Annotated in this window: 54 protein-coding genes and 1 pseudogene (1 of these 55 running past the window's edge); 20 read left to right on the top strand and 35 right to left on the bottom strand. The window is 68.0% G+C overall.

The features are described 5' to 3' along the window. The 4 genes in view from BST13_RS04015 to BST13_RS04000 are tightly spaced (at most 52 nt apart) and all read right to left on the bottom strand, a layout consistent with a single transcriptional unit that may run on beyond the window. Positions 1-188, bottom strand: partial view of an enoyl-CoA hydratase gene (locus BST13_RS04015; RefSeq protein ID WP_083160885.1) — the beginning only. Its footprint begins 643 nt before the window's first position; 188 of the gene's 831 nt are visible here — the first part of the coding sequence; the start codon lies at positions 186-188; the stop codon falls past the left edge of the window. Positions 189-240: 52 nt separating this feature from the next. Next, a complete protein-coding gene (gene trxA, locus BST13_RS04010) occupies positions 241-606 on the bottom strand; it encodes a thioredoxin (protein WP_083160883.1) in 366 nt (121 codons plus the stop codon). A 45-nt stretch (positions 607-651) separates the two neighbouring features. Next, positions 652-1,761, bottom strand: coding sequence for an oxidoreductase (locus tag BST13_RS04005; RefSeq protein WP_083160881.1), 1,110 nt, complete (start codon positions 1,759-1,761; stop codon positions 652-654). 28 nt (positions 1,762-1,789) lie between these two features. Then, complete coding sequence (locus BST13_RS04000) at positions 1,790-2,680, bottom strand: bifunctional helix-turn-helix transcriptional regulator/GNAT family N-acetyltransferase (RefSeq protein WP_170064256.1); 891 nt, start codon at positions 2,678-2,680, stop codon at positions 1,790-1,792. A gap of 98 nt (positions 2,681-2,778) precedes the next feature. Here BST13_RS04000 and BST13_RS03995 point away from each other — a divergent pair. Continuing rightward, a pseudogene (locus tag BST13_RS03995) lies at positions 2,779-3,374 on the top strand (IS607 family transposase). After that, positions 3,367-4,827 (top strand): IS607 family element RNA-guided endonuclease TnpB, encoded by a 1,461-nt coding sequence (gene tnpB / locus BST13_RS03990; protein WP_083160879.1) that lies wholly within the window; start codon positions 3,367-3,369, stop codon positions 4,825-4,827. Before BST13_RS03995 ends, tnpB begins: the two are co-directional and overlap by 8 nt. 56 nt (positions 4,828-4,883) lie before the next feature. Here tnpB and BST13_RS03985 read toward each other — a convergent pair whose 3' ends face one another. The 9 genes from BST13_RS03985 to BST13_RS03945 form a co-directional block, all read right to left on the bottom strand. After that, a complete protein-coding gene (locus tag BST13_RS03985; protein ID WP_083160877.1) occupies positions 4,884-5,582 on the bottom strand; it encodes a heme peroxidase in 699 nt (232 codons plus the stop codon). Positions 5,583-5,674: 92 nt separating this feature from the next. Beyond that, a complete protein-coding gene (locus BST13_RS03980) occupies positions 5,675-6,202 on the bottom strand; it encodes a hypothetical protein (protein WP_083160875.1) in 528 nt (175 codons plus the stop codon). Positions 6,203-6,229: 27 nt separating this feature from the next. Then, on the bottom strand, positions 6,230-6,571 hold the full coding sequence (locus BST13_RS03975; RefSeq protein WP_083160873.1) for a metal-sulfur cluster assembly factor: 342 nt from the start codon (positions 6,569-6,571) through the stop codon (positions 6,230-6,232). Further along, positions 6,568-7,020 carry a Fe-S cluster assembly sulfur transfer protein SufU gene (gene sufU, locus BST13_RS03970; RefSeq protein WP_211296011.1) on the bottom strand — a complete coding sequence of 151 codons (453 nt, stop codon included), beginning with the start codon at positions 7,018-7,020 and terminating at the stop codon, positions 6,568-6,570. The genes BST13_RS03975 and sufU overlap by 4 nt, the downstream gene beginning before the upstream one ends. A 2-nt stretch (positions 7,021-7,022) precedes the next feature. Next, positions 7,023-8,270, bottom strand: a complete 1,248-nt coding sequence (locus tag BST13_RS03965; RefSeq protein ID WP_083160871.1) for a cysteine desulfurase — start codon at positions 8,268-8,270, stop codon at positions 7,023-7,025. Positions 8,271-8,272: 2 nt separating this feature from the next. Next, positions 8,273-9,040, bottom strand: coding sequence for a Fe-S cluster assembly ATPase SufC (sufC, locus tag BST13_RS03960; RefSeq protein WP_083160869.1), 768 nt, complete (start codon positions 9,038-9,040; stop codon positions 8,273-8,275). Then, positions 9,037-10,215 carry a Fe-S cluster assembly protein SufD gene (sufD, locus tag BST13_RS03955; RefSeq protein WP_083160867.1) on the bottom strand — a complete coding sequence of 393 codons (1,179 nt, stop codon included), beginning with the start codon at positions 10,213-10,215 and terminating at the stop codon, positions 9,037-9,039. Before sufD ends, sufC begins: the two co-directional genes overlap by 4 nt. 2 nt (positions 10,216-10,217) lie before the next feature. Then, positions 10,218-11,648 carry a Fe-S cluster assembly protein SufB gene (sufB, locus tag BST13_RS03950; RefSeq protein ID WP_083160865.1) on the bottom strand — a complete coding sequence of 477 codons (1,431 nt, stop codon included), beginning with the start codon at positions 11,646-11,648 and terminating at the stop codon, positions 10,218-10,220. Next, positions 11,645-12,448: a helix-turn-helix transcriptional regulator gene (locus BST13_RS03945; RefSeq protein ID WP_211296000.1), complete on the bottom strand. Its 804-nt coding sequence runs from the start codon at positions 12,446-12,448 to the stop codon at positions 11,645-11,647. The genes sufB and BST13_RS03945 overlap by 4 nt, the downstream gene beginning before the upstream one ends. Before the next feature lie 120 nt (positions 12,449-12,568). On the opposite strand from BST13_RS03945, the gene mptB reads away from it, so the two are divergent. The 4 genes from mptB (at position 12,569) to BST13_RS03925 (ending at position 17,090) form a co-directional block, all read left to right on the top strand. Further along, positions 12,569-14,272 carry a polyprenol phosphomannose-dependent alpha 1,6 mannosyltransferase MptB gene (gene mptB, locus BST13_RS03940; protein ID WP_083160863.1) on the top strand — a complete coding sequence of 568 codons (1,704 nt, stop codon included), beginning with the start codon at positions 12,569-12,571 and terminating at the stop codon, positions 14,270-14,272. Then, positions 14,269-15,216 carry an ABC transporter ATP-binding protein gene (locus BST13_RS03935; RefSeq protein WP_083160861.1) on the top strand — a complete coding sequence of 316 codons (948 nt, stop codon included), beginning with the start codon at positions 14,269-14,271 and terminating at the stop codon, positions 15,214-15,216. The genes mptB and BST13_RS03935 overlap by 4 nt, the downstream gene beginning before the upstream one ends. A 28-nt stretch (positions 15,217-15,244) precedes the next feature. After that, positions 15,245-16,024 carry an ABC transporter permease gene (locus BST13_RS03930; protein WP_083161353.1) on the top strand — a complete coding sequence of 260 codons (780 nt, stop codon included), beginning with the start codon at positions 15,245-15,247 and terminating at the stop codon, positions 16,022-16,024. A gap of 82 nt (positions 16,025-16,106) precedes the next feature. Continuing rightward, positions 16,107-17,090 (top strand): COX15/CtaA family protein, encoded by a 984-nt coding sequence (locus BST13_RS03925; RefSeq protein ID WP_211296010.1) that lies wholly within the window; start codon positions 16,107-16,109, stop codon positions 17,088-17,090. On the opposite strand, the gene BST13_RS38975 is transcribed toward BST13_RS03925, so the two are convergent. Then, entirely contained in the window at positions 16,986-17,954 is a 969-nt protein-coding gene (locus BST13_RS38975; protein ID WP_083160857.1) for an ATP-grasp domain-containing protein, read from the bottom strand. The genes BST13_RS03925 and BST13_RS38975 overlap by 105 nt on opposite strands. A 106-nt stretch (positions 17,955-18,060) precedes the next feature. Here BST13_RS38975 and BST13_RS03915 point away from each other — a divergent pair, with 106 nt between their 5' ends. Next, positions 18,061-19,035 carry a quinone oxidoreductase family protein gene (locus tag BST13_RS03915; RefSeq protein WP_083161351.1) on the top strand — a complete coding sequence of 325 codons (975 nt, stop codon included), beginning with the start codon at positions 18,061-18,063 and terminating at the stop codon, positions 19,033-19,035. A 21-nt stretch (positions 19,036-19,056) separates the two neighbouring features. On the opposite strand, the gene BST13_RS03910 is transcribed toward BST13_RS03915, so the two are convergent. Then, a complete protein-coding gene (locus BST13_RS03910) occupies positions 19,057-20,001 on the bottom strand; it encodes a DUF1254 domain-containing protein (protein WP_083160855.1) in 945 nt (314 codons plus the stop codon). Between the two features lie 9 nt (positions 20,002-20,010). Beyond that, positions 20,011-20,943, bottom strand: a complete 933-nt coding sequence (locus BST13_RS03905) for a heme o synthase (RefSeq protein WP_083160853.1) — start codon at positions 20,941-20,943, stop codon at positions 20,011-20,013. 235 nt (positions 20,944-21,178) lie between these two features. Here BST13_RS03905 and tkt point away from each other — a divergent pair, with 235 nt between their 5' ends. From tkt to BST13_RS03870, 7 genes are all read left to right on the top strand, one after another. Further along, entirely contained in the window at positions 21,179-23,272 is a 2,094-nt protein-coding gene (gene tkt, locus BST13_RS03900; RefSeq protein ID WP_083160851.1) for a transketolase, read from the top strand. A gap of 12 nt (positions 23,273-23,284) precedes the next feature. Then, positions 23,285-24,403, top strand: coding sequence for a transaldolase (gene tal / locus BST13_RS03895; RefSeq protein WP_211296009.1), 1,119 nt, complete (start codon positions 23,285-23,287; stop codon positions 24,401-24,403). After that, positions 24,400-25,947: a glucose-6-phosphate dehydrogenase gene (zwf, locus tag BST13_RS03890; protein ID WP_083160847.1), complete on the top strand. Its 1,548-nt coding sequence runs from the start codon at positions 24,400-24,402 to the stop codon at positions 25,945-25,947. The genes tal and zwf overlap by 4 nt, the downstream gene beginning before the upstream one ends. Before the next feature lie 66 nt (positions 25,948-26,013). Beyond that, positions 26,014-26,925, top strand: a complete 912-nt coding sequence (opcA, locus tag BST13_RS03885; RefSeq protein WP_083160845.1) for a glucose-6-phosphate dehydrogenase assembly protein OpcA — start codon at positions 26,014-26,016, stop codon at positions 26,923-26,925. Further along, a complete protein-coding gene (gene pgl / locus BST13_RS03880) occupies positions 26,918-27,634 on the top strand; it encodes a 6-phosphogluconolactonase (protein WP_083160843.1) in 717 nt (238 codons plus the stop codon). The genes opcA and pgl overlap by 8 nt, the downstream gene beginning before the upstream one ends. A gap of 78 nt (positions 27,635-27,712) precedes the next feature. Continuing rightward, positions 27,713-29,068, top strand: coding sequence for an FAD-dependent oxidoreductase (locus tag BST13_RS03875; protein WP_083160841.1), 1,356 nt, complete (start codon positions 27,713-27,715; stop codon positions 29,066-29,068). A gap of 200 nt (positions 29,069-29,268) precedes the next feature. Beyond that, complete coding sequence (locus BST13_RS03870) at positions 29,269-29,643, top strand: hypothetical protein (protein WP_064944203.1); 375 nt, start codon at positions 29,269-29,271, stop codon at positions 29,641-29,643. 22 nt (positions 29,644-29,665) lie between these two features. On the opposite strand, the gene ppc is transcribed toward BST13_RS03870, so the two are convergent. The 7 genes from ppc to gap form a co-directional block, all read right to left on the bottom strand. Next, positions 29,666-32,455: a phosphoenolpyruvate carboxylase gene (gene ppc / locus BST13_RS03865; RefSeq protein ID WP_083160839.1), complete on the bottom strand. Its 2,790-nt coding sequence runs from the start codon at positions 32,453-32,455 to the stop codon at positions 29,666-29,668. A gap of 53 nt (positions 32,456-32,508) precedes the next feature. Next, positions 32,509-32,931, bottom strand: a complete 423-nt coding sequence (locus BST13_RS03860; protein WP_083160837.1) for a hypothetical protein — start codon at positions 32,929-32,931, stop codon at positions 32,509-32,511. Then, positions 32,928-33,527, bottom strand: a complete 600-nt coding sequence (locus BST13_RS03855; RefSeq protein WP_425436981.1) for an MspA family porin — start codon at positions 33,525-33,527, stop codon at positions 32,928-32,930. The genes BST13_RS03860 and BST13_RS03855 overlap by 4 nt, the downstream gene beginning before the upstream one ends. Positions 33,528-33,718: 191 nt before the next feature. Further along, positions 33,719-33,952 (bottom strand): preprotein translocase subunit SecG, encoded by a 234-nt coding sequence (gene secG, locus BST13_RS03850; RefSeq protein ID WP_083160835.1) that lies wholly within the window; start codon positions 33,950-33,952, stop codon positions 33,719-33,721. A 44-nt stretch (positions 33,953-33,996) separates the two neighbouring features. Next, on the bottom strand, positions 33,997-34,782 hold the full coding sequence (tpiA, locus tag BST13_RS03845; protein WP_083160833.1) for a triose-phosphate isomerase: 786 nt from the start codon (positions 34,780-34,782) through the stop codon (positions 33,997-33,999). 32 nt (positions 34,783-34,814) lie between these two features. Continuing rightward, the gene (locus BST13_RS03840; protein WP_083160831.1) at positions 34,815-36,038 is read right to left on the bottom strand and encodes a phosphoglycerate kinase; all 1,224 of its coding nucleotides are present in this window, start codon (positions 36,036-36,038) and stop codon (positions 34,815-34,817) included. A gap of 5 nt (positions 36,039-36,043) precedes the next feature. After that, positions 36,044-37,066: a type I glyceraldehyde-3-phosphate dehydrogenase gene (gap, locus tag BST13_RS03835; protein ID WP_083160829.1), complete on the bottom strand. Its 1,023-nt coding sequence runs from the start codon at positions 37,064-37,066 to the stop codon at positions 36,044-36,046. 148 nt (positions 37,067-37,214) lie between these two features. On the opposite strand from gap, the gene BST13_RS03830 reads away from it, so the two are divergent. Then, a complete protein-coding gene (locus BST13_RS03830; protein WP_083160827.1) occupies positions 37,215-38,876 on the top strand; it encodes an SLC13 family permease in 1,662 nt (553 codons plus the stop codon). 9 nt (positions 38,877-38,885) lie between these two features. Here the strand turns inward: BST13_RS03830 and whiA are convergent, their stop codons facing one another. Genes whiA through uvrC form a run of 4 tightly spaced genes read right to left on the bottom strand, consistent with a single transcriptional unit; the run spans position 38,886 to position 43,859 of the window. Beyond that, on the bottom strand, positions 38,886-39,863 hold the full coding sequence (gene whiA, locus BST13_RS03825; protein WP_082944719.1) for a DNA-binding protein WhiA: 978 nt from the start codon (positions 39,861-39,863) through the stop codon (positions 38,886-38,888). Next, positions 39,860-40,927 (bottom strand): gluconeogenesis factor YvcK family protein, encoded by a 1,068-nt coding sequence (locus BST13_RS03820; RefSeq protein ID WP_083160825.1) that lies wholly within the window; start codon positions 40,925-40,927, stop codon positions 39,860-39,862. Before BST13_RS03820 ends, whiA begins: the two co-directional genes overlap by 4 nt. Beyond that, a complete protein-coding gene (gene rapZ, locus BST13_RS03815) occupies positions 40,924-41,841 on the bottom strand; it encodes an RNase adapter RapZ (protein WP_083160823.1) in 918 nt (305 codons plus the stop codon). Before rapZ ends, BST13_RS03820 begins: the two co-directional genes overlap by 4 nt. After that, positions 41,838-43,859: an excinuclease ABC subunit UvrC gene (uvrC, locus tag BST13_RS03810; RefSeq protein WP_083160820.1), complete on the bottom strand. Its 2,022-nt coding sequence runs from the start codon at positions 43,857-43,859 to the stop codon at positions 41,838-41,840. Before uvrC ends, rapZ begins: the two co-directional genes overlap by 4 nt. 57 nt (positions 43,860-43,916) lie before the next feature. On the opposite strand from uvrC, the gene BST13_RS03805 reads away from it, so the two are divergent. Continuing rightward, entirely contained in the window at positions 43,917-45,884 is a 1,968-nt protein-coding gene (locus BST13_RS03805) for a gamma-glutamyltransferase family protein (RefSeq protein WP_083160818.1), read from the top strand. Between the two features lie 35 nt (positions 45,885-45,919). Here the strand turns inward: BST13_RS03805 and BST13_RS03800 are convergent, their stop codons facing one another. The 4 genes from BST13_RS03800 to BST13_RS03785 form a co-directional block, all read right to left on the bottom strand. After that, positions 45,920-46,384: a PH domain-containing protein gene (locus tag BST13_RS03800; RefSeq protein ID WP_083160816.1), complete on the bottom strand. Its 465-nt coding sequence runs from the start codon at positions 46,382-46,384 to the stop codon at positions 45,920-45,922. Continuing rightward, positions 46,381-46,863: a 6,7-dimethyl-8-ribityllumazine synthase gene (ribH, locus tag BST13_RS03795; RefSeq protein ID WP_064944176.1), complete on the bottom strand. Its 483-nt coding sequence runs from the start codon at positions 46,861-46,863 to the stop codon at positions 46,381-46,383. The genes BST13_RS03800 and ribH overlap by 4 nt, the downstream gene beginning before the upstream one ends. Then, positions 46,860-48,233, bottom strand: coding sequence for a bifunctional 3,4-dihydroxy-2-butanone-4-phosphate synthase/GTP cyclohydrolase II (locus BST13_RS03790; protein ID WP_083161347.1), 1,374 nt, complete (start codon positions 48,231-48,233; stop codon positions 46,860-46,862). Before BST13_RS03790 ends, ribH begins: the two co-directional genes overlap by 4 nt. 125 nt (positions 48,234-48,358) lie before the next feature. Beyond that, positions 48,359-48,958 (bottom strand): riboflavin synthase, encoded by a 600-nt coding sequence (locus tag BST13_RS03785; RefSeq protein WP_083160814.1) that lies wholly within the window; start codon positions 48,956-48,958, stop codon positions 48,359-48,361. Between the two features lie 73 nt (positions 48,959-49,031). Here BST13_RS03785 and BST13_RS03780 point away from each other — a divergent pair, with 73 nt between their 5' ends. The 4 genes from BST13_RS03780 (at position 49,032) to BST13_RS03765 (ending at position 53,760) form a co-directional block, all read left to right on the top strand. After that, on the top strand, positions 49,032-49,748 hold the full coding sequence (locus BST13_RS03780) for an LppX_LprAFG lipoprotein (protein ID WP_083160812.1): 717 nt from the start codon (positions 49,032-49,034) through the stop codon (positions 49,746-49,748). Next, on the top strand, positions 49,748-51,370 hold the full coding sequence (locus tag BST13_RS03775) for an MFS transporter (protein WP_170064255.1): 1,623 nt from the start codon (positions 49,748-49,750) through the stop codon (positions 51,368-51,370). Before BST13_RS03780 ends, BST13_RS03775 begins: the two co-directional genes overlap by 1 nt. 345 nt (positions 51,371-51,715) lie before the next feature. After that, positions 51,716-52,765 carry an ABC transporter permease gene (locus tag BST13_RS03770; protein WP_083160810.1) on the top strand — a complete coding sequence of 350 codons (1,050 nt, stop codon included), beginning with the start codon at positions 51,716-51,718 and terminating at the stop codon, positions 52,763-52,765. Between the two features lie 2 nt (positions 52,766-52,767). Continuing rightward, a complete protein-coding gene (locus tag BST13_RS03765; RefSeq protein ID WP_083160808.1) occupies positions 52,768-53,760 on the top strand; it encodes an ABC transporter ATP-binding protein in 993 nt (330 codons plus the stop codon). Between the two features lie 8 nt (positions 53,761-53,768). Here the strand turns inward: BST13_RS03765 and ribD are convergent, their stop codons facing one another. From ribD to BST13_RS03745, 4 genes are read right to left on the bottom strand one after another with little or no spacing between them, the layout of a single operon-like run. Then, a complete protein-coding gene (gene ribD, locus BST13_RS03760; RefSeq protein ID WP_083160806.1) occupies positions 53,769-54,779 on the bottom strand; it encodes a bifunctional diaminohydroxyphosphoribosylaminopyrimidine deaminase/5-amino-6-(5-phosphoribosylamino)uracil reductase RibD in 1,011 nt (336 codons plus the stop codon). Then, on the bottom strand, positions 54,776-56,167 hold the full coding sequence (locus BST13_RS03755) for an RsmB/NOP family class I SAM-dependent RNA methyltransferase (protein ID WP_083160804.1): 1,392 nt from the start codon (positions 56,165-56,167) through the stop codon (positions 54,776-54,778). Before BST13_RS03755 ends, ribD begins: the two co-directional genes overlap by 4 nt. Continuing rightward, the gene (gene fmt / locus BST13_RS03750; protein WP_083160802.1) at positions 56,164-57,093 is read right to left on the bottom strand and encodes a methionyl-tRNA formyltransferase; all 930 of its coding nucleotides are present in this window, start codon (positions 57,091-57,093) and stop codon (positions 56,164-56,166) included. Before fmt ends, BST13_RS03755 begins: the two co-directional genes overlap by 4 nt. Positions 57,094-57,120: 27 nt before the next feature. Beyond that, positions 57,121-57,657 carry a LemA family protein gene (locus BST13_RS03745; protein ID WP_095533392.1) on the bottom strand — a complete coding sequence of 179 codons (537 nt, stop codon included), beginning with the start codon at positions 57,655-57,657 and terminating at the stop codon, positions 57,121-57,123. Positions 57,658-57,671: the final 14 nt, after the last annotated feature.

Genomic DNA, 57,671 nt, shown 5'->3' with positions numbered 1-57,671 from the left:
GCGCCGGTCAGCACCACGACCCGCACGGAGTTGTCGTCGCGGAGGTCTTCGAGCGTCCGCTTGAGCGGAACCATGACGTCGAACGCCATCGAGTTCATCCGCTCGGGCCGATTCAAGGTCACCAAGGCCACGCCCGGCCGCGGATGGTCGACCAAGACGAACTGGTTGGGCTCTGTCACGCAGAGCACGCTATCGCGTGTCCGGCCGCCTGAGCGCGCAGCGGCCGCGGATCAGGCCGAGCTAAGCCTGCTCGCCGTCACCCTGTGCGGCGATCGCCGCGTCGACGTCGAAATCCTTGACCTTCTGAACCAGGTCCTCGAGCGCTGCCGGCGGCAGGGCACCGGCCTGGTTGAACACCAGCTTGCCCTTCTTGAAAGCCATCAGGGTCGGGATGGACCGGATCTCGGCGGCAGCGGCCAGCGACTGCTCGGCCTCGGTGTCGACCTTGGCGAACACCACGTCGGGGTGCTTCTCCGATGCGGCCTTGAAGGTCGGCGCGAACGCACGACACGGCCCGCACCACGACGCCCAGAAGTCCACCAGCACGATCTCGTTGTCGGCAATGGTGGCGTTGAACTGTTCTGCGGTGATGTCTTGCGTAGTCACGACTTTCCTAACGTTACGGTGCGGCGGGCTGTTCCCAGCCTATGGTCAATGCAAGCCGGCGAGTGCGGTTTCGGCGTGGTAGCCGCCGAAGCCGTCGAGCGTGTCGTCGCGCAACCGGTTCACCCACTCCGGGTCGGCCAGCAAAGCCCTCCCGATCGCAACGATGTCGAACTCGCCTGCCGCGAACTGCTCGAGCAACCGGTCCACCGGAGCCGGGGTGATCACATCTGAATCGGCCCGGCCAGGTTTGAACTCGGTGGCCAGTCCAACGGAGCCTACGCCGATGACCGGGATACCGGTGATCTGCTTGACCCAGCCGGCGAGGCTGAGGGCGGACCCGGGGAACGCCGGCAGGTAGTGCCTGCGGGTCGACGGGTGCAGGATGTCGACGCCGGCGGTGACCAGAGGCGTCAGGACCGCCTCCAGCTCAGCCGGGTCGGCTGCAATATGCGCGTCGTAGGCGTTGGCCTTCCACTGCGAGAACCGGTAGATGATCGGAAACCCCGAACCGACGGCGTCCCGTACCGCGGTGATCACCTCGACCGGGAAGCGGGTGCGCGCGGCGATGGAGCCACCGTATCCGTCGGTGCGCTGATTCGTTCTCTCCCAGAGGAATTCGTCGAGGAGATAGCCATGCGCACCATGCAGTTCGACGGCGTCGAATCCGGCTGCCTTGGCGTTGCGGGCAGCCTCGGCGAAGCCCGCGGCCACACCGGCGAGCTCGTCGGTGCCCAACGCGCGTCCCTTGGCTTCGCCGAGGGAGTTGAGGCCCGACGGGCTCACCGGGACCAGCCCGTCGCGGTCGTCACGTTCAGCGCCTTGATGCCACAGCTGCGCAGCGATCGTCGCGCCGTGCGCGTGCACGGCGTCGGTGACGGCCCGCCAGCCGGCCAGCACCTCTGGACCGGCCAGGGTCGGGATGCTGAACGGCCAGCCCGCGACGGGATCGGGCAACCGCACGCCCTCGGTGATGATCAGGCCGACACCACCGGCGGCACGTCGCGCGTAGTACGCCGCGACATCAGGGCCTGGGACACCGCCCGGCGAAGCGCGACGGGTCATGGGGGCCATGGCAAACCGATTGGGGATCGTCAGAGAGCCGACTGTGATCGGGCTGAACAACTCTGGGCGTGGATTCACATGTCCAACCAACATCGAGCGCTGCGCGGCGATTCCGTTTCGCTCAGCGGGAGTCTGGCAGTCGCTTCTCGAACCAGTGATCGGCGTAGACCTCGTCGTTGAAAGGTTCCACCTCCTGATAGCCGCAGCTTCGGTACATCTGAAGGGCTTCGGCCAGCTCGGCCTTGGTCTCCAGCCGCATCAGCCGGTGCCCGTGTGCGTAGGCCTTGGCCTCGAGTTCGGTCAGGATTCGCCTGCCGAGACCCAGGCCACGAACGCCCGGAGCCACCCACATTCGTTTGACCAGCGCGACGCCGCCTGGATACCAGATCACCGCACCGCAGCCCACCGGCCGCCCGTCCAGCGATGCGACAAGGAGCAGCCCCGCGGGCGGCGTCATCTCGCCGTCAGCGACCGGGCTGACGGCGGGGTCGTAGCCGCCGGTGAACCGCTGCGCCAGTTCCGCGTAGTAGGTGGCCAGGCAGTACCGGGCGTCAGGATGACGTGGGTCGCACACATTCACCCGCACGGCCGATGCGGTGAGCAGCCGCTCGACCTGGGCCATCGCCGTCACCAGCTGGTCCTGCTGGCTCTCGGTCAGCGTGCGCAGCACGTCGGCGGCCGCGTCGTCGGAGCGCTCGTTGAGCGTGTCGAGCTCGCGGCGTCCGGCCTCGGTGAGGTGCGCGGTGCGCACACGCCCGTCGGCTTCGCTGGGTGCGACGTCGACCAGGCCCTCCCGCTGCAACGCCCGCAGGAGCCTGCTCAGGTATCCCGAATCCAGCCCGAGCCGCTCCCGCAGGTCCCGCACGACGCGTCCGTCGGTGCCGATTTCCCACAGCAGCCGGTCTTGGCCGAGGGACCGACCACTCGCGAGGAAGTTCTCGTTGAGCACCCCCGCGCTGCGGGTGACGACCCGGTTGAACCGACGGACCTGCGCGACCATCTCCGCGGACATATCTCTGACCTTAGTCAGATAAATGCCGAGCGCGAAGGGTAGCGAACTGTTCGGTGTTGTGTGAGTAGATGTGGTCGAATGTTTGTTTGGCTGAGTGTGTGAAGTTGTCTGAGTGGGCGCGTGCGAATGGTGTGCATCCGCAGACTGCGTACCGGTGGTTTCGTGAGGACCGGATGCCGGTGCCGGCTCGCCGCTTGGAGTCGGGGACGATCTGGGTTGATGCGCCAGAGTCCGGGGAATCCGGTCGTACGGTCGTCTATGCGCGGGTGTCCTGACATGTTCAACGGCAGGATCTGGACCGGCAGGTTGCACGATTGGCGCACTGGGCTACCTCGAATGGCCATGTGATTGGTGAGGTGGTGTGTGAGGTCGGGTCGGGTTTGAGCGGCACGCGGCCGAAGTTGCGCAGGATTCTGTCGGACCGGTCTGCTTTGGTGGTGGTCGTGGAGCATCGGGACCGATTGGCGCGCTTCGCCAGTGGAGCATCTCGAAGCCGCGTTGTCCGCCCAGGGCCGGGAGGATCATCGTTGCCGACCAGGGTGAGACTGTCGATGATCTGGTGTGCGACATGATCGAGGTGCTGACTTCGATGTGTGCGCGCCTGTATGGGCGTCGCGGTGCGCGCAACCGGGCGATGCGAGCGGTGACCGCCACCAAGCAAACGGAGCCTTTCGAGGTGAGCAGCGGTGGCTAGGTTCGAGGTCCCTGAGGGGTGGACGGCGCAGGGGTATCGGTTCGCGTTGGATCCGACACCAACGCAGTTGCGCGAGTTGGCTTCTCATGCTGGTGCGGCGCGTTTCGCGCACAATCACATGTTGGCGTTGGTGAAGGCCGTGATGGATCAGCGGGCCGCCGAACGCACCTACGGTGTGCCCGAAGCCGAGTTGACGCCGGTGGTGGGGTGGTCGTTGCCGGCATTGCGCAAGGTGTGGAATCAGCGCAAGGCCTGGTGTGCGCCGTGGTGGGGTGAGAACTCGAAGGAGGCCTACAACACCGGTTTGGATGGGTTGGCGCGCGGGCTCGATGCGTGGTCGAAGTCTCGTACCGGTGAGCGCAAAGGTCGGGTGGTCGGGTTCCCGCGGTTCAAGTCGGCTCGGGCACCGCGCTCGGTGCGGTTCACCACCGGGGCCATCCGGATCGAGGCCGACCGCCGCCACGTCACCCTGCCGCGGCTGGGTGCGGTCCGCACGCACGAATCGACCCGCAAGCTGGCCCGTCGGATCGAGGCCGCCTCGGCGCGGATCTTGTCGGCCACTGTGCGTCAGGACAGCGCCGGGCGCTGGTATTGCGCGCTGCAGGTGATCGTCGAAGCCAAGACGCGGCCGGCGCATGCACGCCGGTCATCTCATCCGGTGGTGGGTGTCGATGTCGGGGTGAAGGCCGACAGTCTGCTGGTGGTCGCGACCCCGGACGGGATGGAGGTCGATCGGACCGCGGCGCCGAAGTCGTTGAGCGCCGCGCAAGCTCGGTTGCGGGCCTTGCAGCGCCGAGCCGCCCGCCAACACGGTCGGTACGACCCGATCGCCAAAGTCAAGCAGTCACCGTCGAAGCGGTGGCGGCGCACCCAGGACCGGATCGGCCGCACACATGCCCACGTCGCGGCGGTGCGCCGTGACGTGCTGCACAAGGCCACCACTGTCCTGGCCCAGCAGCACGATGTGGTGGTGGTGGAAACCTTGAACGCGGCCGGAATGCGCGCCAAGGGAGGCGCCCGCAAGCGGGGCCTCAATCGAGCCTTGGCTGATGCCGCACTGGCTGAAGTGCGGCGCATGCTCGGTTACAAAACTCGTTGGTCTGGCAGCCAGCTGGTGGAAGCCGACCGGTTCTACCCGTCGTCGAAGCTGTGCACGGCTTGTGGGAGGCGAAAGTCAAACCTCACGCTGGCCGATCGAATCTTCGCCTGTGACGGCTGCGGTATGCGGATCGATCGTGATCTGGGTGCTGCGATCAACCTCGCCCGACTCGGCGTACCCACACCTGTGGGTGAACAGAGTCCCGCCGGGAGTGGCCCGGTGGCAGGACGTGGAGCCACGCATGAGACTGACCCCGCGCCAGCGGGCGACGCAGCCGGCGATGAAACGTCAACCCCGCACCACCAGACGGTGGATCAGACGAGGACCGCCTCACCGCAAGGCGAGGCTGCCTGATGAACAAGCGAACTCACATTCGCCCACCAAAAGGCAACGGCTTTGTCAGGACGAGCTCATGCGGTGGACGGCAACCCGCGCTGCTCCGGACGTGCCGATTCGAACCGCCAGATGGCATGGTGCAGCGCTGCGATGTCCCAGCCGGCGTCCTCCGATACCGCCCGCAGCAGCGCGGCCACGGCGTCGCAATCCTCGGCGCCGAGCGCGCGGTACACGTAGCCGACGACCGCCGGATCCGCGGTGACACCGGGCTGTTGGGCCAGCAGCACGAGATAACGCCAGGTGAAACCCGACCGCTGCCCCGGCACCGCACACCATGCCGCGCTGGCCCGAGCGCAGAGCTCATCATCTTCGGCGACGGCACGCAGGTCCGAAGTGGTCCGGATCCCGAGCCCGACGAGTGCCTGGGCCACCTCGATCAGCGCCGCCGACCGCAGCGGCGCACCCTTGGCCGTCGACGTGGGACGGCGATTGCCGATCTCCGCGGCCCACTGCAGCGGACCGCCGAGCTCCTCGACATTCGCGAGGAGCTCCGGTGCGCCGTCGGTGTCGGCGTCGCCACCTCGCGCAGCCCGGTAACTGCGGTAGCGCTCGATCACTTTCTCGACCGTCAGATGCCGTGCTCCCGTCACGTAGATCGCGTCAATGATGCACAGCGCCAATGCATCTGGATATCCGAACGGACCCGGCCAATCGGCCGGATCGCCGAGATCGCGTTCGCATGCGGCCCGCAACTGCTCAACATCAGTACTCATATCGGTGCCTTCCAAACCGGCGGGACCACCATCGATCCCATCTGGCCGAAAGCTAACGAGGACAGCCGACAAAAACGGCTCAGGATCAGAAGTTATCCACAGGCCCGGTCGACATTGGCGAGCAGCTGCTCGCGGCGCCTCGGCCACCAGAACATTTCGACCAGCAAGGCCACGAGATAGATCACGGACGCCACGGCGTTGCCCCACGAACCGAACACCGCGTCCCAGGCCGCGGTCGCCGCCGCGACGACAAGCACCACCGGAAACAGCCACCTCAGGGGCCGCGCGTCATCAGCCGCGGCATGCATACCGCGGCGATAGTCGACCGCAGCCGGCACCAGTCGGGGATCGTCGATCCGGACACCGCCGCGGGCCGCAGTCGCCACCGCGACCCGGTCGGCACCGGCGAGTTGCTCGGCGGCAGGCCAGTACCGGGCCATCCGCCGCGGCATCCAAATCCCGTAGAAGACGCCCATGATCACGAACACCGCGACGCCTGCCACCCAGAACCCGGAGTCCAGCAAGGCCAGGACCGCCAGACACAACCCGACACTGCCTCCGATGATCACCGCGCGATAGAAGAAGCCACCACGCCACACGAAGGCCGGGACCGTCAGCACACCGTCATTGTGACGGGATGAGAGCGGCTAGACGGTGAAACCGAGAGCGCGCAGCTGTTCGCGACCGTCGTCGGTGATCTTGTCCGGACCCCACGGCGGATTCCACACCCAGTTGATGCGCAGCTCGTCGACCAGCCCCGCACCGACGAGCGCGGTCCGCGACTGATCCTCGATCACGTCGGTCAGCGGGCACGCCGCCGATGTCAGGGTCATATCGATCAATGCGACGGTTCCGCTGTCCGCCTTTTCGACGTTCAACCCGTACACCAGACCGAGGTCGACGACGTTGATCCCCAACTCCGGGTCGACCACGTCACGCATGGCCTCTTCGAGATCGGCCAGGAATTCCTCATTGGTGGTCTCGGTCATGCCGTCTCCCTGTGCGAATCGTTGGCCTCGGCAAGCGCGGCCTTGAAAGCTGTCCAACCCAGCAACGCGCATTTCACGCGCGCCGGGTACTTGGCCACCCCGGCGAACGCGATGCCGTCACCGATCACATCTTCGTCCCCCTCGACGTTGCCGCGGGAGGAAATCATCTCGGTGAACGCGGCAACCGTATCGAGGGCATCACCGACGCTCTGCCCGATCACCTGATCGGTGAGCACCGACGTGGACGCCTGGCTGATGGAGCAGCCCTGCCCGTCATATGAGATGTCGGCGATGGTGTCACCGTCGTCGGACAGCGTCACCCGCAGGGTGACCTCGTCACCGCACGTCGGGTTGACGTGATGCACCTCGGCCGCGAACGGTTCCCGCAGCCCGCGGTGGTGCGGATGCTTGTAGTGGTCCAGGATGACGTCCTGGTACATCTGTTCCATTCTCACGCGAAAAACTCCACGGCGCGTTTCACCCCGGCCACCAACCGGTCCACCTCGTCGAGCGTGTTGTACACCGCGAACGACGCCCGAGCGGTCGCGGCGATGCCGAACCGCCGGTGCAACGGCCAGGCGCAGTGATGACCGACGCGCACGGCCACGCCGTCGTCGTCGAGGAACTGCCCGACATCATGGGCGTGGATTCCGTCGACGACGAAGCTCACCGGTGACCCACGGTGCTGCATGGTCGTCGGCCCGATGATCCGGATATTCGGTAGCCCGGCAAGCCCCTCGAGCGCGGCGGCCACCAGCTCGGCTTCGTGCGCCTCGACCGCGGGCATCCCGATCGCGGTCAGATACCTTGCGGCAGCAGCCAATCCGACCACCTGGGAGGTCATCGGCGTGCCGGCTTCGAATCGCTGCGGCGCGGGCGCGTAGGTGGTCTTCTCCATCGTGACGGTCTCGATCATCGAACCGCCGGTGATGAAAGGCGGCATCGCGTTGAGCAGTTCCGACCGGCCGTAGAGCACACCGATTCCGGTGGGCCCCAGCATCTTGTGCCCGGAGAACGCGGCGAAGTCCACATCGAGCGCGTGGAAGTCGACCGGCTGGTGCGGTGCCGACTGGCAGGCGTCGAGAACCGTCAGCGCCCCTACCGCCTTGGCCCGTGACACCAGCTCGGCCACCGGGGCGATGGCGCCCGTCACGTTCGAATGATGGCTGAACGCCACCACTTTCACACGATCGTCGAGGTCGAGCGAATTCAGGTCGATGCGGCCGTCGTCGGTGACCGAGTACCACTTCAGGGTCGCCCCGGTGCGCTGCGCCAGTTCCTGCCACGGAATCAGGTTGGCGTGATGTTCCAGTTCGGTTGTGACGATCACGTCGCCCGGGCCGACAGCACGGTCGAACCGCTTGTCCCCCAGCACATACGCCACCAGGTTGAGCGACTCGGTGGCGTTCTTCGTGAACACCAGCTCGTCGGGCTCAGCGCCGACAAATGCCGCAATGTCGGCGCGGCCCTGCTCGTAGGCGTCGGTCGACTCTTCCATCAACTGGTGCGCACCACGGTGCACCGCCCCGTTGGAGGTGGTCAGGAAGTCCCGTTCGGCGTCGAGCACCTGCAACGGCTTCTGCGATGTCGCCCCGGAATCCAGGTAGGCCAACTGGTTCCCACCGCGCATCACCCGAGAAAGGATCGGGAAATCGGCGCGGATCCGGGTGACGTCCAAATCGACCGAGGCGGCAGTCATGATCAGGCTCCGACGGCTTGGGTGAAGCGCACGTATCCGTTCTCTTCCAGTTCGTCGGCAAGTTCGGGCCCACCGGATTCCACGATGCGGCCACCGACGAACACGTGCACGAACTGCGGCTGGATGTAGCGCAGGATGCGGGTGTAGTGCGTGATGAGCAGGATGCCGCCGTGGGTCTCCTCGGAGTAACGGTTGACACCCTCGCTGACGACGCGCAGCGCGTCGACGTCGAGACCCGAGTCGGTCTCGTCGAGGATCGCGATCTTCGGCTTGAGCAGGCTCAGCTGCAGGATCTCGTGGCGCTTCTTCTCACCACCGGAGAAGCCCTCGTTGACGCTGCGCTCACCGAACGCCGGGTCGATCTCCAGATCGCTCATCGCGGCCTTGACTTCCTTGACCCAGTGCCGAAGCTTGGGCGCCTCGCCGCGGACCGCGGTCGCCGCGGTGCGCAGGAAGTTCGACATGGACACCCCGGGCACCTCGACCGGGTACTGCATCGCCAAGAACAGTCCCGCTCGGGCTCTTTCGTCGATGCTCATCTCGAGCACGTCCTGCCCGTCGAGGGTGATCGAACCGGACGTCACGACGTACTTGGGATGGCCGGCAATCGCATACGACAGCGTGGACTTGCCAGAGCCGTTGGGGCCCATCACCGCGTGCGTCTCCCCCGATTTCACGGTGAGGTCGACGCCCTTGAGGATGGGGATCTCCTCGGCGGCGTCGGTCGCGGCCACGCTGACGTGGAGGTCCTTGATTTCCAGAGTGCTCATGCGTGCGTGATTCCTTCAGTTAGCTCAAGTTCGTGTTCGATGGCAGCGGTCAGGCGTTCCCGGACCGCGGGGACGGAGATCTTCTGGATCAGCTCGCCGAAGAATCCGCGCACCACCAGGCGCCGGGCCTGGTCCTCGGGGATACCGCGGGCCTGCAGGTAGAACAGCTGCTCATCGTCGAATCGGCCGGTGGCACTGGCGTGCCCGGCGCCGATGATCTCGCCGGTTTCGATCTCCAGGTTGGGCACCGAGTCGGCGCGCGCACCGTCGGTGAGCACCAGGTTCCGGTTCACCTCATAGGTGTCGGTGCCGGTGGCTTCGGCCCGAATCAGCACGTCACCGATCCACACGGTGTGGGTGTCGGGCTTGTCGGACTGCGGATCCCCTTGCAGCGCACCCTTGTACGTCACATGTGACCGGCAGTTGGGCTGGGCATGATCGACCAGGAGCCGCGACTCGAAGTGCTGACCGTCGTCGGCGAAGTACAGGCCCAGCAGTTCGGCGTCGCCACCCGGAGCGGTGAACCGCACCCGACCGGTGAGCCGCGCGACATCGCCGCCGAGGGTGACCGCGAAGTGCCGCAGCACCGCGTCCTTGCCGAGCGTCGCGTGATGCGTGCTGACGTGAACGGTGTCGTCGTCCCAGTCGGCGATCGACACGACCTTCAGCTGTGCTGCGTCGCCGACGACGAATTCGACGTTGTCGGCGTAGGTTCCGCCGCCACGATGGTCGAGGACCACGACCGCCTCGGCGAGCTCCTCAACCCGCACCTGCAGGTGCCCATAGGCTGTCGAACCCTCACCAGGGCCGTTGACGGTGATCTCGATGGGCTCTGCGACCGCCGTGTTGCGCCCCACCGTGACGACGGTGGCGTGACCGAACGACGAGAACGCCTGCGCCGCAACTCGGTCCGCGGGCACGCCACCCTGGCCGAGTCGCTCGTCGCCACGCTCGACGGTTTCGACGGTGACGCCGGGACGCTCGGACACCTCGATCAGCGCGCTGCCGGTAACCGGGGCGGAGCCGTTGTGCAGGCCACGCAACCGCTTCAGCGGCGTGAACCGCCAGATCTCGTCACGGCCGTGCGGCACCTCGAAGGCGTCGACGTCGAAGGACGTGAACACCTCCCCCTTGTTGGCGCCTTCGACCGCAGCCGTCAGATTCTCTGTTGCCATTACTAGCCGACCGCGCCTTCCATTTGCAGCTCGATGAGCCGGTTGAGCTCAAGTGCGTATTCCATCGGCAGTTCCTTGGCGATCGGCTCGACGAAGCCGCGCACCACCATTGCCATTGCCTCGTCCTCGGTCATACCGCGGCTCATCAGGTAGAACAGCTGATCCTCGCTGACCTTGGACACCGTGGCCTCGTGGCCCATCGTCACGTCGTCCTCGCGGATGTCGACGTACGGGTAGGTGTCCGAGCGGCTGATGGTATCGACCAGCAGCGCATCACATTTCACGCTGGAGCGCGATCCGTGCGCACCCTTGTTCACCTGGACCAGGCCGCGGTAGGAGGCGCGGCCGCCGCCACGGGCCACCGACTTGGACACGATGTTGGACGACGTGTTGGGCGCCAGGTGCAGCATCTTGGCACCGGTGTCCTGATGCTGGCCTTCGCCCGCGAACGCCACCGAGAGCACCTCGCCCTTGGCGTGCTCGCCGGTCATCCACACCGCCGGGTACTTCATGGTGACCTTGGAGCCGATGTTGCCGTCGATCCACTCCATGGTCGCGCCGGCTTCGGCCCGGGCGCGCTTGGTGACCAGGTTGTAGACGTTGTTCGACCAGTTCTGGATGGTGGTGTACCGAACCCGGGCACCGGGCTTCACCACGATCTCGACGACCGCCGAGTGCAGCGAATCCGACTTGTAGATCGGCGCGGTGCAGCCCTCGACGTAGTGCACGTAAGAGCCTTCGTCGGCGATGATCAGCGTCCGCTCGAACTGGCCCATGTTCTCGGTGTTGATCCGGAAGTAGGCCTGCAGCGGGATGTCGACGTGCACGCCCGGCGGCACGTAGATGAACGACCCACCCGACCACACCGCGGTGTTCAGCGCGGAGAACTTGTTGTCACCGGCCGGGATCACCGTGCCGAAGTACTGCTTGAAGATCTCCGGGTGCTCGCGCAGGCCCGAGTCGGTGTCCAGGAAGATGACGCCCTGCGCCTCAAGGTCTTCGCGGATCTGGTGGTACACCACCTCGGACTCGTACTGCGCCGCCACACCGGCGACCAGCCGCTGCTTCTCCGCCTCGGGGATGCCGAGGCGGTCGTAGGTGTTGCGGATGTCCTCGGGCAGTTCCTCCCAGGACGCGGCCTGCTTCTCGGTGGACCGCACGAAGTACTTGATGTTGTCGAAATCGATGCCGTCGAGGTTGGAACCCCAGTGCGGCATCGGCTTCTTGTCGAACGTGCGCAGCGCCCGCAGGCGGCTCTCCAGCATCCATTCCGGCTCGTTCTTCTTCGCCGAGATGTCACGCACGACGGCTTCGGACAGGCCGCGTTGCGCACTGGCGCCCGCGGCATCGGAATCCGACCAGCCGTAGCCGTACTTCCCCAGCGACGCGATGGCCTCTTCCTGGGTCAGTGGCGTATCGGGCGTGATGGTCATGTCGACGCTCCTTGGTTGTTGGTGATCGTGGTTCGGGCGTGGGCCGCGCTCCGAACATCGGACGAATTGTCGGTGTCGAGTGGAACGTGGGTGGTGCAGGCGCAGTCACCGTTGACGATGGTGGCCAGCCGCTGGACATGGGTTCCCAGGATTTCGGCGAACGCCTCGCGCTCCGTCTCGCACAATTCGGGGAATTCCTCGGCGACGTGCGACACCGGGCAGTGGTGCTGGCAGATCTGCACACCGTGCACGGGGCCGCTGACCGGATTGGTCGTCGTCGCGTAGCCGGCCTTGGTCATCGCCGCGGCAACGCGGTCGGCGGTCTCGGCCACATCGCCGGCGCCTGCGGTGACTCCGGCAAGGATGGTGTCGATGCGCCGCCGGGCGAATGTCCGGACCGCGTCCTTGCCGCCGATCTCGCGCAGCTGCCGGATGGCCGCAACTGCCAGATCGTCGTAGGTGTGCCCGAGCTTGGCCCGCCCCGCCGACGTCAGCCGGTACCGCTTGGCCGGCCGGCCGCGGCCGTTGTGCTGCCACGGCGCCGCGGCGCTGGCTTGCGCATCGCCTGCGTCGATGAGGGCGTCGAGATGGCGGCGGACGCCTGCGGCCGAGATGCCGAGGCGGTCGCCGATCTGGCCCGCGGTGATGGGACCCTCGAGCAGCAACTGGATGATGGCGCGACGGGTTTGCCCGTCGGACGCGGGCACGACGTCACCGGCGGCAGCCGGCGAGCCGGCAACGCCGACAGGGGCCGGCGTACCGACCCCAGCCTTGCGCGTACCGTCCGAGCGGATTTTCACAACACCATTGTGACGGAATTCGGCGACGGGTTCTAGCAAGGGTAGCCTTACGTGACCTGGGCCACTCGTGCGCGCCGTCACGGGCCCGGACCACTCGATCCCGGCGGTTACTCTGCTCTGATGGCCAGCCGCCTGTCGTCCTTCAGCTCGTCGATCGCCCGGTGGCACGGCGACGAACGTGCGGTCGGCTCCCCACTCAACGACGCCGAAGTCGTCGCGCTGCGTCGGACCAGGCTGTTCGGCGCCACCGGCACCGTCCTGATGGCCATCGGGGCATTGGGTGCGGGCGCCCGGCCCGTCGTGCAGGATCCGACGTTCGGCGTGCGGCTGCTGAATCTGCCGTCGCGCATCCAGACGGTGTCGCTGACCATGACCACCACCGGTGCCGTGATGATGGCGCTCGCCTGGCTGATGCTGGGCCGGTTCGCGCTGGGCCCCCGCCGCATGTCCCGCAGCCAGCTCGACCGCACGCTGCTGCTGTGGGCGCTGCCGCTGCTCATCGCCCCACCGATGTACAGCAAGGACGTCTACTCCTACCTGGCCCAGAGCGAGATCGGGCTGCTCGGGCTGGACCCGTACCGGGTGGGCCCGGCCACCGGCCTCGGCCTCGACCACGTCTTCACCCTGTCCGTACCCAGCCTGTGGCGCGAGACCCCGGCCCCCTACGGTCCGCTTTTCCTGTGGATCGGTCAGACCATCTCCGGAGTTACCGGCGAGAACATCGTCGCCGCCGTGCTGTGCCACCGCCTGGTCGTGCTCTTCGGCGTCGGCCTCATCGTGTGGGCCACCCCGCGGCTGGCGCACCGCTGCGGCGTCGCCGAAGTGAGCGCGCTGTGGCTGGGTCCGTGTAACCCGCTGCTGTTCATGCATCTGGTCGCGGGCATCCACAACGAGGCACTGATGCTCGGCCTCATGCTCGCCGGCACCGAGTTCGCGTTGCGTGGGATCGATTCGAGTCGACCGCTGCTGCCCGCGCACGCGAGGAACACAAAGGGCGGAATCCGTCTGTCCTGGCCGCGCGGTGCGGCCGAGTGGGCCGGCTGGCAACCGATGGCGATGCTGCTGCTCGGCGCGGTCCTCATCACCATGTCCTCGCAGGTCAAACTCCCGTCGCTGCTGGCGCTCGGGTTCGTCGCCATGGCCCTGGCGTGGCGGTGGGGCGGGACGGTGAAGGCATTCTTCCTCGCGAGCTTCTCGTTGGGTGCGGTGTCGCTGGTGGTGATGGCGATCATCGGCTGGGCCAGCGGACTGGGCTTCGGCTGGCTGTTCACCCTGGGCACCGCGAACGTGGTGCGCAGCTGGATGTCACCGCCGACACTGCTGGCCCTGGGCACCGGCCAGGTCGGCATCCTGCTCGGGCTCGGCGATCACACCACCGCGGTCCTGGCGCTGACCCGCGCGATCGGCGTCTCGATCATCGCCGTCGTCGTCACCTGGCTGCTGCTCGCGGTGATGCGCGGTCGGCTGCATCCGGTCGGCGGGCTCGGGGTCGCCCTCGGCGCGACCGTCCTGCTGTTCCCGGTGGTGCAGCCGTGGTACCTGCTGTGGGCCATCGTGCCGCTTGCCGCGTGGGCCACCCGGCCCGGCTTCCGCGGCGCGACCATCGTGCTGACACTCGTCGTCGGCATCTTCGGCCCCACCGCCAACGGTGACCGGTTCGCGCTGTTCCAGATCGTGATGGCGACCCTGGCGAGCACGGTGATCGTCCTCATCCTGATCGGGCTGACGTGGCGCCGGTTACCGTGGCGCAGGCTCCCCGACACCACCAGCAGCCCACCGGCGGCACCGGCCACCACCTCCGACGCCTACGCTGAGACCCCGTGACCTCGCGTTCCGACGCTTCGCCGACTGAAACACCCGTGCTGCTGCGCGGCGTCACCAAGCAGTACGGCACGACGACAGCGGTATCCGGCCTCGACCTCGAAGTGCACAAGGCCGAGGTGCTGGCCCTGCTCGGCCCCAACGGCGCAGGCAAGACCACCACCGTCGAGATGTGCGAGGGCTTCATCCGGCCCGACGGGGGCACCATCGAGATCCTGGGCCTGGATCCGGTCGGCGACAACGCGCGGCTGCGTGAGCGAATCGGCGTGATGCTGCAGGGCGGCGGTGGCTACCCGGCCGCCCGCGCAGGCGAGATGCTCAACCTGGTGGCGTCGTACGCGGCCAACCCGCTCGACCCCGCCTGGCTGATGGACACGCTCGGTCTCACCGAGTCGGCCCGCACCACCTACCGGCGACTTTCCGGCGGCCAGCAACAGCGGCTGGCGCTGGCATGCGCGGTGGTCGGCCGCCCCGAGCTGGTCTTCCTCGACGAGCCGACCGCAGGCATGGACGCACACGCGCGAATCGTGGTGTGGGAGTTGATCGATGCCCTGCGCCGCGACGGCGTGACCGTGGTGTTGACGACGCATCAGCTGACCGAGGCCGAGGAGCTCGCCGACCGCATCGTCATCATCGACCACGGCGTGGCGGTGGCCACCGGCACACCCGCCGAACTGATGCGCACCGGCGCCGAAAACCAGCTGCGGTTCAGCGCCCCCCGCAAGCTCGATCTGTCGCTGCTGATCGGAGCATTGCCGGAGAACTACAAGGCCAGCGAGACCGCGCCGGGCGAATACCTCGTCGAGGGGGACATCGACCCGCAGGTGCTGGCCACCGTGACGGCGTGGTGTGCCCGGCTGGACGTGCTCGCCACCGACATGCGGGTGGAGCAGCGCAGCCTGGAGGACGTGTTCCTGGACCTCACCGGACGCGAGCTACGGGGCTGACGATACGGACGACATGACGAACAACGAGATGACCACGACCAACCGTTTCGAACCCGGGACGTTCTCCCCCGACCCGCGGCCGGCCGGCGTGCCGAAGATGCTGGCCGCGCAGTACGGGCTTGAGCTCAAACTGCTGCTGCGCAACGGCGAACAGCTGCTTCTGACGATGTTCATCCCCATCACGCTGCTGATCGGGCTGACCCTGCTGCCGCTGGGGTCGTTCGGGGAACACCGCGCCGCGGCGTTCACCCCACCGATCATGGCGCTGGCCGTGATCTCCACGGCCTTCACCGGGCAGGCCATCGCCGTGGCGTTCGATCGCCGGTACGGCGCACTGAAACGACTCGGCGCGACGGCGCTGCCGGTGTGGGGCATCATCGCGGGCAAGGCGCTCGCGGTGGTCACGGTCGTGTTCCTGCAGGCGATCCTGTTGGGTGCCATCGGGTTTGCTCTCGGCTGGCGGCCGCCGGTCGCGGGCCTGGCACTGGGCGCGGTGATCATCGCGCTCGGCACCGCCGGGTTCGCGGCGTTGGGACTGCTGCTCGGCGGCACCCTCAAGGCCGAGATCGTGCTGGCGTTGGCGAACCTGTTGTGGTTTGTGTTCGCCGGGTTGGGCGCGCTGACGCTGGAAGGCGGCCTGGTGCCGTCGGCTCTGCGGTGGGCCGCGCGGCTCACCCCGTCGGGCGCTCTCACCGAGGCGCTGACCCGCGCGATGTCCCTGTCGGTGGACTGGTTCGGCATCGTCGTGCTGGTGGCGTGGGGCGCCGTCGCGGCCGTGTGCGCGATGCGCTGGTTCCGCTTCACCTGATGCGCCAGTCGGCCCCTACTACGAGCTGTAGTTCCGGTTCATCTACGATCAGCCCGTGACCGTCGGACGTCTTTTTCTGCGACTGGTCGATCTGCTGCCCCTACCGAGCCTGCGGGTCCAGCGCATCATCGCGTTCCTGGTGATCCTCACGCAGGGCGGGATCGCGGTGACCGGCGCGATCGTGCGAGTGACCGCCTCGGGCCTGGGCTGCCCGACGTGGCCACAGTGCTTCCCCGGCAGTTTCACCCCGGTACCGCACGCCGAGGTCGCCGTCGTGCACCAGGCCGTCGAATTCGGCAACCGGATGATCACCTTCCTGGTGGTGTTCACCGCGGCAGCCGCCGTGCTGGCCGTCACCCGGGCCCGACGCCGCCGCGAGGTGCTGATCTACGCGTGGCTGATGCCCGCCTCCACAGTGGTGCAGGCCATCATCGGCGGCATCACCGTGCGGACCGGGCTGCTGTGGTGGACCGTGGCCATCCACCTGGTCGCATCGATGACCATGGTGTGGCTGTCGGTGCTGCTGTACGTGAAGGTCGGCCAGCCCGACGACGGATCTCCCACCGTGCGGGTGGCAAAACCATTGCGGCAGTTGACCGCGCTGAGCGCCGTCATCCTCGCCGCGATCCTGGTGACCGGAACCCTGGTCACCGGCGCAGGTCCCCACGCAGGCGACAAGAGCCTCGACCGCGTGGTGCCGCGGCTTCAGGTGGAGATCACCACCCTGGTGCACGCCCACTCGTCACTTCTGGTCGCTTACCTGTCGATGATCGTCGCGCTCGGGTTCGCCCTCGCCGCGGTGCATGCCGCTCGGCCGATCATGGTCCGGCTGGGCGTCCTGCTGGCCCTGGTGTGCGCGCAAGGACTGGTCGGGGTCGTGCAGTTCTACACGGGCGTGCCCGCCGCGCTCGTCGCCGTGCACGTCGCCGGGGCGGCCGCCTGCACGGCTGCCACCGCGGCGCTATGGGCGTCGATGCGAGAGCGGACCGAGCCCGAGCCGCTCCAGCGCGGACTCGACACCGAGCGCGAATCGACGTTCGGCGTCAGCTCGGCCGACAGGGCTTAGCTGACGGAATCCCAGGGACGGTTCGACGAGCTCGAGTTCCAGGAGCCGAGGATCGTCGAGACCTCTCCCCGTCGCTGCGCTCGCCCCGGCCCCGCCGATCACGTCAACCCGGGCGTACAGCAGATCGTGCGCGTCGATGTCGAAAATGCGCGTCACGGCCGCGATCGCCAGCCGGCCGACCTCCCAGATCGCATCCTCCGGCTCGGCCGGTGACAGGGTTTCGGTGGCATAGGTTCCGGTTTCCTCGAACTGCGGGGCGCTGCCCGCAGGCGGCAGTATCGGTCCCTTGATGAACGCGTGGGACTCTTCGCCGTTGAGAAACACCAGGGCGGTCTCGCCGTCGGCGATGCGCCCATCGTAGGGCTGCACCAGCACTGCGCGGCCCTGCGCGTGCAGCTGGGCGGCGTGTGCGGCGGCCGCGTCGGCGTCGACGAAGCGTTGCGCTCCTTGCGAACCCGCCCCGACCGCCGGTTTGACCACCACCTCGCCCGCAGGGACGGTCACCGTGTGCCCGACCGGGAAATGCCGCGTGGGCACCACCGGCACGCCAAGCTTGTCCAGGTCGATCAGATAGTGCTTGTCGACGTTCCACGCGACCAGCGCGGGTGCGTTGACAAGGTTGCGCACGGAGCGCGTCCACGACAGGTATTCGTCGAGCCTGTCGGCGTAGTCCCACGTGGCCCTGAGCACCACCAGGTCCGCGTCCCGCGTCGCGGGGTCGTCCCAGGACAGCCACCGCGCATGCAGGCCCCGCGTGCGCAGCGCGGCGACCAGACCGGCGTCGTCACCGTCGCCGTCGGGCAGTGACGGGCAACCGGCGAACACGATGCGCGGATGGAAGATGTCGGGGCGGGCGAGCTTCACACATTCCTCCGGGGTCGGTGACGACGGGGCTCTCCCAAGGGTGTCACGGGATCCCGCCGGGTGTTGCGGCACACGCGGACGGCCGAGGCTTGGCAGGATGGTCTCCATGCACGCGATCGAAGTCGCCGAGACCGGTGGGCCCGAGGTCCTCAAATTCATCGAACTGCCCGAGCCCAGCCCTGGCCCCGGCGAGATATTGATCAAGGCCGAAGCGATCGGCGTGAACTTCATCGACACCTACTTCAGGTCCGGGCTCTATCCGCGGGAGCTGCCGTTCGTCGTGGGCACCGAGGTGTGCGGCACGGTCGCCGCCGTGGGTGACGATGTGGCGGCACTGGCGGTCGGCGACCGGGTGGTGACCGCCAACGCGGCCGCGGCATATGCCGAATACTGCGTCGCCCCTGCCGATTTCAGCGCCTACGTACCGGACGGTGTGGCGCCGGACGCGGTGGCTTCCGCACTGCTCAAGGGTATGACCGCGCACTACCTCATCAAGTCGACCTATCCGGTGCAACCGTCGGACACCGTGCTGCTGCACGCCGGCGCGGGCGGCGTCGGACTGATCCTCACGCAGTGGGCCACCAGCATCGGCACCCGGGTGATCACCACGGCGTCCACGCCAGAGAAGGCCGAGCTCTCCCGGCAGGCCGGTGCCGTCGAGGTGCTCGACTACCCCGATGACCCGGCGGAGTTCGCCGAGAAGATCCGCGAACTGACCGGCGGTCTCGGGGTCGCCGCTGTCTACGACGGGGTGGGCAAGTCGACGTTCGACGCGAGCCTGGCCAGTTTGGCCGTGCGCGGCACGCTGGCGCTGTTCGGTGCCGCCAGTGGCCCGGTCCCACCGTTCGACCCGCAGCGCCTCAACTCATCGGGTTCGGTGTTCCTCACAAGGCCGTCGCTGGCGCACTACACCCGCACACCCGACGAATTCTCCTGGCGCGCTGGAGAACTGATCAACGCCATCGCCGACGGGACCATCAACATCACCGTCGGCGGACGCTATCCGCTGGCCGAGGCCGCCCAGGCCCACACCGATCTGCAGGGCCGCAAGACCGTCGGCTCGATCGTGCTGGTGCCCTAGAGTCGTCGAACTCGCGGGCAGTCAGGCCGGCTGAACCGGCTCGGCCACCGGGAACGTCCACGACCCGTCGAGGATCTCCTGCCGGGGCCGGTAGAGCCGCACGATGTAGTTCCACCCGTCGGTGATCGGCAGCAGGTTCGGTGCGTCGGCACCGCCGAACTGGATGACGGTCGCGCCGTCGGGCCCCTTGGCCGCGGTGATGTTGTTCAGCGAGTACGCGTTCTGGGCATTCGGCGTGAAGTACCCGTCCTTGTTGTAGACGGTCACCGACCAGAACCCGTCCACCGGAACATCTTCGACGGTGAGCCGGTGCACTGTGGTGCCGTCGTTGGCGGCCGGGAAGACCGGCAGGTACAGGGCGTCACGCTCCGGGTTGCCGCCCCAGGCGTACGCCGAACCGATCAGGTGCCGCACCGGGTCGACGGAGTCGCGTGGCCCGAAGGTGGCCTTGCTGTCCGGAAGTGTCGTCGACAACGTGATCAGCGCGTCGCGGACCGTCTTCTGACTCGCCGGATCCCACCCCGGCACCTCGAAGTTGCCCGGCGCGGCCTGGCTGACCGAGATCGCGTCCTGCAGCGCGTGCACCGCGTCCACATCGGCGGGGTCGTTGGGGTCGACGAGCGTACGGATGGCCGTTGCGACATATCGGGTGCCGATATCCGCCCGGGTCAGGGTGAGCTCCGCGGGGGCGTACACGACCGTCGGAACGTAGTGGTCCTCGGTGATGACCTGCAGGGCCATGAAGCGCCCGGCGCTGTCGGGCAGGGTCACGGTGACCGGCCCGGCGTCGAGATCGAACACCCCTGCCGAGTAGAGGGTGTCCCGGTTCTGCCGGATCACCAACTGGTTGTCGAGCGGACTGAGCTCACGGATGTGGTGCAGCGCGGCGAAGCCGCCGTCCTTGACGATGTTGCCGAAGTAGAGGTCGGATTCGGCGCGGGCGAAGTTGTCGGGGGTGACCAGCACGCCCGCAGGTTACCGCCCGAACAGCGTCGGCAGCGCCAATACCGAGTCCACGGCGAGCGCGCAGAACACCACAGCCAGGTAGTTGTTGGACTGCAGGAAGAGGCGCAAGGGCTTGACCGGCTCGCCGCGCTTGACGCCGGAGTAGAGCTGATGGGCCATCACCAGGAACCACGCCCCGGCCAGCAGCGCGACCGACGCGTAGAGCCAGCCGGTGGCCAGCGCGAGCACCAGTGTGGTCAGCACGGTCAGCCAGGTGTAGATCAGGATCTGCTTGGTCACCTGACGTTCGGTGGCCACGGCGGGCAGCATCGGCACCCCGGCCGCCTTGTAGTCGTCCTTGTAGCGCATCGCGAGCGCCCAGGTGTGCGGCGGCGTCCAGAAGAAGATGACCAGGAACATCACCAGCGCAGGCCATTGGATGGTTCCGGTGACCGCCGACCAGCCGATCATCACGGGCATGCAGCCTGCCGCGCCGCCCCACACCACGTTCTGCGACGTGCGCCGCTTGAGCAGCAGGGTGTAGACGAACACGTAGAACGCGATGGTCACCAGCCCCAGCACGCCCGAGAGCAGATTGGTGGTCCACCACAGCCACGCGAACGAGGCGACCGTCAGGGCGAGCCCGAAGATGAGCGCGTGCCGGGTCGGCACCGACGCCTTGGCCAGCGGCCTGCGCGCGGTGCGCTTCATGACCTTGTCGATGTCGGCGTCGGCCACGCAGTTGAGCGTGTTGGCACCCGCCGCGGCCATCATGCCGCCGATCAGCGTGTTCAGGATCAGCAGTGGATCAACGACGCCGCGATGTGCCAGCAGCATGGCGGGGATGGCCGTCACGAGCAACAGCTCGATGACACGCGGCTTGGTGAGTGCCAAATACGCCAGGAAAGTGGTGCGTATTCGGCTCGGCGCCCCACCGAGGGAACGGCGCTCGCGAATGCTCACGCAAATAACTCCTCGGGTGACTGCACGCGACTTCTACTACAAACGATGGTAGACCGCATGGCTCAGTGCCCGACACCGCAGGGTCGGATTTGCGCGCCCGGCCGAGGTGAACGGCGGGGTAATCGTGCCCCAACCAACCGCCCTCGATGAACCGCTGGCACTAGGGTGTTGGATGGGAGCTGCGGGTCTGCCGCGTACAGCTCAGCACATGCAATCGGAACTTAGGAGCGAGGTAGTGACCACCGTCGAAGAGATCTCCGCCCTCACCCGCCCGAACCATCCGGACGACTGGACGGACCTCGATTCGGCCGCCGTCGACACGGTCCGTGTGCTGGCCGCCGACGCGGTGCAGAAAGTCGGCAACGGCCACCCCGGTACCGCCATGAGCCTGGCCCCGCTGGCCTACTCGCTGTTTCAGCGACAGATGCGCCACGACCCCAGCGACACCCACTGGATCGGCCGCGACCGGTTCGTGTTGTCGTGTGGCCACTCCAGCCTCACCCTGTACATCCAGCTGTACCTGGGCGGGTTCGGTCTGGAGCTGGCCGACATCGAGGCGCTGCGCACCTGGGGTTCGCTGACCCCCGGACACCCCGAGTACCGCCACACCAAGGGCGTCGAGATCACCACGGGCCCGCTGGGCCAGGGCCTGGCCTCCGCTGTCGGCATGGCGATGGCCGCCCGCTACGAGCGTGGCCTGTTCGACCCCGACACCGCCCCCGGTGAGAGCCCGTTCGACCACTACATCTACGTGATCGCTTCGGACGGCGACATCGAGGAGGGCGTCACCAGCGAAGCGTCGTCGCTGGCAGGCACCCAGGAGCTCGGCAACCTCATCGTGTTCTGGGACGACAACAAGATCTCCATCGAGCACGACACCCAGATCGCGCTGACCGAGGACACCCCGGCGCGCTACCGCGCCTACGGCTGGCATGTCCAGGAAGTCGAAGGCGGCGAGAACGTCGCGGGCATCGAGGCCGCCATCGCGGAAGCCAAGAAGGTGACCGACAAGCCGTCGTTCATCGCGGTGCGCACCATCATCGGCTACCCCGCCCCCACCAAGATGAACACCGGTGGTGTGCACGGCGCGGCGCTGGGCGCCGACGAGGTCGCAGCCACCAAGAAGGTGCTCGGCTTCGACCCGGACAAGAGCTTCGAGGTGCGCGACGACGTCATCGCCCACACGCGTGAGCTCGTCGCGCGCGGCAAGAAGGCCCACGAGGACTGGCAGATCTCGCTCGACGCCTGGGCGAAGCGGGAACCGGAGCGCAAGGCGCTGCTGGACCGCCTGCTGGCCCACGAACTGCCTGAGGGCTGGGACGCCGACCTGCCGCACTGGGAGACCGATTCCAAGCCGGTGGCCACCCGCGCCGCCTCCGGTGCGGTGCTCGCCGCCATCGGGCCCAAGCTGCCCGAACTCTGGGGCGGTTCGGCCGACCTGGCCGGCAGCAACAACACCACCATCAAGGGCGCCAATTCCTTTGGCCCGCCGTCACAGTCGACTCACGACTGGACGATGAGCTGGTACGGGCGCACCCTGCACTTCGGCATCCGCGAGCACGCCATGGGCGCCATCCTGTCCGGCATCGTGCTGCACGGCCCGACCCGCGCGTACGGCGGCACGTTCCTGCAGTTCTCGGACTACATGCGGCCCGCGGTGCGGTTGGCCTCCCTGATGGACATCGACCCGATCTACGTGTGGACGCACGATTCGATCGGTCTCGGTGAGGACGGTCCGACCCATCAGCCGATCGAGCACCTGGCAGCCCTGCGGTCCATCCCGAACCTGTCCGTGGTCCGCCCGGGTGACCCGAACGAGACCGCGTACGCGTGGAAGACCGTGCTGGAGCGCACGGCCAACAGCGGCCCTGTCGGATTGATCCTGACCCGCCAGGGTGTCCCGGTGCTGGAGGGAACCAGTGCCGAAGGCGTCGCCCGCGGTGGCTACGTGCTCGGTGGCGGCAAGCCCGCCGACGACGCCGACGTCGTCATCATCGCGACCGGCTCGGAGCTGCAACTGGCGGTCGCGGCGCAGAAGACGCTGGCCGAGAAGGACATCGTCGCCTACGTGGTGTCGATGCCGTGTGTGGAGTGGTTCGAGAAGCAACCGCAGGACTACCAGGACTCGGTGCTGCCGCCGAGTGTTTCGGCACGCGTCGCGGTCGAGGCGGGTGTCGCCCAGCCGTGGCACAAGCTGGTCGGCGACACCGGGCAGATCGTGTCCATCGAGCACTACGGCGCATCGGCCGACGACAAGACCCTGTTCCGCGAGTTCGGTTTCACGCCAGAGGCTGTCGTCGCCGCGGCGGAACGATCCCTGAACAACTAGCAGAGGAAGCGAATCATGACTCAGAACCCGAATCTCGCGGCGCTGAGTGCCGCGGGCGTATCCGTGTGGCTCGACGACCTGTCGCGTGAGCGGCTGCAATCAGGCAACCTCACGGACCTGATCAACACCCGCAGCGTCGTCGGCGTCACCACGAACCCGTCGATCTTCCAGGCCGCTCTGTCCAAGGGCACGGCCTACGACGCGCAGGTCAAGGAGCTCGCCGAGCGCGGCGCCGACGTCGATGCCACCATCCGTACCGTCACCACCGACGACGTCCGCAACGCGTGCGACGTGCTGGCCAAGACCTACGAGGCCACCGACGGCATCGACGGCCGGGTGTCCATCGAGGTCGACCCGCGACTGGCGCACGACACCGACAAAACGATCCTGCAGGCCATCGAGCTGTGGAAGATCGTCGACCGGCCCAACGTGCTGATCAAGATCCCCGCGACGCTGGCCGGCCTGCCCGCCATCACCGCCGTGATCGCCGAGGGCATCTCGGTGAACGTCACGCTGATCTTTTCGGTGGAGCGTCACCGGGCCGTCATGGACGCCTACCTTCAGGGTCTGGAGAAGGCCCGTGAAGCCGGCCACGACCTGTCGAAGATCCATTCCGTCGCATCGTTTTTCGTGTCCCGGGTGGACACCGAGATCGACGCCCGGCTGGAGAAGCTCGGGTCCGCCGACGCGCTGGCGCTGCGCGGTCAGGCCGGGGTCGCCAACGCCCGGCTCGCCTACGCCGCCTACGAAGAGGTGTTCGGCGGCGACCGCTTTGCCGCCCTCAAGGCTGACGGTGCGCGCGTGCAGCGGCCGCTGTGGGCCTCGACCGGCGTGAAGAACCCGGACTACTCCGACACGCTCTACGTCACCGAGTTGGTGGCCCCGAACACCGTGAACACCATGCCGGAGAAGACCATCGAGGCCGTCGCCGACCACGGTGTCGTCACCGGCGACACCATCTCCGGCACGGCCGCGGCCTCGCAGGAGACCTTCGACAAGCTCGCCGCGATCGGCATCGATCTGCCCGACGTGTTCAAGCTTCTCGAGGACGAGGGCGTGGACAAGTTCGAGAAGTCGTGGCAAGAACTGCTCGACGCAACCCAGGGCCAGCTCGACGCCGCAAAGAAATGACCGAAACCAACAGGCGTCCGGCAGACTGGGTCAACCCGCTGCGGGACAAACGTGACAAGCGCATGCCCAGGATCGCCGGGCCGTGTGCAGTGGTGATCTTCGGCGTCACCGGCGACCTGGCCCGCAAGAAGCTGATGCCGGCGATCTATGACCTGGCCAACCGCGGTCTGCTGCCGCCGAACTTCGCCCTGGTGGGCTTCGCCCGCCGCGACTGGGCGGACGAGGACTTCAGCAAGATCGTCTACGACGCGGTCCGGCAGCACGCCCGCACTCCGTTCCACCAGGAGGTCTGGGACCGGCTGGCGGAGGGTTTCCGGTTCGTCCAGGGCACGTTCGACGACGACGCGTCCTTCGATCGGCTGAAGGAGACCCTGAACAAGCTCGACGAGGAGCGCGGCACCAGCGGCAATCACGCGTTCTACCTGTCCATCCCGCCGAAGGCGTTCCCGCAGGTGTGCGAGCAGCTCTCCCGCAGCGGCCTGGCCGAGAAGCCGGACTGCAGCTGGAGCCGGGTGGTCATCGAGAAGCCGTTCGGCCATGACCTCAAGAGCGCCGAGGAACTCAACAGCGTCGTCAACAGCGTCTTCCCGGAGTCGTCGGTGTTCCGCATCGACCACTACCTGGGCAAGGAGACGGTGCAGAACATCCTGGCGCTGCGCTTCGCCAACGAGCTGTTCGAACCGGTGTGGAACTCGCACTATGTGGACAGCGTGCAGATCACCATGGCCGAGGACATCGGCCTCGGTGGGCGCGGCGGCTACTACGACGGTGTGGGCGCGGCCCGCGACGTGATCCAGAACCATCTGCTGCAGCTGCTCGCGTTGACCGCGCTGGAGGAGCCGGTGAGCTTCTCCCCCGCCGAACTGCAGGCCGAGAAGATCAAGGTGCTCTCGGCGACCAAGCTGGTCGAGCCGCTCGACGAGACCACCTCGCGCGGTCAGTACGTCGGCGGTTGGCAGGGCGGCGAGAAGGTCGTCGGCCTGCTCGACGAAGAGGGCTTCTCGCAGACCTCGACGACCGAGACGTTCGCGGCCATCACCCTGGAGGTGGACACCCGCCGCTGGGCCGGCGTGCCGTTCTATCTCCGCACCGGAAAACGGTTGGGCCGCAGGGTCACCGAGATCGCGCTGGTGTTCAAGCGGGCGCCGCACCTCCCGTTCGATGCCAGCATGACCGATGAGCTCGGCCAGAACGCACTGGTGATCCGGGTGCAGCCCGACGAGGGCATCACGCTGCGGTTCGGATCCAAGGTTCCGGGCCACATCATGGAAGTGCGCGATGTCAGCATGGACTTCTCCTACGGTTCGGCATTCGCCGAGGAATCGCCGGAGGCCTACGAGCGGCTGATCCTCGACGTGCTGCTCGGTGAGCCATCGCTGTTCCCGGTCAATGCCGAGGTCGAATTGTCGTGGAAGATCCTCGATCCGGCGCTGGAGTACTGGGCCACGCACGGTAAGCCCGACCCGTACGAAGCCGGGACGTGGGGCCCGGACTCCGCGTTCGAGATGTTGCGCCGGTCCGGCCGGGAATGGAGGCGACCCTAGTGATGACCGCTCGCGCTGCGACGAGCCCTCGGGCGAGGAGCCGTCGATGAAGAACCGAGGACTGCGATGATTCTCGATCTGCCCGACACCAACACCGGTGCCATCAACAAGAAGATCGTCGCGCTGCGTGAAGAGGGCGGGGCCATCACGCTCGGCCGCGTGCTGACGCTCGTCGTCGCACCGAACAACGAATCGCTGCTCGAAGAATCCATCGAGGCGGCCAATGCCGCCAGCCGCGAGCATCCCTGCCGCGTCATCGTGGTCATCCCGGGTGACCGGTTCGCCACCGAGGCTCGGCTGGATGCCCAGCTGCGGGTGGGCCGCGACGCGGGCGCCAACGAGGTGGTGGTGTTGCGACTCTCCGGGCCGTTGGCCAACCATGCCAGCAGTGTGGTGACCCCGTTCCTGCTGCCCGACACTCCGGTGGTGACGTGGTGGCCAGATCTGGCTCCGAAGGTTCCGTCACAGGATCCGTTGGGCAAGTTGGCAATCCGCCGGATCACCGACGCCACCAACGGCGAGAATCCGCTGGCGTGCATCAAGAGCCGGCTGGCAGGCTACAGCACTGGTGACACCGACCTGGCCTGGAGCCGGGTGACGTACTGGCGGGCACTGTTGACCGCGGCAGTGGATCAGGGACCCTACGAGCCGATCACGTCGGCGCTGGTGTCCGGGCTGAAAGACGAACCGGCACTTGACATCATGGCGGGCTGGCTGGCCAGCCGCATCGACGGTCCGGTGACGCGGGCCGTCGGCGAGCTGAAGGTGGAGCTCAACCGGGCCAGTGAGACCATCACGCTGGCCCGGCCGCAGGCGGGCGTCACCGCGACACTGTCCCGCACCGGTCGGCCCGATGCTCAGATTCCGTTGGCTCGCAGGGAGACTCGTGATTGCCTTGCCGAGGACATGCGCCGCCTCGACGACGACGAGATCTACTTCGAAGCGCTCCAGGGAATCGAGAAGGTGACATATGCCTGAGCGCGTGATCGAAACCTACGTCGACGCAGAGCAATTGGCGGCTGCCGCGGGAGCCCGACTGGTCGGGGCGATCACATCGGCCATCGCAGCCCGCGACGAGGCGTCCATCGTGCTGACCGGCGGCACCGTCGGGATCGCGATGCTGCGCCACGTCGCCGGGGCGGAGATCGACTGGTCCAAGGTGCAGCTGTTCTGGGGCGACGACCGCTTCGTACCGGCCGGCGACGCCGACCGCAATGACCAGCAGGCGCACGACGCCCTGCTGGAGTCGGTCAACATACCCCCGGCCAATGTGCACCGGATGGCCACCAGTGACGGCGAATTCGGCGACGCGATCGACGATGCCGCCGCGGCATACGCCGAGGTGCTGCCCGCGGAGTTCGACGTGCATCTGCTCGGGATGGGCGGCGATGGACACATCAACTCGTTGTTCCCCGACACCGCTGCGGTGAAGGAGACCGAGCGGTTGGTGGTCGCGGTGACCGACTCCCCCAAGCCGCCGCCCCGACGTATCACGCTGACCTTGCCCGCGATACACCGCGCCCGCGAGGTCTGGCTTGTGGTGGCCGGCGCCGAGAAGGCCGAAGCGGTGGCCGCCGCAGTGGGCGGGGCCGCACCGGTCGACGTGCCTGCGGCCGGTGCGATCGGCCGTGAGCGCACGGTGTGGCTGCTCGACGAGCAGGCCGCGTCCAAGCTGCCGAGTCTGTGACACGGATCTCCCGCGGAGGACTTGCCCGGTATACCTGGTGATAACTTAGGCTTGCCTCACCTAATACGTGAGGCGGTTATGAGGACGATCCAGATAGCGGTTATCGGTGCAGGTCCCGCGGGAATCTATGCCGCGGACATCCTGACCAAGGAGTACGGGCACGCGCGCGTCGACGTATTCGACCGTCTCCCAGCACCTTACGGCCTGGTCCGGTACGGCGTCGCGCCCGATCACCCACGGATCAAGGAGATCATCAAGGCGCTGCGAAGGGTGCTCTCGCGCGACGAGATCAGGTTCATCGGCAATGTGCACTACGGCACCGACCTCACGCTGACGGATCTGCGCCGGCACTACGACGCGGTGATCTTCTCCACCGGTGCGCGCGCCGACCGTGCCCTCGACATCCCCGGTATCGAGCTTCCGGGCAGCTACGGCGCGGCCGACTTCGTGTCCTGGTACGACGGACATCCCGACGTGCCGCGCAGCTGGCCGCTCACCGCGAAGAACGTCGCGGTCCTCGGCGCGGGCAACGTCGCGCTTGACGTCGCCCGCATGCTCGCGAAGCCCGCCGACGAACAACTCACGACCGAGATCGCCGGCAACGTATACCAGGGCCTTGCCGCCAACGCCGCGACCGATGTGCATGTGTTCGCCCGGCGCGGGCCCGCGCAGATCAAGTTCAGCCCCATGGAATTTCGCGAACTGTCGCACTCGCCCAACGTCGATGTCGTCGTGCATCCCGAGGGTTTCGAGATCGACGAGGCCAGCCAACGGGCCATCAACACCAGCAAGTCGACCAAGCTCGTCGTCGACACCATGATGAAGTACCTGGAGCGGGAACCGACCGGCGCGCCGCACCGCATTCACCTGCACCTGTGCCAGGCGCCGGTCGCAGTGCTGGGCGAAGACCGGGTGGAAGGACTGCGCACCGAACGTACCGAGCTGATCGGCGACGGAACCGTGCGCGGCACAGGTGAATTCACCGACTGGCCCGTCGAGGCCGTGTATCGCGCGGTGGGTTACCTGTCGTCGCACCTGGCGGATCTGCCGTTCGACCACCATGGCGGGGTGATCCCGCACGACGCAGGCCGGGTGCTCGACATCGACGGCGGCCTCATCGACGCGACCTACGTCACGGGCTGGATCAAGCGCGGTCCGATCGGGCTCATCGGGCACACCAAGTCCGACGCCGCCGAGACCGTCAACAGCCTGCTGCGCGATCTACCCGGACTGCGTGTTCCGGACGTCACCGACCCCGACGCGATCCTCGAGCATCTCGCGGCCAAGGAGGTCGACTACACCACCTGGGCGGAGTGGGAACGCCTTGACGCACACGAGATCAGCCTCGGCGAGGTCCAGGGCCGCGAGCGCGTCAAGGTGGTTGCGCGCGAAGAGATGATCCGCGCCGGACGCGACGCGCTGGTCCGCGACTAGCCGCGACGCACGTCATCGGCGTCGGACGGTCGGCCCCGCCCTGCGTCGGCCAGCGCTTCCCGGTACCCCGCCAGGTAGTCGGACGGCGCCCGGTCGGGGCGCTCACATCTCAGTTGCCAGCGGTACGAACAGTATTTCGTCACACCGGTTCAGACGCACCGGTGCCGGGCTCGGTTCCATCACCGGCCATACTGACTGTCATGGCAGACAGAGGCGACAGCCGGGGCCGCCCCGCGCCGCGCCGGCGGATCAAGACACTCACCCAGGCGGCGCTGAACGCCGACGCCACGGTCGAGCAGATCGATGCCCTGTTGACCGACCTCGACACCACGGTGACCAGCCTCAACAGCTCGATCGGCGACTTGGATGTCACCCTCGAGCGGTTCAACCGGACGATTACCAGCATCGACGAACTGGCCCCGCGGCTGATCGCCATGGTCGAGCGGCTCGAAGGCATCGTGAACCGCGTCGAAGCCATCGTGGACATCGGCGAGGCTGTCGCGTCGCCGATGGCCACAGCCGAGAATGCGGTGCGGCGCGTGGTCGATGTGGTGCGCCGTACGGCGGGGATCTAGCCGCTGTTGCGGCAGCAACGATCTAACCGCTGTTGCGGAGCGCGGTGGCCAGACCGCTCATGGTGAGCAGGATGCCGCGCTGCACCAACTCGTCGGTGTCCCCGGAACGGTAGCGCCGCAACAGTTCCACCTGCAGATGGTTGAGTGGCTCGAGGTACGGGAACCGGTTGAACACCGAGCGGGCCAGCGCCGGGTTGTCGGCCAGCAGATCGTCCTGGCCGGTGATCAGCCCGTGCATGCGAATGGTGCGCTCGTGTTCGGCGACGATCTTGTCGAACACCCGGGCCCGCAGATCCTCGTCGTCGACCAGTTCTGAATACCGCGCTGCCAGGCCCATATCGGACTTGGCGAGCACCTGGGCCATGTTGGACAGCACGGTCGCGAAGAACGGCCAGCGCTGGTACAGATCTTGCAGCACCTCCAGTCGCCCGTCTCCTTCGGCGATCCATTCCTCGAACGCCGTCCCGGTGCCGTACCAGCCCGGCAACATGACGCGCGACTGGCTCCAGGCCAGCACCCAGGGGATGGCACGCAGATCGGCGATCGAGGTGGTCGGCTTGCGAGAGGTCGGCCTGCTGCCGATGTTGAGCGCGCCGATCTCACTGACCGGTGTGGACGCCTTGAAGTAGTCGACGAAACCCGGTGTGTCGTGCACCAATTCGGCGTAGGCCCGCTGAGCCCGGGCCGCGAGGTCGTCGAGCACCGCGTAGGCCGGCCCCGCCTCGTCGCCGAGTCCTTCGACGTCGAGCAGGGTCGATTCCAGGGTCGCCGCCAGCAGCGTCTCCAGGTTGCGGTGTGCGATCCGGGGTTCGGCATACTTGGCCGCGATCACCTCGCCCTGTTCGGTGATCCGCAGTGATCCCTTCACCGCGCCGGGAGGCTGCGCGAGGATGGCGTCGTAGCTGGGACCGCCGCCGCGGCCGACGGTGCCACCGCGACCGTGGAAGAGCCGCAACCGGATTCCGGTCTTACGCGCCGACTCCACGAGGTCGAGCTCGGCGCGGTACAGCGCCCAGTTGGCGGCCAGGTAGCCACCGTCCTTGTTGGAGTCCGAGTAGCCGAGCATCACTTCCTGCTGCTGCTCGCGCGCAGTGACGATCTCCCGGTACACCGGCAGGTCCAGCGCATCCTCCAGGATGGTCGAACCGCGCTGCAGGTCGTCGATGGTCTCGAACAGCGGCACGATCCCGACCGGACAGTACCCGGCTGAAACATCCAGCAGCCCAGCCTCTTTCAGGAGCACCGCGGCCTCCAGCAGGTCGGAGACCGACTGGCACATCGAGATGATGTAGTTGGGCACCGCCTCCGGGCCGAGCACTTTGACCGCCCTGGCCGCCGCGGCGACGATCCCGAGCTCCTTGCGGGCCAGTTCGGAGAGCTGCGCGCCCTCACCGATCAAGGGTCGGCGGGTGGCCACCTCGGCGGCGAGCAGTTGGACCCGCTCGGCCTCTGGCAGCGACGCGTAGTCGGGATGTACGCCTGCCCAGGCCAGTAGCTCGGCGATCACCTGCTCGTGTGTCTCCGAGTTCTGCCGCATGTCCAAGCCGCACAGATGAAAACCGAAGACCCGCACGGCCTCTCGCAGCCGGGCCAGGCGATCATCGGCCAGCACGGCGCTCCCGTGCCCGCGCAGTGAAGCGTCGACGATGTCGAGGTCGGCGAGCAGCTCCGCGGGTGTGCGGTACGCGGTCAGCCCCAGGTCGAGCACCTGTTCGGGCTGCTCGTCGAGGATCTCGGCGGCGGTGGCTGTCAGGCGCGCGTGGATCACGCGTAGCGCGCGCCGGTAGGGCTCGTCGACGCGGGCCGGCTCGGCGCACGCGTCGGCGAGCGCGGTGAGCGCCGGGCTGACCCGGACCAGGCGCACCGACAGCGACAGCTCTTCCTCCAGAGCGGTGATCTCGGTGAAGTAGTGCGCGAGCGCCGTGTACGCGGCCCGGCCGGTGGCCAGCCGCACGATCTCCGGTGTGACGTTGGGGTTGCCGTCGCGGTCACCGCCGATCCACGAGCCCGGCCGCAGGATCGGGACCTCCAGCAGCCCGGCATCGGGCCAGCGGTTCTGCAGCTCGCTGCGCACCTGAGCGTTGACCTGCGGTATGACCTCGAAGAAGGCCGCCGGGTAGTACCGCAGACCGGTTTCGATCTCGTCGGAGATCTTCAGCCGGGACAGCCGCACCAACGCCGTCTGCCACAGCGTCAGGATGTGCCGTCGCAGCTCGACCTCGATATCGCGGTCGTCGGCGGTACGGGTCTGGCCGTGCAGCCGCATGCGCATCAACTCGGTGATGCGGTGCTGGGTGTCGAACACGGTCCGGCGCCGAGTTTCGGTGGGATGTGCGGTGATGACGGGCGAGACCAGCGCTCCGGTCAGCGCGTCGGCCACGGCGGCGGCATCGAGAGCGGCCGAGTCCAACTTGCGGTAGGTGGCCGCCAGGCTGCTGTCCTGCGGGGGTTCGCCTGCCGCCACGTGCACAGCGCGGCGACGTTCCCGGTGGATGTCCTCGGCCACGTTGGCCAGCAGCGCGAAGTGCGTGAACGCCCGGATGACCGGAATGGCCTGGTGGACATCGATACCGCCGAACAGTCCGGCCAGCTCCGCTCGGTCGATCTCGGAGCGCCGGACGCGGAACGATTCCACCCGGGCACGTTCGATGAGGTCGAACACCTCCTCGCCGTTCTGTTCGCGCACGGTGTCGCCGAGGATCGTGCCCAGCAGCCTGATGTCCTCGCGCATGGGCTCGGTGGCTTCGCGACCCACCTGGGTGCGGTACACCGAACCGATGGGCAACAAGGTGGTGTCGGAAGCCTCTGGCATGTGTCCCAGTATCGGGGGTCGGCGCGCCGCGCGCACAACGGGTAGGTACCCGCCTACGGTGTGGGTGCCGTGGGCGCCACGATCGGTGTGGACGTCGGGACTGCCGTCGACGGCGCGCCGCCCGCCGCGCCGATCGGGGTCGGACTTGTCGATGTGCTGGGCGAATCACCCTGGCCTGCAGGAGATCTCGTATGCGGCGCGGGCTGGCCGGTCGGCCGTACGATCGGGGTCGCGGCGGCCTGGCCGGTGCCCTTGCCTGCGGTGTCCGAGTCGGAGCTGAAATCGGGCGGCCAGTCCACCGATGTCGGTGGCCAGCTTTCGGTCTTCCCGGATCCGTCGCCCGGTGCCGCGCAGCCGGCTGCCGCACCGAAATCTCCTGCGCCCGTGCAGTTGTCGGCTTCAGCGACAGGAATGTTGATGACCGTCGCGGCCACCCACGGCACGAGTGCCGCCATCCGGAGCCATCGCACCGTCATAGCGAAAGGATGTCCCCGTAGGCGTTGACGCTGTCGTCGGATTTGTCGGTGTCGATCATCGCGGTGGCGAAGAACCGGATGGACACCGGACCACCGCACGCATCGACTTTGACGTGCGCATCGTGCACGACGATCTCCCCGGTACGGCCCTTGAGTTCCTTCTTGCCGAGCCCGACGTTGGTAATGGTGCCGGGCAACAGGTTCACCGACACGTTGCCACCGAGATCCGCACACGGGCCGATGTCGTTCAGCACGTTGCCGTTGATGCCGGGGTTGATCCCGATGTCGGCGTCACCGCCGATGCTGGCGCCCTCGCTGAGGTCGATCTGGCAGCCCAATTGAAGCCCGAGTACCAGGGTTCCGGAGTTGACGGCAACGCCGCCGTTGCCGTCGATGGTGGCCGCGGCCTTGCCCGTGACGAAACCCTCGCGGGTGAACGCGGTCGCGGCCATGTTCGGCACCGAGTTGATCGTCATCCGGGTCAGCGATGCGCTCAGATGCCACCCGTCGTCGGTGTCAGCCGACTGGGTGACGTCGGCCACCGGAAGCGGATCCGCACCGGCCACCCCACCGGCCAGGCAGAGCAGGGCCACCATGCCCACGCCGACGCCGAGAAGTCTGATCACGCACACCCCGCCTAAGCCCCAAAAAGGTCTGGTCGGTGACTGATTCAGGCACCGACGGCGATCCTAGGAGGCTGTGCTGAGTGCTTCCTGGCACCCGAATGCGGATGACCGGTGGACTGGCGCGGCGAGGTGGTGACGAGCTGAGGTGTGCGCGCGAAGCGTCAGGCGTACTTGATCTGCAGGGCGACACCGATGATCGACACCAGCCAGATGCCGGTGACGAACAGCGTGAGCCGGTCGAGGTTCTTCTCGACCACCGTGGAGCCGGACAGGCTGGACTGGACGCCGCCGCCGAACAGGGTGGACAGACCGCCACCCTTGGCACGGTGCAGCAGGACCAGCAGCACGACCAGCACACTGGTCACGACCAGGATGATCTGCAGCGCCAATTGCATGGCCGCCAGAATACCTGGTCAGGCTGCCGGTCCCGGCCCCGGGGTTACGGCAGGGGTCCACCAGCGGCGATGGCCGACAAGGTGGCGAACTGCTCGCCATCCAGCGACGCACCACCGACGAGGGCCCCGTCGATGTCGGGCTGCGCAACGATCTCACCGGCGTTCTTGGCGTTCACCGAGCCGCCGTAGAGCACCCGAATACCTGCGGCGAGCTCGGGCGACGACAGGTTGCCGAGTTCGTCACGGATGGCCTTGCAGACCTCCTGCGCGTCGGCTGCGCTGGCCACCCGGCCCGTACCGATGGCCCACACCGGCTCGTAGGCGATGACGACCTGCCCGATCTGCTCCTTCGACAGCCCGGCAAGCGAGCCGCGCAGCGAGTTGATGTTGAACTCGACGTGGTCGCCTGCCTCGCGCACCTCGAGCTGCTCACCGATGCAGACGATCGGGGTTACGCCGTGCTTGAACGCCGCGGCGGCCTTGGCGGCCACCAGCGCATCGTCCTCGTGGTGGTACGTGCGTCGCTCGGAGTGCCCCACCACGACGTAGCTGCAGCCCAGCTTGGCCAGGAACGCGCCGCTGATGTCGCCGGTGTAGGCACCGGAGTCGTGCTGCGACAGATCCTGGGCGCCGTACGTCAGCCGCAGCTTGTCACCGTCGACGAGCGTCTGCACACTGCGAATATCGGTGAACGGCGGGATGACGGTCACGTCGACCTTGTCAAAGTACTTGTCCGGCAAGGCGAATGCGATCTTCTGCACCAGAGCGATGGCCTCGAAGTGATTGAGGTTCATCTTCCAGTTGCCGGCGATGAGCGGCTTGCGAGCCACGGGTCTCCTCGTTGATCTTTCAGTGGGACGAACTACTGCAAAATGTCGATACCCGGCAGGGCTTTGCCCTCCAGATACTCCAGCGACGCGCCGCCGCCGGTGGAGATGTGCGAGAACCCGTCCTCGGGCAGACCGAGCTGACGCACGGCCGCGGCCGAGTCGCCGCCGCCGACGACGCTGAAGGCACCCTTTGCGGTGGCACCGATGATGGCCTCGGCCACTCCCTTGGTGCCTGCCGCGAATGCCGGGAACTCGAACACACCCATCGGGCCGTTCCAGAACACCGTCTTGGCGTTCGACAGCAGCGCGGTGAACCGCTTCACCGACTCCGGACCGATGTCGAGGCCCATCTTGCCGTCCGGGATACGGTCCGACGCGACCGTCTCAGGCTCGGCGTCTGCCGCGAACTTGTCGGCGACGACGATGTCGACCGGCAGGTGGATGACGTCGGCGTAGGTTTCCAGCAAGCGCTTGCAGGTGTCGATCATCTCTTCCTGGCACAGCGATGTTCCGACCGAAACGCCTTGTGCGGCAAGGAAGGTGAAGCACATGCCGCCACCGATGATCAGGCTGTCGGCTTTGGTGGCGAGGTTCTCGATGACCGCGAGCTTGTCGGACACCTTGGAGCCGCCGAGCACCACGGCGTACGGGCGTTCGGTCGAGCTGGTCAGCTGCTCGAGCACCTTGACCTCGGCGTCCACGAGTGTGCCCGCGTAATGCGGCAACAGCGTCGCGATGTCGTACACCGACGCCTGCTTGCGGTGCACCACACCGAAGCCGTCGGACACGAAGGCACCCGGTGACCCGTCGGCGCCCTCAACGAGGGCGGCGAGTTCCTTGGCCAGCGCCAGCCGCTCGGTGTCGTCCTTGCTGGTCTCACGCGGATCGAAGCGGATGTTCTCCAGCAGCAGGACGTCGCCGTCGGTGAGGCCCTCGGCCCGGGCCAGTGCGTCCGTCCCGACCACGTCACCGGCCAGCTGCACGTGCCTGCCCAGCTTCTCCCCCAGCGCCACAGCCACCGGGGCCAGCGAGAACTTGGGGTCCGGGCCGCCCTTGGGGCGCCCGAGGTGGGCGGTGACGACCACCTTGGCGCCGGCCTCGGCCAACGCCTGCAGCGTCGGGACAGAGGCGATGATGCGGCCCGGATCGGTGATGTTGCCCTGGTCGTCGAGCGGGACATTCAGGTCCGAGCGGACCAGAACTCCGCGCCCTTCCACACCCTCGGCCAACAGATCTTTGAGTGTCTTGACGCCCATCTTGCTCAGAGCGACTTGCCGACCAGCGCGACCAGATCGGCGAGGCGGTTGGAGTAGCCCCACTCGTTGTCGTACCAGGAGACGACCTTGGCCTGGTTGTCGATGACCTTGGTCAGACCCGAGTCGAACAGCGAGCTGTGCGGGTCGGTGACGATGTCGCTCGACACGATCGGCGCGTCGTAGTACTTCAGGATGCCCTTGAGCGGGCCCTCGGCAGCGGCCTTCATCGCGGCGTTGATCTCGGCGACGGTGGCGGACTTGGCCAGATCGGCCGTCAGATCGGTCACCGAACCCGTGGGAACCGGCACACGCATGGCGTAGCCGTCCAGCTTGCCCTTGAGCTCGGGCAGCACCAGGCCGATGGCCTTGGCGGCACCGGTGGAGGTCGGCACGATGTTCAGCGCGGCGGCACGGGCGCGGCGCAGGTCCTTGTGCGGGCCGTCCTGCAGGTTCTGGTCCTGGGTGTAGGCGTGGATGGTGGTCATCAGACCGCGGACGATGCCGAACTCGTCGTTGAGGACCTTGGCCAGCGGGCCGAGGCAGTTGGTGGTGCACGACGCGTTGGAGATGATGTTCTGGCTGCCGTCGTACTTGTCGTCGTTGACGCCCATCACGATGGTGATGTCCTCGTCGGTGGCCGGCGCCGAGATGACGACCTTCTTGGCCCCCGCGTCGAGGTGGCCCTTGGCCTTGGCGGCGTTGGTGAAGATGCCGGTGGACTCGACGACGACGTCGACGCCGAGGTCGCCCCACGGCAGGGCCGCCGGGCCTTCCTTGACCTCCAGCGACTTGATCTTCGTGTCGCCGATGACGATGGTGTCGTCGCCCTCAAGGCTGACGTCCTGCGCCAGCCGGCCCAGGATCGAGTCGAACTTCAGCAAATGAGCCAGGGTGGCGTTGTCGGTGAGGTCGTTGACCGCCACGATCTCGATGTCGGTGTTCTGACCCTCGGCCTGCTGCGCCGCAACGGCCCGGTAAAAGTTGCGGCCAATGCGGCCGAAGCCGTTGACGCCTACCCGGATGGTCACGTGATTTCTCCCTTGTCGCCAGTGGACTGCTCGCGCAACAGCCTAGTGGTGCCGGTCTCAGTGTGCGCGAGCTGGTCAGTGCAGTGCGCGCGGACTTCCCCGAGGATGCCGTCACGCGCCGCCGAGCGGACTGGTTGACAATCTGGGCATGGCACTGACCGCTGCGGGGATCATCGTCATCACGTTGGTCGTGATGACAACCGGCCGAACACCCGCGGTATTGGCCCTTATCTGCGCGCTGGTGGCGGCCGGACTGCTGGGTATCGCCACACCCAACGAATTGTTTGCCGGCCTCAGCAACGGCGGGGTCGTCACGATCGCGGCGATGCTGGTCATCGCCAAGGGCGTGTTGCACACCGGGGTGGTGTCACGTGTGACGTTCCGGTTGCTGTCCGGTGTCAGCACGGCAGGCCAGGCGCTGCGCAGGTTGATCCCTCCGGTCGGTTTCGTCTCGGCGCTGATCAACACCACACCGATCGTCGCGATGCTCATCCCGGCCGCCAAGGAACTGCAACAACAGTCCGGGGTGCCTGCGCGCGGCGTCCTGCTGCCGATCGCGCACGCCACCACCCTGGCCGGTTCGGCGACCCTGATCGGCACCAGCTCGAACCTCCTGATCGCCGCGCTGGCCGCGCCGTCGGGCGTGACGCTGTCGATGTTCTCGTTCGTCCCCGTCGCCGTGCCGGTCGCGATCATCGGCTGGCTCGTCCTGCTCGTCACCGCCCCGGTGATGCTGCGCGGACGCGCCGACGAGGCCGAACGGGAGCTGTCCTGGCGTGCGGAGATCCCGGTCTCGGGCAACGCCAATGCCATCGGCCGCACCGCCGCGGAATTGGGCGTGCACACCACACTGGAATACCAGCTGTTGGAGATCCGCCGGTGGGGCAAGGCCGTGACGTCCGATTCGGTCCTGGCCGCCGACGACGTGCTGGTCTACAAGTGCACCGAGGACGGAGTCCGAATGCTTTGGGGCAGTCCACGATTCGGGTTGTCGCCGCAGCGCCTGTACCTCGTCGCGGTGGCGAACAACGAGCAGGCCACGGTGCGCGATCTGGAAGAGGACGAGGACATCGTGGTGGTCGCGGCGCAGACCGACAAGCTGCTGCGCGAGGCTCACGCCGAACCCGGGGAACTGTGCCTGGTGACCGCCAGTTCGGCCGAGGCGCTCGCCGAGCAGCCGCTCGTCGGGCTGTGGCAGCAGGCCACCGGCACGGCACCGCAAACCGGGAAGACCTGGATCGCGCTGGCCATCCTGACCGCGGTCATCGTCGCCGGGTCGCTCGGTCTGGCCGCCGTCGAACTCGTCGCCGTCACCGGGGCGGTGCTGATGGTGCTGACCGGGGTGCTCACGCCCCGCTCCGCGGCCCGGGCGCTGAACTGGAACATCCTGGCCATCATCGCCGGATCGATCGGCCTGGGCACGATCGTGGTGAACAGCGGCCTTGGCGGCTACATCTCCGACGCGATCCTGCGGTTGTCGGGCAGCAGCGTCCCGCTGGTCGTGCTCGTGGTGGTGGTCGGCACCACGCTGCTGACCAACGTCGTCACCAACGCCGCCGCCGCGGCGATCCTGACCCCGGTCGTGCTGACCATCGCCACCTCCACCGGACTGAATCCGGTACTGCTGCTGATCCTGGTCGGAACCTGCATCTCGTTCACGTTCCTCAACCCGTTCAGCCACCAGTCCAACCTGATGGTCATGCGCCCCGGCGGATACAGCTCGGCGACCTTCGTGCGTTTCGGCCTGCCGCTGACCGCGGTGTCGGTGCTCACGGCGTTCGGCGTCGGCTGGGCGCTGCTGTCGGTGTAGCCGTACCGCTCAGGCGTCGTCGAGCAGATCCGGGGTGACCGCCGACTCGGTGTCGGGAATCCCGTCCTGCTTGGCCTTGCGGTCGGCCATCGACAGCAAACGCCGAATCCGGCCCGCCACAGCATCTTTGGTCATCGGCGGGTCGGCCAGCCGACCCAGCTCCTCCAGGGAGGCCTGGCGGTGCTCGACCCGCAGCTTGCCCGCGGCTGCCAGGTGGTCGGGCACACCGTCGCCGAGGATGTACAGCGCACGTTCGACGCGTGCGGCGGCGGCCACCGCGGCGCGTGCCGACCGGCGCAGGTTCGCGTCGTCGAAGTTGGCCAGCCGGTTGGCCGTGGCCCGGACCTCCCGGCGCATGCGGCGTTCCTCCCAGGTCAGCCGAGTGTCCTGGGCGCCCATCCGGGTCAGCAGGGCGCCGATGGCCTCGCCGTCGCGGACCACCACGCGGTCACTGCCGCGCACCTCGCGCGCCTTTGCGTTGACCCCGAGTCGCCGCGCCGCGCCCACCAGGGCCAGGGCCGCCTCGGGCCCGGGGCAGCTGACCTCGAGCGCCGACGACCGGCCGGGCTCGGTCAGCGAACCGTGCGCCAGAAACGCACCTCGCCAGGCGGCTTCGGCGTCGCCGACGCTGCCGCCCACCACCTGGGCAGGCAGCCCGCGCACGGGCCTGCCCCGCAGATCGAGCAGTCCGGTCTGCCGAGCCAGCGCCTCGCCATCGGTGGCGACCCGCACCACGTAGCGGGTGTTCTTGCGGATGCCGCTCGCCGACAGCACGTGCACCACTGCGTTGTAGCCGTAGAGGTCGTGGATGTCCTTGCGGAGCCGGCGCGCGATGATGCCGAGATCCACCTCGGCTTCCACGACGACGCGCCCCGCGACGATGTGCAACCCACCGGCGAACCTCAACAGCGACGCGACCTCGGCGCGACGAGCACTCACCGAATTGACCACCAGCCGGCTCAGCTCGTCCTTGACCTCGGCTGTCATCGCCACGGATCGTCCCCTCTCGATCTGTTTGGTGCCGGTTCCTGCCGCACGACATCAACCGACCTGGCGGTCGGCGTAGGAACCGTGGGTTCCTGCACGATGCCGCCGTCGGGTGTCTGGGCGCGCAGGCCGACTCCTTCCAGGGCCGCGGCCAACCTCGCCGGGTCATGTAAAGGTGTACCAGGTCGGCACACGTCAGCAAACTCAACGCGGGCGTTGAGGATCTTGGCCGTGCGGCTGAGCTGCTCACGTTCGCGCTGGCTCGGCACGCTACCGGCGTCCACGATGATGTCATGCACCGTGAACTCCGGCGCATGCTGGGCCAGCACATGGATGTGCCGTTCCACCGAGAAGCCTGCCGTCTCGCCGGGCTCGGCCACCAGATTCAGCACCAACGCGCGTCGGGCCGTCGTCGCCTGCAGAGCGGCCGCCAGCTGGGGCACCAGGACGTGCGGTATGACGCTGGTGAACCACGAGCCCGGGCCGAGCACCACAAGATCGGCGGCCATGATCGCGTCGATGGCCTGCCGCGTGGCCGGTGGGTCGCCCGGCAGCAACCGCACGCGTCGCACCTGACCGACGGTCGTCGCGATGGCCACCTGCCCGCGGATCACCCGGCTCATCCGGGGGTCGGATTCCAACCCGGCCACGTCGGCCTCGATCTGCAGCGCGATGGGGCACATCGGCAGCACCCTGCCCTTGACCCCGAGGATGCGCCCGAGCTCGTCGAGTGCGGCCACCGGATCGGCCAGGACCTCGTTGAGCCCGGCCAGTATCAGGTTCCCGATGGGATGGCCGGCGAGGGCGCCGCTGCCACCGAACCGGTGCTGGATGATGGTTGCCCACAGGCGGCCGTGCGGACTGTCGGATGCCAACGCCGCCAACGCCATTCGAAGGTCGCCGGGAGGGACGACGTCCAGCTCCGAGCGCAGCCGGCCCGACGAGCCGCCGTCGTCGGCCACCGTGACCACCGCGGTCACGTGTGGCGTGAGCCGCCGTGCCGCCGACAACGTCGCGTACAGGCCGTGTCCACCGCCCAGGGCGACGATGCGGGGGGCGCTCATTCGCGACCCAGATCCCGGTGCAACACCCGCACCGTGAGTTTGTCGCCGCCCGCCAACCGCTGCGCCAGGGCTTCGGCAATCGCGACACTGCGATGTTTGCCGCCGGTGCACCCGATGGCCACGGTCATATAGCGCTTCCCCTCCCTGCGGTATCCCTCGATCACGACGTCCAACAGCCGATGGTAGGTCTCCAGGAACTCGTGGGCTCCGGGCTGACCGAGGACGTAGTCCCGCACCGCCGCGTGCTGGCCGGTGTGCGGGCGCAACTCGTCCACCCAGTGTGGATTGGGCAGGAACCGCACATCCATCACCGTGTCGGCGTCCATCGGCAGCCCGTACTTGTAGCCGAACGACTCTACTGTCACGTTGGTGTCCGACACCGCCTCGCTGCCGAAGGCGCGCTCGATGCTGGCCCGCAGCGCGGGTACCGGCAGAGCCGAGGTGTCGATCACGAGGTCGGCCACCGCGCGGACCGGGGCAAGCATCGCGCGCTCCGCGGCGATGCCCTCGGCCAGGGTCTGATTGCCCTGCAGCGGGTGGCTGCGCCGGTTCTGCTCGTAGCGGCGGACCAGGATGGCGTCGGACGCCTCCAGGAACAGCACCCGCGGCGTGATGTTCCGCGTGGCAAGTTCGTTGCGCACCGAATCCAGGTCCCCTGTGAAGCCGCGGGAGCGGGCATCCATCACCACCGCAAGCTGGGTGATCCTCGACCCCGCGGCCAGACCGAACTCGACCATCCGGGCGATCAGCTCGGGCGGCAGATTGTCGGCGACATACCAGCCGAGGTCCTCGAGCACCTTGGCCGCGGTGCCGCGTCCCGCGCCGGACAAGCCGGTGACCAGGACCACGTCGATGCCGGAATCGGCGTCCGCCCCGGTGCTGTCGAGAGGGTCCCGATGTGGCTGTTCTGTCACGCCCGATCCGCCTGCCGCTCACTGGTGTCCACGTCCGCCCCTGTCATCGCATTGCCCCTCGATCGATCATCCTGGATAACGGTTGCAGGTGCGCCGGAATCCGGTGCGCTGAGCGCCTCGCGTACGGCCCGCGCCGTGGCCACACCGATGCCCGGGACCGCGGTGATCTCCTCCACGGTCGCTTCTTTGAGCCGGGCCACGGACCCGAAATGGGTCACCAGTGCCTTGCGCCGATTCTCCCCTAACCCGCGTACTGCATCGAGAGCCGACGCCGTCATCCGTTTGGACCGCTTGCTGCGGTGGTAGCTGATGGCGAAGCGGTGCGCCTCGTCACGCACCCGCTGCAGCAGGTACAGCCCTTCGCTGGTGCGCGGCAGGATCACCGGGTCGGGCTCCGACGGCACCCACACCTCTTCGAGACGCTTGGCCAAACCGATCACCGCCACATCGTGGACGCCGAGCTCCTCCAGGACCGCGGCCGCGGCATTGACCTGAGGCGCGCCGCCGTCGACGACGAACAGGTTGGGCGGATAGGCGAACCGGCGCGGCCGCTGCTCGGCCGTCGCGTCGGGTTTGGTGTCGGCGAGGTGACGCTGGAACCGCCGACGGGTGACCTCGGCGATGGAGGCCACGTCGTCGGAACGTCCCTCCCCCGCGGCCTCGCGGATGGCGTAGTGCCGGTAGTCGCTCTTGCGTGGCAGCCCGTCCTCGAACACCACCAGCGACGCCACCACGTCGGTGCCCTGGACGTGGCTGATGTCGATGCACTCGATGCGTAGCGGCGCGTCGGCCAGCCCGAGTGATTCCTGGATGCTCTGCAGAGCTTCGGATCTGGCGTTGAAATCCCCGGCTCGCTTGAGTTTGTGCTGGGCCAGCGCCTCCTGCGCGTTGCGTTGCACGGTCTCGGCCAGCGCGCGCTTGTCACCGCGCACGGGCACCCGCAGTGCCACCCGTGAGCCGCGTAACCCCGACAGCCAGACGGCCAGCTCGTCGGCGTTGGGCGGCAGCACAGGCACCAGCACCTGGCGCGGCACGGGATTGGTCGCCTCGTCGGCAGCCCCGCCCAGCTCGGCCTGATCACCGTAGAACTGGGTGAGGAACTGCTCGACCAGCTGCTCCTGACCGGACTGCTCCGGGTCGCCCGACTTCTCCACGATCCAGCCGCGCTGGCCGCGCACCCGGCCACCGCGGACATGGAACACCTGGACGGCGGCCTCAAGGTCGTCGTCGGCGAAGGCCACCAGGTCGGCGTCGGTGCCGTCGCCGAACACCACCGCCTGCTTCTCCAGTGCCCGCTTGAGCGCAGAGATGTTGTCGCGCAAGCGTGCTGCCCGCTCGAAATCGAGTTCGTCGGCGGCGGCGAGCATCTGCTGTTCCAGGTCGCGGGCCAGCCGGTCGGTGCGGCCGGACAGGAAGTCGCAGAAGTCCAGCACGATCTGCCGGTGCTGCTCGGCGGTGACCCTGCCGATACACGGGGCCGAGCACTTGTCGATGTACCCGAGCAGGCAGGGACGGCCGATCTGGTTGTGCCGCTTGAAGACTCCGGCCGAGCAGGTGCGGGCCGGGAACACCCGGGTGAGCAGGTCCAGGGTTTCGCGGATGGCCCAGGCGTGCGAGTACGGACCGAAGTAGCGCACGCCCTTCTTGCGTGGGCCGCGGTACACCATCAACCGCGGGTATTCCTCGTTGAGCGTGACCGCCAGCACCGGATACGACTTGTCGTCGCGGTAGCGGATGTTGAAGCGCGGATCGAACTCCTTGATCCAGTTGTACTCGAGCTGCAGCGCCTCGACTTCGGTGTTGACCACCGTCCACTCGACGCTGCCTGCCGTCATCACCATCTGCCTGGTGCGCGGCGCGAGGCCGGCGAGGTCGGCGAAGTACGACGTCAGCCTGCTGCGCAGGCTCTTGGCCTTGCCGACATAGATGACCCGGCCGTGGGGATCGCGAAACCGGTAGACGCCCGGTTCAACTGGGATCGATCCGGGCGCAGGCCGGTATGTCGCTGGATCGGGCACGGATTCAAGGTTACTGCCGCGATCCGACTGATCTCCGCTACCGTCGAGAGGGTGCGGATGCTGGCGTCCACGCGATTGGTCATCGCCCTGCTCACTGGCGTCGTGTTGGTTCTCGGCGGATGCGCCGGCGACGGTCAGCGCCGAAGCACGGCCACGCCCGCACCGTGCACCATCGCCTCCAACGGCACGCCGACACCCAAGACGCCGACCGCACCCGCACCACCGCCCGCGCCGGGCACGACCGCCAACCTGGCGACCAATCCCGAAGTGGCAACGGGCTACCGCCGTGACATGACCGCCGTCCACACCGCCACGTACGCGGTGGCCACCGCCAATCCCCTTGCCACCGAAGCCGCCTGCAAGGTGCTGCGCAACGGCGGCACCGCAGCCGACGCCCTGGTGACCGCGCAGGCCGTGCTGGGCCTCGTGGAGCCGCAGTCCTCCGGTATCGGCGGCGGCGGATTCCTGGTCTACTACGACGCCGCCTCCGGGGCGGTGCGGACGTTCGACGGCCGCGAGACCGCACCGGCCGCGGCCACCGAGAACTATCTGCGGTGGGTGTCGGACACCGACCGCGTCGAACCGCGTCCCGATGCCCGGGCCTCGGGACGCTCCATCGGTGTCCCCGGCATCGTGCGGATGCTCGACGACGTCCACCGCACTTTCGGGAAGAAGTCGTGGCGGGAGCTGTTCGATCCCGCGGTTCGACTGGCCGACGACGGCTTCGACATCAGCCCACGGATGGCCGAGGCCATCGCCGACGCCGCACCTCAACTACGCGGTGATCCGGCCGCCGCGGCATACCTGCTGCAACCCGACGGGAGCCCCAAACCGGTGGCCACCCGGCTGACCAATCCCGCGTACGCCAAGACCTTGGGCGCCATCGGGTCCGGCGGCGCCCAGGCCTTCTACACCGGCGACATCGCCAGGGCCATCGTCGCGGCGGCGACCAACACCGCCGGTGGGCGCACTCCGAGCCTGATGACCGAACAGGACCTCGCCGGCTACACCGCCAAGGAACGCCCGCCGCTGTGCACCGGGTACCGCGGCCGCGAGATCTGCGGCATGCCGCCACCGTCGTCCGGCGGTATGGCCGTGGCCGCCACGCTTGGCATCCTCGAGCACTTCGCGATGAGCGCCGACCGGCCCACCGACATCGACCTCAACGGCGGCCGCCCCACCGTGCTGGGCGTGCACCTGGTCTCCGAGGCCGAGCGCCTGGCCTACGCCGACCGTGACCGCTACGTCGCCGACACCGACTTCGTGCCCCTCCCCGGCGGAACCCCCGCCACCCTGCTGGGCAGCGCGTACCTGACCGGGCGCGCGGCGCTGATCTCCCAGCAGCACACCATGGGCACCGCTCAGCCCGGCGAGTTCGGTCCGCCTGCCACCGCGGCGCCGGCCCGCGAACACGGCACCAGTCAGGTCAGCATCATCGACAGCTATGGCAATGCCGCATCATTGACCACGACGATCGAATCGTCGTTCGGCTCGTTCCACATGGTCGACGGATTCCTGCTCAACAACCAGCTCACCGACTTCGCGGCCGACCCCGTGAGCCCCGAGGGGGTGCCGGTGGCCAACCGGGTGCAGCCGGGCAAGCGTCCGCGCAGTTCCATGGCACCGACGCTGGTGTTCGACAAGACCGGTCCCGGACGCGGGCCGCTGTACGCGGTGCTGGGGTCCCCGGGTGGCTCGGTGATCATCCAGTTCGTCGTGAAAACGATTGTCGGCATGCTGGATTGGGGCTTGGATCCGCAGCAGGCGGTGTCCATGGTCGACTTCGGTGCCGCCAACACACCGGAGACCAACGTCGGCGGCGAGCATCCTTCCGTCAATGCCTCCGGTCCACCCGGAGCTCAGGGCGATCACGATCCGCTGGTGGCCGGGCTGCGCAAGCTGGGCCATCGCGTCAACGTCGCCGATCAGTCCAGCGGGCTGTCGGCCATCATGCGCGCACAACCGGGCTGGGTGGGCGGCGCGGACCCGCGCCGCGAAGGCCTGGTGATGGGCGACGCCCGCTGAGTCGTGCATTCACCCGCGGGCGAGGTCGGTCGGAATCAGCCGGCGCTCGGACGGTACTTGTCGGTCAACGTGCGCAGCTGGTCCATCGCGTCGACGGCCCGGCCCTTGTCGATCGCCTGGATGGCCATCAGCGGGATGTATTCGTCGTCAGGCAGGTCGACCCTGGCCCATCTGGCACCGACCGGGAAGGACACCCCGACGACGTCGGGCCACGGAATCAGCTTGTAGGACACGAGATTACGCACGGCCAGACCCTGCGGACCGACCCGCAGCCGCGGCCGCGCGAACATCAACACCGCGCCGGCCAGGATGACGCCGAGCAATGCCATGGCTACCTGGTCGGCGGTCTGGAACACCACGCCGGTGGATCCCACCTTCAACAGCGCTCCGACGGTGATGTGGGCAGCCACCAGCACGAATGCCGCGGCGTACGCGAACATCGGTGTGCGATAAGGCTTTATCTCAACATCCCAGCCGGCTTCGGTCATCGGCTTGGTCATGCCAGCGCGCGCAGTTCCCGCAGCGTCAGCGCGGTGGAGAGCGCCGCGGCAGCGGCCTGCGCACCCTTGTCCTCGACCGACCCGGGCAACCCGGCCCGGTCCAGCGCCTGTTGCTCGTCGTTGGTGGTCAGCACACCGTTGGCCACCGGCGTCGACGCATCCAGCGACACCCGGGTCAATCCCTGGGTGACCGCGTCACAGACATAGTCGAAATGCGGTGTCTGACCACGGATCACCACACCCAACGCGATGACGGCGTCATGTGTGGCGGCCAATGCCTGTGCGACCACCGGGATTTCGATCGCACCCAGCACCCGCACCACGGTCGGGTCCGCGACGCCGGCCTCGGCCGCTACCTTGCGGGCGCCGTCGAGCAGCGCATCGCAGATCGTGGTGTGCCACGTGCTCGCCACGATGGCGAGCTTGACGGTCGACGCGTCGACCTTCGGCATGTCAGGAACGCCTGCGCCCCCGCTCATTTGTCGTCTCCGCCGACGCTGCTCACCGAGGCCGCATCGGATCCGGGGATGTCGCCCGAATCGTTCGCGCTCGGTGGACGGCGGTCCCCGAGCAGATATACGGCCTCGTCGTAGTCGTCCATGCTCACCGCTTCGTCGTAATCGTCGAGCCCCACCAGGTCGTGGCCCATCCGGTCGCGCTTGGTCATCAGGTACCGGATGTTCTCGGCATTGGCGCGCACCGGCAGCGGCACCCGCTCGATGATGTGCAATCCGTAGCCGTCCAGCCCGACGCGCTTGGCCGGGTTGTTGGTCAGCAGCCGCATCGACCGGATGCCGAGATCCACCAGGATCTGCGCGCCGATGCCGTAGTCCCGTGCGTCGGCGGGCAGGCCGAGTTTCAGGTTGGCATCGACGGTGTCCTCACCGGCGTCCTGCAGCTGATAGGCCTGCAGCTTGTGCATCAGACCGATGCCACGGCCCTCGTGGCCGCGCATGTAGAGCACCACGCCCCGGCCTTCGCGGGCCACCATCGCCATGGCGGCGTCCAGCTGCGGACCGCAGTCGCATCGCCGCGAGCCGAATACGTCGCCGGTCAGGCATTCCGAGTGCACCCGCACAAGCACGTCGTCGCCGTCACTGTGCGGCCCGGCGATCTCGCCGCGAACCAGCGCGACGTGCTCGACGTCGTCGTAGATGCTCTTGTAGCCGACCGCACGGAACACGCCGTGCCGGGTCGGGATCCGGGCCTCGGCAATGCGTTCAACGTGCTTCTCGTGCTTGCGACGCCACTCGATGAGGTCCGCGATGGAGATCAGCGCCAGATCGTGCTCGTCGGCGAACACCCGCAGCTCATCGGTGCGGGCCATGTCGCCCTCGTCCTTCTGGCTGACGATCTCGCAGATCGCGCCTGCGGGCTGCAGCCCGGCGAGCCGCGCCAGGTCGACGGCGGCCTCGGTGTGCCCCGGACGGCGCAGCACGCCACCGTCCTTGGCCCGCAACGGCACTACGTGGCCGGGCTTGGCGAAGTCTTCGGCGACGGCCGCGGGATCAGCCAACGCCCGCATGGTGGTGGCTCGGTCCGACGCTGAAATACCGGTTCCCACACCCTTTTTCGCGTCAACGGTGACGGTGTAGGCGGTGCCGTGCTTGTCCTGGTTGACGGCGTACATCGGCAGCAGGCCGAGCCGGTCGCACACCTCGCCGTCGAGCGGCACACACAGGTACCCCGAGGTGTAGCGCACCATGAACGCCACCAGCTCCGGGGTGGCCTTCTCGGCGGCGAAGATCAGATCGCCCTCGTTCTCCCGATCCTCGTCGTCGATCACCACCACGGCCTTGCCCGCAGCGATATCGGCAATCGCCCTCTCGACGGAGTCGAGCCTGGTCATCTTCGCCACCTTGCCTGTTCCAGTGCCGGCTCCGGCAGGGAACCCGTCGTCGCCTGTTCCGGCACGGAACCCATCGTCATCGTGTCCAGTATGAACCACCGGAACCCACCGGTTATTGCCAGCTCTTACTGACCGGCGCCGCTCATCAGCCGCTCGACATATTTGGCGATGATGTCGACCTCGAGGTTCACCCGGGTGCCGACCGCGGCCGTACCGAGCGTGGTGAGCTCGCGCGTGGTCGGGATCAACGACACCTCGAACCACTCGTCGCCCACCGCGGACACTGTGAGCGAAATCCCGTCGACGGTGATGGAGCCCTTCTCGACCACATACCGCGACAGCTCACGCGGCAGCGCGATCCGCACCACTTCCCAGTGTTCGGAGGGGGTGCGGGAGACCACCTCACCGGTGCCGTCGACGTGGCCCTGCACGATGTGGCCGCCGAGCCGGCTGTTGACGGCCGCGGCGCGCTCCAGGTTCACCTGGCTGCCCACCCCGACACCCCCGAGGCTGGACCGGTTGAGGGTCTCGCCCATGACATCGGCGGTGAAGGCACCGTCGGGCAATACGTCCACGACGGTCAGACACACGCCGTTCACCGCGATCGAATCGCCGTGGCCCGCGTCAGCAGTGACGACAGGCCCGCGGATGGTCAATCGCGCGGCATCGGTCAGCTCCTGCTTGTCGACCAATACGCCCAGCTCTTCAACGATTCCGGTGAACACGGCCCCCAGCGTATTGGAGCCTGCCCGCGGTCGGAGAAAGCAGCCCGTCACCACGAGCCTCTACGATGCAGTCATGCAGACGCGCCCACGCTTCGCTGTCCAATCCTTGCTCGCAATCCTGTTCGCCGCGGTCGCATTGATCGCCGGGTGTTCTGACAAATCCGCCGACAAGTCCAACGAGCCGTTGCCGGACGGGGCCACCCTGATTCAGGAGTCCACCGCGACGACGAAGAGCCAGCAGAGCGTTCACCTGCAGCTGACCACGCAGGGCACCGTCAGCGGGCTGCCGATCCAGAAGCTCGACGGTGACCTCACCAATTCCCCGGCGGTGGCCGCCCAGGGCACGGCCGACGTCACCGTCGCCGGTCAGAAGATCAGCGACGCCAAGTTCGCGGTCGTGGACAACGACCTGTGGGCGGCACTGACCCCCGGTGACCCGCTGTCGAACTGGGGCCCCGCGGCCAACATCTACGACATCGCGGCCATCCTCAGCCCCGACAAGGGCCTGGCCAACATCCTGGCCAACTTCACCGATCCCAAGGCCGAGGGCCGCGAGACCATCGGCGGCGTCGACACCGTCCGCGTCACCGGTCAGGTCTCGGCCGACGCGGTCAACGCGATCGCCCCGTCGATCAAGGCCACCGCGCCCGTCCCGGCAGTGGCGTGGATCAAGTCCGACGGCGACCACGCGCTCATGCAGGCCAAGCTGACCCCCAGCGAGGGCAACAGCGTCACGATGACGTTGTCCGACTGGGGCAAGCAGGTCACCGTCGCCAAGCCTGCGGGCTGATGCCGATGCCCCGGACATCGAGCCGCGGAATCGCGATCAGCGCGGGCAGCCTCGCGGTGCTGCTCGGCGCCCTCGACACCTATGTCGTGATCACGATCATCGTCGACATCATGAAAGACGTCGGGATCGCGGTCAATCAGATCCAGCGGGTCACCCCGATCATCACGGGCTACCTGCTGGGCTACATCGCCGCGATGCCGTTGCTGGGCCGCGCGTCGGACCGGTTCGGCCGCAAGATGCTGATCCAGGTGGGCCTGGCCGGTTTTGCCGTCGGTTCGATCGTGACCGCGCTGTCCACCGACGTGACCGTGCTGGTCATCGGCCGGCTCATCCAGGGCTCGGCCAGTGGCGCCCTGCTTCCCGTGACCCTGGCGTTGGCGGCTGACCTGTGGTCCGCGCGTAACCGCGCGGGTGTGCTCGGCGGCGTGGGTGCGGCACAGGAGTTGGGCGCCGTCCTTGGCCCGATGTACGGCATCGCGCTGGTGTGGCTGTTCCACCACTGGCAGGCGGTCTTCTGGGTCAACGTGCCGTTGGCCGTCATCGCGATGGTGATGATCCACTTCAGCCTGCCACCGAAGGACAAGGATCAACCGCCCGAGAAGGTCGACGTCGTGGGCGGCGTGCTGCTCGCGATCGCGCTCGGGCTCACTGTGGTGGGGCTCTACAACCCGCAACCCGACGGCAAGCATGTGCTGCCGTCGTGGGGTATCCCGGTGCTCATCGCCGCTGCCGTGGCGACCGTCGCGTTCTTCGCGTGGGAGAAGGTGGCCCGGACGCGGCTCATCGACCCCGCAGGCGTCCACTTCCGGCCGTTCCTGGCAGCCCTGGCCGCGTCCCTGTGCGCAGGCGCTGCGCTGATGGTGACCCTGGTCAACGTCGAACTGTTCGGGCAGGGCGTGCTGGGCCAGGACCAGAACCACTCGGCGTTCCTGCTGCTGAGGTTCCTGATCGCACTGCCCATCGGCGCGCTCATCGGCGGCTGGCTGGCCACCAAGCTCGGCGACCGGCTCATGGTGTTCGCGGGCCTGCTCATCGCGGCGGGCGGTTTCGTCCTGGTCTCGCACTGGTCGGTCAACGTCCTGGCCGACCGGCACAACCTGGGCCTGTTCACGCTTCCCGTGCTCGACACCGACCTGGCGATCGTGGGCCTCGGCCTGGGCGTCGTGATCGGACCGCTGACGTCGTCGGCGCTGCGGGCCGTGCCCTCGGCCGAGCACGGCATCGCATCGGCGGCAGTGGTGGTATCGCGCATGATCGGCATGCTGATCGGCATCGCGGCGCTGGGAGCCTGGGGCTTCTACCGGTTCAATCAGCACCTGGCGACGCTCGCCGCGGCGCACACCAACGCCAACATGTCGCTGGTCGAGCGCCTGACCGCACAGGCGGCCCGGTATCGCGAGGCGTACGTGATGATGTACGGCGACATCTTCCTCAGCGCGGCAATCGTGTGCGTCATCGGTGCGCTGGTCGGTCTGCTCATCGCCGGGCGCCATGAGCACGCCGAGGAACTCCCGGTCGGGGGATCCGAGGACGCCGACGATGCCGCGACCGAGCTGATCAGCGCACCGGCTCCGGTGAGCAACGGGTCGGCCGATCACCCGGGCCGACACCGCAGTCAGTAGCTCAGCAACGCTCGATGCCGGGCCGGATGCGCGGTGGTTCATGACGAACCGGCGCGCGCCGGGCCGGGAGTACACCACGTAGCTGGGCACATACCAGGGCCTTGACGGTTCGCGGGGCGATTCGCGGATTCAACGGGGACGTACTGAGCCAGTCCTGCAGAGCGGTCACGCTCGTGTTCCTTTGCTCAAGTTCACCGGGCGCACGTTCGTCGGCGAAAGCGCTTTGGTACGAGTGTACCGAGATACCCCGACTAGCGGCCGTCCCCGAACGGCCCCGCAACCGGTGAAATCGGCCCCTGGCCACGGCGCCGCTCGGTAATCTCCAGCCATGACCGAGGCGTCGACATGCTGATGGCGGCGCTGCGTGACCTGCAGTGGCGACGCCGACGCTTCGCCATCGCGGTCGTCGGCACCGGGCTGGTTTTCGCCATGACCCTGGTCCTTACCGGCCTGGCCAATGGCTTCCGCGTCGAGGCCCAACGCACAGTCGACGCGCTGGGCCTGGACGCGTTCATGATCAAGGCGGGCGCGGCAGGCCCGTTTCTGGGCTCGGCGCCCATCCCGATGACCGAAGTCCAACGGGCCCAACGCCTTCCGGGCGTCACGGCCGCGGTGCCGTTGGTGTACGGCAGCTCGACGATCCCCGACGGCTCTTCGCCACGCAACGTGAACGTGTTCGGCGTGCCGGAGCACGGCCCGGGCACCCCCACGGTGGTCAGCGGCCGCTCCCCCGCGGCACCCGATGAGGTCGCCGCCTCGACGACCATGGGGCGTGATGTCGGAGCCGACGTCGACATCGGCGCCCGGCGGCTACACATCGTGGGCCTCGTCGACGATTCCACCGCCCTGGCCGGCCAGGCCAACGTCTACCTCACCGTCACCGGCGCGCAGCAGCTGCTGTTCTCCGGACAACCGTTGATCTCGTCGATCGGCTTGAGCGGCAAGCCCACCGCCGCGCTCGACGGCTACCGGGTGGTCGACCGCGGCGGCGCGGTGGACGACATGGTACGTCCGTTGCGGGGCGCCAACCAGGCGATGACCCTGATGGCGGGACTGTTGTGGGCGGTCGCCGCGATGATCGTCGGCTCGGTGGTCTACCTGTCCGCACTCGAACGCACCCGGGATTTCGCGGTCTTCAAGGCGGTCGGCGTGGCCACCCGGTCCATCCTGGCCGGCCTCGCGATGCAAGCCGTTCTGGTCGCGGTGCTGGCGGCCCTGCTCGGCAGTGCCCTGTCGATCGTGCTGGGCCCGCTGTTCCCGATGCGCTGCGACGTCCCGACGGTGGCGTTCACCGCGCTGCCGGTGATCGCCGTGGTGATCGGCCTGCTGGCCAGCATCGCCGGGCTGCGCCGTGCCGTCGGGGTCGACCCCGCACTCGCGTTCGGAGGGCCCTGACCGTGTCCGATCTGCGCATCAAGGATCTCGTTGTCGAATACTCCAGCGGCGACTACGCCGTGCGGCCCATCGACGGCCTTGACCTCGAGGTCGAGGCCGGGTCGTTGGCAATCCTGTTGGGCCCCAGCGGATGTGGCAAGACGACGCTGCTGTCGTGCCTCGGCGGCATCCTCAAACCGGCGGCCGGGCGCATCGAATTCGGCGATATCGATGTGACGGCGCTGGCCAGCCGGGAACTCTCGGCCTATCGACGCGACACCGTCGGCATCGTCTTCCAGGCGTTCAACCTCGTGCCCAGCCTGACCGCGCTGGAGAACGTGATGGTGCCCATGCATGCGGCCGGGATGTTCCGGCAGGACGCCCGCCGGCGCGCCGAAGAACTGCTCACCCGCGTCGGCCTCGAACACCGGATGCGCCATCGCCCAGGCGATTTGAGCGGCGGGCAGCAGCAGCGCGTCGCGGTGGCACGGGCCATCGCACTCGACCCGCCGCTCATCCTGGCCGACGAGCCCACCGCCCACCTCGACTTCATCCAGGTCGAGGAGGTGCTGCGGCTGATCCGTGAGCTCGCCGCAGACGAGCGCGTCGTGGTCGTCGCCACGCACGACACCCGCATCCTGCCGCTGGCCGACCAGGTGGTCGAATTGGTGCCGCACATGACCGAGGCCCACGAAGGTCCCGAGACGGTGCGGTTGCGGGCCGGCGAGGTGTTGTTCGCCCAGGGCACGATGGGTGACCTGATCTACGTGGTGACCGCGGGCGAGATTTCCATCACACGCGAATTGGCAACCGGCGGAGAGGAAATGGTCAGGATCTCCACGCCCGGCGACTATTTCGGCGAGATGGGCCCGCTGTTCGGGCTGCCCCGGTCGGCCACCGCGCGGGCCCGCACCGACGCCACCGTCGTGGGCTACACCGTGCAGGCATTCCGGGAACGGCTCGGCCCCACCGGTGTGCGCAACCTCATCGAACACCGCTCGCTGGACGACGAATAGCCCGACGCTCAGCCGGGCACGAGACTGAGCAGCACGTCCGGACCGATCGGCTCGACCCCGTCGAAGCGCCAGCGCTGGGCATGGGCGATGCTGAGCACACCGACATCGTCGACCGCAGTGATCGGGCCGCCCAACAAGATCGGTGCCACGTAGGCGATGATGCGATCGACCGCACCGGCCCGCAGGAACGCGCCCGCCAGAGTCGGCCCACCCTCCAGCAGCACATCGGTGCGGTCGGCGAGGAACTTGATCACCTCGTGCGGATCATGGGTACGAATCACCATCGTGCGCGAATCATCGTTGAGCACTTTGGCTTCCGACGACACCTCGCGATACCCGACCACGACGCGCAGGGGCTGGTGCTCGGCGAGGCTGCCGTCGGCCAGGCGCGCCGTGAGCGCCGGATCGTCGGCGAACACCGTGCCGGTGCCGACCACGATGGCATCGATCACCGCACGCCTGCGGTGCACGTCCGCGCGCGCCGCCGGGCTGGTGATCCACTGGCTCGACCCGTCGGCTGCGGCGCTGCGACCGTCGACGCTGGTGGCGAACTTCCAGGTGACGTGCGGCAGGCCGGTGCGCTGCTTGTGCAGCCATTCGCGCAGCGGACCACGCGAGACCTCGTCGGCCAGCACATCGGGCACCACTTCGATACCCGCATCGGCGAGTCGTGCGGCACCGCCGGCGGCCACCTCGTTGGGATCGGAAACCGCGTACACCACCGTCGAAACACCGGCTGCCACAAGGGCATCCACGCACGGCGGGGTGCGGCCGTGGTGGTTGCACGGCTCCAGGGTGACCACCGCGGTGCCGCCGAGTGCCCGCTGCCCGGCCCGGCGCAGCGCCATCACCTCGGCGTGCGGCCCGCCGGGCGGCTGGGTGGCACCCACCCCGGCGACCTGTCCGTTGCGGTCGACGATGACCGCGCCGACGGGCGGGTTGGGATAGGTGGTGCCCTTGACCCCGTTCGCCTGCTCGATCGCCAGGCGCATCATGGCGTCGGTCGCCGGTGTGGTCATCGCACCCTCAGGGCCGCGGCGAACATCGCGTCGGTGCCGTGCCGGTGTGGCCACAGCTGCACGTACGGCCCTGCGCCGAGGTCGTCGGCCGGGGCGAACAGCTCGCGGGTGTCCAGCGCGGTCACGGGCTGCCTGCGCAACGCGTCGGCCACCACCCCGACCGTCTCGGCCAGGTGCGGCGAACAGGTCGCGTAGAGCACCACCCCGCCGGGGCGGGTCAGCTTGATGGCCGCGGCCAGCAGTTCCTTCTGCAGTTTCGCCAGGCCGGGTACGTCGCCCGGGACGCGACGCCAGCGCGCCTCCGGGCGGCGCCGCAGCGCACCGAGGCCGGTGCAGGGCGCATCGACCAGCACCCGGTCGAAGCCGGGGGTCAGACCCGAATCGCGACCGTCGACCCGGTGCACGTCGACGCCGAGCCCGCGGGTGTTCTCCTCGACCAGGTCAGCGCGCCGCTCGCCGGGCTCGACGGCGGTGACGGCGGCGCCCGTGGCCGCCCCCAGCGCGGCCAGTAACGCGGTCTTGCCGCCCGGCCCGGCACACAGATCCAGCCACCTACCTTTGTCCGGGCCGTCGAGTTCTGCCAGCGTCAGGGCCCGGGCCACCAGCTGGCTGCCCTCGTCTTGAACCTGTGCGGCGCCGTCGCGCACGGCGGCAAGCCGTCCCGGATCGCCGCCGGGCAGATACACCGCGTACGGCGAGTACTTGCCGACGATGCCACCGGCCTGCTGGGCGAGTTCCTCGGCCGTCAACACGCCGGGCCGGGCCGCCAGATGCACCAATGGGCGCTCGTCGTCGCTGGTCAGCAGGGCGTCGAGTTCACTGGCCCGTGCACCGAGCGCGTCGGTGAACGCCTGGGCGATCCAGCGCGGATGGGCATGGACGAACGCCGAGTGCCCAACCGGATCGCTGTCCGCCGCCGGGGCCAGCTCGTCGGTCCAGGACTGCTCGTCGCGCGAGGCGATGGTGCGCATCACCCCGTTGACGAAACCTGCTCTGGCCGTGTCGAATTCGATGCCGGCCTGGTCGACGGTGGTGGACACCGCGGCGTGCGGCTCGACCCGGGTGCGCAGTAGCTGGTAGGCGCCCAGCCGCAGCAGATCGAGCAACACCGGATCGATGTTCTCGGTGGGCCGCCCGGCTGCCTTTTCGATCACCGCGTCGAGCAGTCCGCGGGCGCGGCAGGCACCGTAGGTCAGTTCGGTGGCGAAAGCGGCGTCCCGGCCTTCGATCTTGCGTTCGGTCAGCAATGCGGGCAGCGCCAGGTTGGCGTAGGCATCGCGTTCCGACACCGCGCGCAGCACGTCGAACGCCGCGCGCCGCGCCGGGTCCAGCGGGGTGCGTCGCGGCTGACGCTTGCGTTGCGGTGGCCGCCTGTCGGGCCGGGTCATGAGGCCCGCACCGCTGCGTCGAGCCGGGCACCTCGCGCCCAGTCGGCGGCGTTCATGAGTTTCTTGCCCGGCGGCTGGATCTGGCCCAACCGCACAGGCTGAGAACCCGTGCCCACCACCACATCATTGCGGTGCACCTCGATCACGCCCGGAGCCAACGGATCTGCATCCTCGACCGCTGTCACCGGACCGACCTTGACCCGCTGATCACCGATCATCGTCCAGGCACCCGGGTTGGGGGTGACCGCGCGGATATGGCGGTCCACGACATGGGCAGGTAGATCCCAGCGCACCTTGGCCGACTCCACGGTGATCTTCGGCGCGACGGTGACGCCCTCGGCCGGTTGCGGCACCGCGGTCAGCGAGCCGTCGGCGATCCCGTCGATCGTGGCCTCCAGCAGTGCTGCACCCGAAACAGCAAGGCGGCCAAGAAGATCGCCCGCGGTATCGGATGCGCCGACAGCTTCGGTGACCACGCCGTAGACGGGGCCGGAATCCAATGCGGGTTCGATGAGGAACGTGGTCGCACCGGTGACGGTGTCCCCGGCTGCGATCGCAGCCTGCACCGGCGCCGCACCACGCCACGCCGGAAGCAGCGAGAAGTGCAGATTGACCCAGCCTCGCGCCGGGACCGCCAGCAGCCGCCGGCTCAGCAGCGCGCCATAGGCCACCACGGCGCAGCAGTCCGGGGCCAGTTCGGTCAGCTCGGCGACGAATTCGTCATCGTTGGGCCGCGCCGGCCGCAGCAGCGGGATGTCGTGCTCCAGGGCCAGCTTCGCCACCGGCGACGGCGCGGGCTTGCCCCGGCGGCCCGCGGCGGCATCCGGGCGGGTGAGCACGGCGACGACCTCATGGCGCGGGGAGTCGATGAATCGGCGAAGCGACGGCAACGCGGGTTCGGGGGTTCCGGCAAAGACGAGTCGCACTGCGCCAGTGTAGTGGCGGGCCGAAGGCTACTTCGGTGTCCGGTAGTACTCGCGTTCGGAAACCCCGGCGATCGGCGCCACGTAAATCCCGGGGATGGTGCCGACCAAGCGGTTCAGGGTGGCCACCGCGTCGTTGTAGTACTGGCGGGCAAAGGCCAGCTTGTTCTCGGTGTCGGCCAGGTTCTTCTGCAGGTCCAGGAAGTTGTTCGATGAGTTGAGTTGCGGGTAGGACGAGCCCAGCGCCAGCACGCCCGCCAGGGCGTTGTCCAGATTCTGCTCGGCGGCGCTGCGCTGGGCGACCGACGTGCCGCCGGTGGCCGACGCCAGGGCGGCCCGTGCAGAGCTCACCCGGTCCAGGATCGCCTGTTCATGAGCGGCGAAGTTCTGCACGGTGTGCACCAATGCCGGGATGAGCGCCGCGCGTCGAGTCAGTTCCACGTCGATGCCGCTGAGCGCTTCGGACACGGTGATGTCCGCTGCGCGAATCCTGTTGTAGCCGGCCACAAAGCCGAACAGCACGAGCACGGCGAGCACCAGCACCACGACCAGCAGCACCGTCACCATGACCCACCTCCTCC

Source organism: Mycobacterium aquaticum, from assembly GCF_002086485.1.
Taxonomy (GTDB): domain Bacteria; phylum Actinomycetota; class Actinomycetes; order Mycobacteriales; family Mycobacteriaceae; genus Mycobacterium; species Mycobacterium aquaticum.
Note: the sequence above shows the minus strand (reverse complement) of the source record. Positions and strands in the feature narration are given on the sequence as shown.

Coding starts and splice junctions, on each gene's coding strand:
- zwf (WP_083160847.1), top strand. CDS start 24,400: ATGACCGAAACCAACAGGCGTCCGGCAGACTGGGTCAACCCGCTGCGG.
- BST13_RS03770 (WP_083160810.1), top strand. CDS start 51,716: ATGCTGATGGCGGCGCTGCGTGACCTGCAGTGGCGACGCCGACGCTTC.
- BST13_RS03975 (WP_083160873.1), bottom strand. CDS start 6,571: ATGACCGAGACCACCAATGAGGAATTCCTGGCCGATCTCGAAGAGGCC.
- BST13_RS03775 (WP_170064255.1), top strand. CDS start 49,748: ATGCCGATGCCCCGGACATCGAGCCGCGGAATCGCGATCAGCGCGGGC.
- BST13_RS03755 (WP_083160804.1), bottom strand. CDS start 56,167: ATGACCCGGCCCGACAGGCGGCCACCGCAACGCAAGCGTCAGCCGCGA.
- sufU (WP_211296011.1), bottom strand. CDS start 7,020: ATGGAACAGATGTACCAGGACGTCATCCTGGACCACTACAAGCATCCG.
- pgl (WP_083160843.1), top strand. CDS start 26,918: ATGCCTGAGCGCGTGATCGAAACCTACGTCGACGCAGAGCAATTGGCG.
- BST13_RS03790 (WP_083161347.1), bottom strand. CDS start 48,233: ATGACCAGGCTCGACTCCGTCGAGAGGGCGATTGCCGATATCGCTGCG.
- BST13_RS04000 (WP_170064256.1), bottom strand. CDS start 2,680: ATGTCCGCGGAGATGGTCGCGCAGGTCCGTCGGTTCAACCGGGTCGTC.
- BST13_RS03875 (WP_083160841.1), top strand. CDS start 27,713: ATGAGGACGATCCAGATAGCGGTTATCGGTGCAGGTCCCGCGGGAATC.
- BST13_RS03830 (WP_083160827.1), top strand. CDS start 37,215: ATGGCACTGACCGCTGCGGGGATCATCGTCATCACGTTGGTCGTGATG.
- opcA (WP_083160845.1), top strand. CDS start 26,014: ATGATTCTCGATCTGCCCGACACCAACACCGGTGCCATCAACAAGAAG.
- ribH (WP_064944176.1), bottom strand. CDS start 46,863: ATGAGCGGGGGCGCAGGCGTTCCTGACATGCCGAAGGTCGACGCGTCG.
- BST13_RS03780 (WP_083160812.1), top strand. CDS start 49,032: ATGCAGACGCGCCCACGCTTCGCTGTCCAATCCTTGCTCGCAATCCTG.
- sufB (WP_083160865.1), bottom strand. CDS start 11,648: ATGACCATCACGCCCGATACGCCACTGACCCAGGAAGAGGCCATCGCG.
- BST13_RS03915 (WP_083161351.1), top strand. CDS start 18,061: ATGCACGCGATCGAAGTCGCCGAGACCGGTGGGCCCGAGGTCCTCAAA.
- BST13_RS03820 (WP_083160825.1), bottom strand. CDS start 40,927: ATGAGCGCCCCCCGCATCGTCGCCCTGGGCGGTGGACACGGCCTGTAC.
- BST13_RS03745 (WP_095533392.1), bottom strand. CDS start 57,657: ATGGTGACGGTGCTGCTGGTCGTGGTGCTGGTGCTCGCCGTGCTCGTG.
- BST13_RS03840 (WP_083160831.1), bottom strand. CDS start 36,038: ATGGGCGTCAAGACACTCAAAGATCTGTTGGCCGAGGGTGTGGAAGGG.
- sufC (WP_083160869.1), bottom strand. CDS start 9,040: ATGAGCACTCTGGAAATCAAGGACCTCCACGTCAGCGTGGCCGCGACC.
- BST13_RS03985 (WP_083160877.1), bottom strand. CDS start 5,582: ATGAGTACTGATGTTGAGCAGTTGCGGGCCGCATGCGAACGCGATCTC.
- BST13_RS03930 (WP_083161353.1), top strand. CDS start 15,245: ATGACCACGACCAACCGTTTCGAACCCGGGACGTTCTCCCCCGACCCG.
- BST13_RS03800 (WP_083160816.1), bottom strand. CDS start 46,384: ATGACCAAGCCGATGACCGAAGCCGGCTGGGATGTTGAGATAAAGCCT.
- BST13_RS03805 (WP_083160818.1), top strand. CDS start 43,917: ATGCTGGCGTCCACGCGATTGGTCATCGCCCTGCTCACTGGCGTCGTG.
- BST13_RS03870 (WP_064944203.1), top strand. CDS start 29,269: ATGGCAGACAGAGGCGACAGCCGGGGCCGCCCCGCGCCGCGCCGGCGG.
- ppc (WP_083160839.1), bottom strand. CDS start 32,455: ATGCCAGAGGCTTCCGACACCACCTTGTTGCCCATCGGTTCGGTGTAC.
- BST13_RS03855 (WP_425436981.1), bottom strand. CDS start 33,527: ATGGTGGCCCTGCTCTGCCTGGCCGGTGGGGTGGCCGGTGCGGATCCG.
- BST13_RS03965 (WP_083160871.1), bottom strand. CDS start 8,270: ATGACTGCCGCCTCGGTCGATTTGGACGTCACCCGGATCCGCGCCGAT.
- whiA (WP_082944719.1), bottom strand. CDS start 39,863: ATGACAGCCGAGGTCAAGGACGAGCTGAGCCGGCTGGTGGTCAATTCG.
- sufD (WP_083160867.1), bottom strand. CDS start 10,215: ATGGCAACAGAGAATCTGACGGCTGCGGTCGAAGGCGCCAACAAGGGG.
- BST13_RS03860 (WP_083160837.1), bottom strand. CDS start 32,931: ATGACGGTGCGATGGCTCCGGATGGCGGCACTCGTGCCGTGGGTGGCC.
- BST13_RS04005 (WP_083160881.1), bottom strand. CDS start 1,761: ATGTTGGTTGGACATGTGAATCCACGCCCAGAGTTGTTCAGCCCGATC.
- secG (WP_083160835.1), bottom strand. CDS start 33,952: ATGCAATTGGCGCTGCAGATCATCCTGGTCGTGACCAGTGTGCTGGTC.
- ribD (WP_083160806.1), bottom strand. CDS start 54,779: ATGACCACACCGGCGACCGACGCCATGATGCGCCTGGCGATCGAGCAG.
- mptB (WP_083160863.1), top strand. CDS start 12,569: ATGGCCAGCCGCCTGTCGTCCTTCAGCTCGTCGATCGCCCGGTGGCAC.